This is a genomic window from Kocuria salsicia (genome assembly GCF_007681555.1).
In the GTDB taxonomy this organism is placed as follows: Bacteria; Actinomycetota; Actinomycetes; order Actinomycetales; family Micrococcaceae; genus Kocuria; species Kocuria salsicia.
Genome location: NZ_VELE01000012.1, coordinates 1 through 50,618 on the forward strand (window position 1 = coordinate 1; position 50,618 = coordinate 50,618).

The 50,618-nt window shown below is 68.4% G+C and carries 51 protein-coding genes, 1 pseudogene, 1 riboswitch and 2 other annotated features; of the genes and pseudogenes, 40 read left to right on the forward strand and 12 right to left on the reverse strand.

Annotated elements, in window-relative coordinates:
* Nucleotides 1-564: 564 nt before the first annotated feature.
* The 11 genes from FS770_RS12435 (at nucleotide 565) to FS770_RS12480 (ending at nucleotide 8,344) form a co-directional block, all read left to right on the forward strand.
* Complete coding sequence (locus FS770_RS12435) at nucleotides 565-1,179, forward strand: hypothetical protein (RefSeq protein ID WP_145012391.1); 615 nt, start codon at nucleotides 565-567, stop codon at nucleotides 1,177-1,179.
* Nucleotides 1,180-1,282: 103 nt separating this feature from the next.
* Nucleotides 1,283-1,906: a hypothetical protein gene (locus FS770_RS12440; RefSeq protein WP_145007819.1), complete on the forward strand. Its 624-nt coding sequence runs from the start codon at nucleotides 1,283-1,285 to the stop codon at nucleotides 1,904-1,906.
* 170 nt (nucleotides 1,907-2,076) lie between these two features.
* A complete protein-coding gene (locus tag FS770_RS12445) occupies nucleotides 2,077-2,784 on the forward strand; it encodes a DNA polymerase III subunit beta family protein (RefSeq protein WP_186366788.1) in 708 nt (235 codons plus the stop codon).
* 297 nt (nucleotides 2,785-3,081) lie between these two features.
* Nucleotides 3,082-3,456, forward strand: coding sequence for a DUF3846 domain-containing protein (locus FS770_RS12450; protein ID WP_145012399.1), 375 nt, complete (start codon nucleotides 3,082-3,084; stop codon nucleotides 3,454-3,456).
* Between the two features lie 195 nt (nucleotides 3,457-3,651).
* On the forward strand, nucleotides 3,652-3,933 hold the full coding sequence (locus FS770_RS12455; RefSeq protein ID WP_145007825.1) for a hypothetical protein: 282 nt from the start codon (nucleotides 3,652-3,654) through the stop codon (nucleotides 3,931-3,933).
* Nucleotides 3,934-4,512: 579 nt separating this feature from the next.
* Entirely contained in the window at nucleotides 4,513-5,190 is a 678-nt protein-coding gene (locus FS770_RS12460) for a hypothetical protein (RefSeq protein ID WP_145012402.1), read from the forward strand.
* Between the two features lie 400 nt (nucleotides 5,191-5,590).
* Complete coding sequence (locus FS770_RS12465) at nucleotides 5,591-5,842, forward strand: hypothetical protein (RefSeq protein WP_145012405.1); 252 nt, start codon at nucleotides 5,591-5,593, stop codon at nucleotides 5,840-5,842.
* A gap of 137 nt (nucleotides 5,843-5,979) precedes the next feature.
* Nucleotides 5,980-6,444 (forward strand): type II toxin-antitoxin system HicA family toxin, encoded by a 465-nt coding sequence (locus tag FS770_RS12470; protein WP_145012408.1) that lies wholly within the window; start codon nucleotides 5,980-5,982, stop codon nucleotides 6,442-6,444.
* A gap of 96 nt (nucleotides 6,445-6,540) precedes the next feature.
* Entirely contained in the window at nucleotides 6,541-6,672 is a 132-nt protein-coding gene (locus FS770_RS14230) for a hypothetical protein (RefSeq protein WP_260856910.1), read from the forward strand.
* Between the two features lie 299 nt (nucleotides 6,673-6,971).
* On the forward strand, nucleotides 6,972-7,751 hold the full coding sequence (locus tag FS770_RS12475; RefSeq protein WP_145012411.1) for a hypothetical protein: 780 nt from the start codon (nucleotides 6,972-6,974) through the stop codon (nucleotides 7,749-7,751).
* A gap of 20 nt (nucleotides 7,752-7,771) precedes the next feature.
* The gene (locus FS770_RS12480) at nucleotides 7,772-8,344 is read left to right on the forward strand and encodes a hypothetical protein (protein ID WP_145012413.1); all 573 of its coding nucleotides are present in this window, start codon (nucleotides 7,772-7,774) and stop codon (nucleotides 8,342-8,344) included.
* A gap of 59 nt (nucleotides 8,345-8,403) precedes the next feature.
* On the opposite strand, the gene FS770_RS12485 is transcribed toward FS770_RS12480, so the two are convergent.
* Nucleotides 8,404-9,554 (reverse strand): IS3-like element ISPfr10 family transposase gene (locus FS770_RS12485; protein ID WP_097776160.1). Its coding sequence is split into 2 segments (ribosomal slippage): nucleotides 8,404-9,284 and nucleotides 9,284-9,554, totalling 1,152 coding nucleotides; the frame shifts between segments, so codons are not numbered across the junction.
* A 191-nt stretch (nucleotides 9,555-9,745) separates the two neighbouring features.
* On the opposite strand from FS770_RS12485, the gene FS770_RS12490 reads away from it, so the two are divergent.
* Together FS770_RS12490 and FS770_RS12495 are read left to right on the forward strand one after the other, a co-directional pair.
* The gene (locus FS770_RS12490) at nucleotides 9,746-9,895 is read left to right on the forward strand and encodes a hypothetical protein (RefSeq protein ID WP_159450063.1); all 150 of its coding nucleotides are present in this window, start codon (nucleotides 9,746-9,748) and stop codon (nucleotides 9,893-9,895) included.
* A gap of 346 nt (nucleotides 9,896-10,241) precedes the next feature.
* A complete protein-coding gene (locus FS770_RS12495) occupies nucleotides 10,242-10,790 on the forward strand; it encodes a DUF3093 domain-containing protein (RefSeq protein ID WP_029603688.1) in 549 nt (182 codons plus the stop codon).
* A 39-nt stretch (nucleotides 10,791-10,829) separates the two neighbouring features.
* On the opposite strand, the gene FS770_RS12500 is transcribed toward FS770_RS12495, so the two are convergent.
* The 3 genes and pseudogenes from FS770_RS12500 to FS770_RS12510 form a co-directional block, all read right to left on the reverse strand.
* Nucleotides 10,830-11,525, reverse strand: coding sequence for a metal-dependent transcriptional regulator (locus FS770_RS12500; RefSeq protein ID WP_019311257.1), 696 nt, complete (start codon nucleotides 11,523-11,525; stop codon nucleotides 10,830-10,832).
* Between the two features lie 44 nt (nucleotides 11,526-11,569).
* Nucleotides 11,570-12,850: pseudogene (locus tag FS770_RS12505) on the reverse strand (Nramp family divalent metal transporter).
* 191 nt (nucleotides 12,851-13,041) lie between these two features.
* Nucleotides 13,042-13,683 (reverse strand): methyltransferase family protein, encoded by a 642-nt coding sequence (locus FS770_RS12510; RefSeq protein ID WP_019311260.1) that lies wholly within the window; start codon nucleotides 13,681-13,683, stop codon nucleotides 13,042-13,044.
* 115 nt (nucleotides 13,684-13,798) lie between these two features.
* Between FS770_RS12510 and FS770_RS12515 the strand changes: the two genes are divergently transcribed.
* Both FS770_RS12515 and FS770_RS12520 read left to right on the forward strand, forming a co-directional pair.
* Nucleotides 13,799-14,131, forward strand: a complete 333-nt coding sequence (locus FS770_RS12515) for an ArsR/SmtB family transcription factor (RefSeq protein ID WP_019311261.1) — start codon at nucleotides 13,799-13,801, stop codon at nucleotides 14,129-14,131.
* Nucleotides 14,128-14,826, forward strand: coding sequence for a cation efflux transmembrane domain-containing protein (locus FS770_RS12520; protein ID WP_019311262.1), 699 nt, complete (start codon nucleotides 14,128-14,130; stop codon nucleotides 14,824-14,826). Before FS770_RS12515 ends, FS770_RS12520 begins: the two co-directional genes overlap by 4 nt.
* A 55-nt stretch (nucleotides 14,827-14,881) precedes the next feature.
* On the opposite strand, the gene FS770_RS13815 is transcribed toward FS770_RS12520, so the two are convergent.
* Entirely contained in the window at nucleotides 14,882-15,034 is a 153-nt protein-coding gene (locus FS770_RS13815; RefSeq protein ID WP_156125410.1) for a hypothetical protein, read from the reverse strand.
* A 387-nt stretch (nucleotides 15,035-15,421) separates the two neighbouring features.
* Nucleotides 15,422-15,575, forward strand: a riboswitch (cyclic di-AMP (ydaO/yuaA leader).
* Nucleotides 15,576-15,580: 5 nt separating this feature from the next.
* Here FS770_RS13815 and FS770_RS13820 point away from each other — a divergent pair.
* From FS770_RS13820 to FS770_RS12555, 7 genes are all read left to right on the forward strand, one after another.
* The gene (locus tag FS770_RS13820) at nucleotides 15,581-16,240 is read left to right on the forward strand and encodes a C40 family peptidase (protein WP_019311264.1); all 660 of its coding nucleotides are present in this window, start codon (nucleotides 15,581-15,583) and stop codon (nucleotides 16,238-16,240) included.
* Nucleotides 16,241-16,695: 455 nt separating this feature from the next.
* A complete protein-coding gene (locus FS770_RS12530; protein ID WP_050899539.1) occupies nucleotides 16,696-17,064 on the forward strand; it encodes an ArsR/SmtB family transcription factor in 369 nt (122 codons plus the stop codon).
* Nucleotides 17,061-17,975 (forward strand): cation diffusion facilitator family transporter, encoded by a 915-nt coding sequence (locus FS770_RS12535; protein WP_019311266.1) that lies wholly within the window; start codon nucleotides 17,061-17,063, stop codon nucleotides 17,973-17,975. Before FS770_RS12530 ends, FS770_RS12535 begins: the two co-directional genes overlap by 4 nt.
* A gap of 48 nt (nucleotides 17,976-18,023) precedes the next feature.
* The gene (locus tag FS770_RS12540; protein WP_019311267.1) at nucleotides 18,024-18,710 is read left to right on the forward strand and encodes a DsbA family protein; all 687 of its coding nucleotides are present in this window, start codon (nucleotides 18,024-18,026) and stop codon (nucleotides 18,708-18,710) included.
* A 91-nt stretch (nucleotides 18,711-18,801) separates the two neighbouring features.
* Nucleotides 18,802-20,733, forward strand: coding sequence for a bifunctional copper resistance protein CopD/cytochrome c oxidase assembly protein (locus FS770_RS12545; protein ID WP_019311268.1), 1,932 nt, complete (start codon nucleotides 18,802-18,804; stop codon nucleotides 20,731-20,733).
* Entirely contained in the window at nucleotides 20,726-21,373 is a 648-nt protein-coding gene (locus FS770_RS12550) for a vitamin K epoxide reductase family protein (RefSeq protein ID WP_019311269.1), read from the forward strand. The genes FS770_RS12545 and FS770_RS12550 overlap by 8 nt, the downstream gene beginning before the upstream one ends.
* Before the next feature lie 321 nt (nucleotides 21,374-21,694).
* Nucleotides 21,695-22,959 (forward strand): IS3 family transposase gene (locus FS770_RS12555; protein WP_231885598.1). Its coding sequence is split into 2 segments (ribosomal slippage): nucleotides 21,695-21,998 and nucleotides 21,998-22,959, totalling 1,266 coding nucleotides; the frame shifts between segments, so codons are not numbered across the junction.
* Nucleotides 21,994-22,128, forward strand: a sequence feature (AL1L pseudoknot). (Overlaps the previous gene by 135 nt.)
* 28 nt (nucleotides 22,960-22,987) lie before the next feature.
* Here the strand turns inward: FS770_RS12555 and FS770_RS12560 are convergent.
* The 3 genes from FS770_RS12560 to FS770_RS12570 form a co-directional block, all read right to left on the reverse strand.
* Nucleotides 22,988-24,535: a peptidoglycan DD-metalloendopeptidase family protein gene (locus tag FS770_RS12560; protein WP_145012416.1), complete on the reverse strand. Its 1,548-nt coding sequence runs from the start codon at nucleotides 24,533-24,535 to the stop codon at nucleotides 22,988-22,990.
* Nucleotides 24,536-24,848: 313 nt separating this feature from the next.
* Entirely contained in the window at nucleotides 24,849-25,799 is a 951-nt protein-coding gene (locus FS770_RS12565) for a M56 family metallopeptidase (RefSeq protein ID WP_019311283.1), read from the reverse strand.
* 6 nt (nucleotides 25,800-25,805) lie between these two features.
* Complete coding sequence (locus FS770_RS12570) at nucleotides 25,806-26,192, reverse strand: BlaI/MecI/CopY family transcriptional regulator (protein ID WP_257879654.1); 387 nt, start codon at nucleotides 26,190-26,192, stop codon at nucleotides 25,806-25,808.
* Between the two features lie 108 nt (nucleotides 26,193-26,300).
* Between FS770_RS12570 and FS770_RS12575 the strand changes: the two genes are divergently transcribed.
* Genes FS770_RS12575 through cydD form a run of 3 tightly spaced genes read left to right on the forward strand, consistent with a single transcriptional unit; the run spans nucleotide 26,301 to nucleotide 32,450 of the window.
* Nucleotides 26,301-27,884: a cytochrome ubiquinol oxidase subunit I gene (locus FS770_RS12575; RefSeq protein WP_019311285.1), complete on the forward strand. Its 1,584-nt coding sequence runs from the start codon at nucleotides 26,301-26,303 to the stop codon at nucleotides 27,882-27,884.
* A 28-nt stretch (nucleotides 27,885-27,912) separates the two neighbouring features.
* Entirely contained in the window at nucleotides 27,913-29,007 is a 1,095-nt protein-coding gene (gene cydB / locus FS770_RS12580; RefSeq protein WP_019311286.1) for a cytochrome d ubiquinol oxidase subunit II, read from the forward strand.
* The gene (gene cydD / locus FS770_RS12585) at nucleotides 29,004-32,450 is read left to right on the forward strand and encodes a thiol reductant ABC exporter subunit CydD (protein ID WP_019311287.1); all 3,447 of its coding nucleotides are present in this window, start codon (nucleotides 29,004-29,006) and stop codon (nucleotides 32,448-32,450) included. The genes cydB and cydD overlap by 4 nt, the downstream gene beginning before the upstream one ends.
* Before the next feature lie 185 nt (nucleotides 32,451-32,635).
* On the opposite strand, the gene FS770_RS12590 is transcribed toward cydD, so the two are convergent.
* Nucleotides 32,636-33,196, reverse strand: a complete 561-nt coding sequence (locus tag FS770_RS12590; protein WP_019311288.1) for an aquaporin — start codon at nucleotides 33,194-33,196, stop codon at nucleotides 32,636-32,638.
* A gap of 60 nt (nucleotides 33,197-33,256) precedes the next feature.
* On the opposite strand from FS770_RS12590, the gene FS770_RS12595 reads away from it, so the two are divergent.
* The 4 genes from FS770_RS12595 to FS770_RS12610 all read left to right on the forward strand — a co-directional run bounded on the left by FS770_RS12595 (nucleotide 33,257) and on the right by FS770_RS12610 (nucleotide 37,470).
* A protein-coding gene (locus FS770_RS12595) for an IS3 family transposase (protein WP_231885598.1) occupies nucleotides 33,257-34,521 on the forward strand; the annotation gives its coding sequence in 2 pieces (ribosomal slippage) (nucleotides 33,257-33,560 and nucleotides 33,560-34,521; 1,266 coding nt in all).
* Nucleotides 33,556-33,690 (forward strand) — a sequence feature (AL1L pseudoknot). Its footprint overlaps the gene before it by 135 nt.
* 41 nt (nucleotides 34,522-34,562) lie before the next feature.
* Nucleotides 34,563-36,035 (forward strand): hypothetical protein, encoded by a 1,473-nt coding sequence (locus FS770_RS12600; RefSeq protein ID WP_145012419.1) that lies wholly within the window; start codon nucleotides 34,563-34,565, stop codon nucleotides 36,033-36,035.
* A 692-nt stretch (nucleotides 36,036-36,727) separates the two neighbouring features.
* Nucleotides 36,728-37,120: a hypothetical protein gene (locus FS770_RS12605; RefSeq protein ID WP_068470945.1), complete on the forward strand. Its 393-nt coding sequence runs from the start codon at nucleotides 36,728-36,730 to the stop codon at nucleotides 37,118-37,120.
* Entirely contained in the window at nucleotides 37,117-37,470 is a 354-nt protein-coding gene (locus tag FS770_RS12610; RefSeq protein WP_222126523.1) for a helix-turn-helix domain-containing protein, read from the forward strand. The genes FS770_RS12605 and FS770_RS12610 overlap by 4 nt, the downstream gene beginning before the upstream one ends.
* A 179-nt stretch (nucleotides 37,471-37,649) precedes the next feature.
* Here FS770_RS12610 and FS770_RS12615 read toward each other — a convergent pair whose 3' ends face one another.
* A complete protein-coding gene (locus FS770_RS12615; RefSeq protein WP_145012421.1) occupies nucleotides 37,650-38,036 on the reverse strand; it encodes a hypothetical protein in 387 nt (128 codons plus the stop codon).
* Nucleotides 38,033-38,845, reverse strand: a complete 813-nt coding sequence (locus tag FS770_RS12620) for a hypothetical protein (RefSeq protein ID WP_145012424.1) — start codon at nucleotides 38,843-38,845, stop codon at nucleotides 38,033-38,035. The genes FS770_RS12615 and FS770_RS12620 overlap by 4 nt, the downstream gene beginning before the upstream one ends.
* Nucleotides 38,846-38,964: 119 nt before the next feature.
* Here FS770_RS12620 and FS770_RS12625 point away from each other — a divergent pair, with 119 nt between their 5' ends.
* The 6 genes from FS770_RS12625 (at nucleotide 38,965) to FS770_RS12650 (ending at nucleotide 43,681) form a co-directional block, all read left to right on the forward strand.
* Nucleotides 38,965-39,936, forward strand: a complete 972-nt coding sequence (locus FS770_RS12625) for a CPBP family intramembrane glutamic endopeptidase (RefSeq protein WP_145012427.1) — start codon at nucleotides 38,965-38,967, stop codon at nucleotides 39,934-39,936.
* A complete protein-coding gene (locus FS770_RS12630; protein ID WP_145012429.1) occupies nucleotides 39,933-40,265 on the forward strand; it encodes a hypothetical protein in 333 nt (110 codons plus the stop codon). The genes FS770_RS12625 and FS770_RS12630 overlap by 4 nt, the downstream gene beginning before the upstream one ends.
* Nucleotides 40,266-40,368: 103 nt before the next feature.
* On the forward strand, nucleotides 40,369-40,812 hold the full coding sequence (locus tag FS770_RS12635; protein WP_068470964.1) for a LexA family protein: 444 nt from the start codon (nucleotides 40,369-40,371) through the stop codon (nucleotides 40,810-40,812).
* Nucleotides 40,809-42,068 carry a Y-family DNA polymerase gene (locus FS770_RS12640; protein WP_145012432.1) on the forward strand — a complete coding sequence of 420 codons (1,260 nt, stop codon included), beginning with the start codon at nucleotides 40,809-40,811 and terminating at the stop codon, nucleotides 42,066-42,068. Before FS770_RS12635 ends, FS770_RS12640 begins: the two co-directional genes overlap by 4 nt.
* Before the next feature lie 63 nt (nucleotides 42,069-42,131).
* Nucleotides 42,132-42,332, forward strand: a complete 201-nt coding sequence (locus FS770_RS12645; protein ID WP_101888545.1) for a hypothetical protein — start codon at nucleotides 42,132-42,134, stop codon at nucleotides 42,330-42,332.
* A 200-nt stretch (nucleotides 42,333-42,532) separates the two neighbouring features.
* Nucleotides 42,533-43,681, forward strand: a complete 1,149-nt coding sequence (locus tag FS770_RS12650; protein WP_145012435.1) for a hypothetical protein — start codon at nucleotides 42,533-42,535, stop codon at nucleotides 43,679-43,681.
* A 290-nt stretch (nucleotides 43,682-43,971) separates the two neighbouring features.
* On the opposite strand, the gene FS770_RS12655 is transcribed toward FS770_RS12650, so the two are convergent.
* Nucleotides 43,972-44,502, reverse strand: coding sequence for a helix-turn-helix domain-containing protein (locus FS770_RS12655; protein WP_145991858.1), 531 nt, complete (start codon nucleotides 44,500-44,502; stop codon nucleotides 43,972-43,974).
* Between the two features lie 1,109 nt (nucleotides 44,503-45,611).
* Between FS770_RS12655 and FS770_RS12660 the strand changes: the two genes are divergently transcribed.
* The 5 genes from FS770_RS12660 to FS770_RS12680 all read left to right on the forward strand — a co-directional run bounded on the left by FS770_RS12660 (nucleotide 45,612) and on the right by FS770_RS12680 (nucleotide 49,943).
* Nucleotides 45,612-47,405: a hypothetical protein gene (locus tag FS770_RS12660; RefSeq protein ID WP_145012441.1), complete on the forward strand. Its 1,794-nt coding sequence runs from the start codon at nucleotides 45,612-45,614 to the stop codon at nucleotides 47,403-47,405.
* Nucleotides 47,405-48,196 carry a hypothetical protein gene (locus FS770_RS12665; protein WP_144832539.1) on the forward strand — a complete coding sequence of 264 codons (792 nt, stop codon included), beginning with the start codon at nucleotides 47,405-47,407 and terminating at the stop codon, nucleotides 48,194-48,196. The genes FS770_RS12660 and FS770_RS12665 overlap by 1 nt, the downstream gene beginning before the upstream one ends.
* 20 nt (nucleotides 48,197-48,216) lie before the next feature.
* Entirely contained in the window at nucleotides 48,217-48,552 is a 336-nt protein-coding gene (locus tag FS770_RS12670; RefSeq protein WP_145012444.1) for a hypothetical protein, read from the forward strand.
* Between the two features lie 124 nt (nucleotides 48,553-48,676).
* The gene (locus FS770_RS12675; protein ID WP_068470549.1) at nucleotides 48,677-49,468 is read left to right on the forward strand and encodes a ParA family protein; all 792 of its coding nucleotides are present in this window, start codon (nucleotides 48,677-48,679) and stop codon (nucleotides 49,466-49,468) included.
* Nucleotides 49,469-49,751: 283 nt separating this feature from the next.
* Nucleotides 49,752-49,943, forward strand: a complete 192-nt coding sequence (locus FS770_RS12680; protein ID WP_068470551.1) for a hypothetical protein — start codon at nucleotides 49,752-49,754, stop codon at nucleotides 49,941-49,943.
* The last annotated feature ends 675 nt before the right edge of the window (nucleotides 49,944-50,618 follow it).

Consider the following 50,618-nt stretch of genomic DNA (forward strand, 5'->3'; position numbering starts at 1 on the left):
GGCTAGGCGCTGACGCGCCTGCTCGGAGCGGCCCCTGGCGGGGCCTTGCGCGCTGTCGCGCGCTGCGCCGCTGACGCGGCGAGCGGGTGCGCGGCTGGGCCCCACGGGTGAGGGCACCTGTCGTAGAGGGCACAGACGGGCCTAAGAGGGCCCGGGTCAAGCCCGCAGGCCACTCACCCACCCCAGCAACCCCCAACCCCGCACAACCGCACACACCACCCCGGGGCACCCCCCCGGGGGCAGGCGGGCCGGGCCGGGGGCACCCCCGGGGGCGGGGGGCCGGTGCCCCGGGCGGGGGCCCCGGGGGGCACCCCCGGGGGCGGGTGAGGGGCCCACGACACCGGGCCACCCGCCCGCGAGCACTTTTCAGGGGCCAATAACCCCAAAAACCCCCGTAACCCCCCGCTACTACCGCGCAAAATCGGGATTCTCCGGCGCCCTCCATAACCCCTAAAACCCCCACAACCCCGCGCGGTGGCTGCGGCTTGACCCTGTACATCCGTTCTGTATTGTTGTTTTTGTTACCGGGGCAGACGGCCCCTCCACCCGACCATGGAGGTCACGATGTTCCCTACTGATGTGCGGTTCGCGGATTCCACGATGACGGTCGTGGACACCCCAGGGGTGCGCGCGGCGCTGCTCCCCCTGTGCCAGCGCGGCGAGCGGTTCCCTGAGGCCACGATGGTGGAGCGGATGATCCAGAGTCACGGCTTCACGGTGGAGGTCTTGCAGGGCGGCATGTACCACCTGGGGCCCGCTACTGAGCGGCCCACCGAAGAGCAGCTGGGGTCGATGCGCCGCCTACTGACCATGCTGGCCCCGCACCTTCCCAGTCAGGGCCTGGACGATCACGCCCCGCGGATGGAGTGGCAGGCAGTGGCCGATGACGGCTACCGGCACACCTGGCGGGTGGTCGCCGGTGTGTTCTGCGAGTCCTCCGAGCCGGTGACGGGCCCGGATGAGTACGGGTACGAGTACAACGTGCGCTACACCACCGTGCGCCGCGAGCGCCTGTATCTGAGCCGCAGGCAGGCACAAGACCTGATGCCCGATCCGCTGGACCCGAGCGCCGAAGACCTGGAGCGGGCGCGGCGAGTGGTCAACGCCTGGGACGACGACGAGGTGAGCGCGGAGACCGCCGAGGTGGAACCGGAGTCGGTCAGCCTGAAAACGTCCTGAGCGCCCGTCTGAGCGCCTATCGCACCCCCAGTGCCCCCATGGGGGCACTGGGGGCTATTCGAGGGGCACACGGCCCCACCTGAGACCGTAAGGAGCTTTCCCTATGTGTGAGGATCCCCGCGTGGAGGAGTCCACGCTGACCGTGGCCGATACCCCCGCCGTGCGCCAGGTGTTGGCCCGGTGGCTGGCCCACCCGGATGACGTGGCCCCGGAGGTGTACGTGGCCCGTGGACTCGCGGCGGCGGGCTACGAGGCCACGCCCTACGCGCCGGGGGTGTACGCCGTGACCCCGCGTTTCTGTCAGCCCGATGGGTACATGTTCGGCCAGTTGTGGCAGGTGTTCCGGGAATTGGCCCCGCACGTGGTGGCCACCGGTGCCAGTGGGCAGCCCCCGCATATCCAGTGGCGCTACTGCGATTGCGGGGAAGCGTTCCGCTGGGTGGTGTTGGACGGGGCGGGCCATAGCTGGGACCCGTCACCGGATGGCACGTTCGTCTACCCCTACCCGCGCGTGTACGAGTTCGAGGTGGTGACCACCGAGCGCACCCGGGAGACCGTGGAGGTGGACAGTGCCACGGCGGCGGAGTTGTTCGCCGATCCCCAGCGGCCCACCCGCGCGGAGTTGCACCGCGCGCGGGTGGACGCGGATTGCCGCGTGCACACCACCAGCGTGGGCCAGGAGGTGACTTTGATGCTGGAGAACCTGACCGTTGACCCCGTGCGGTAGGCACCGCCCACCGCGAGCGCCCCGGTGTGTTTGGCCTAGTCACAGGCCGATTCGCCGGGGCGCCGGCATGTTCGCCGGCCCCAGGGGTTGCGCCTGTTTTGTTTGATATGTATTGTTGTTTTTGTCAGCGGGGCACAGGGCCCCGGACGCACGACCCAAGGAGGGTTCCCATGAACACCACCATCTACTCCATCGCCTGCACGCAGCTACACTCCCTGATGGCGGGCCTCAAGCTGGCCACCGCCAAGGCGAACGCCAACCTGCCGGTACTGGAGGAGGTCCAGCTCACCGTGGACGGCGAGCGCGTCACGGGTGTGGCCACCGACCGCTACCGGCTGTTCATGGACTCCCGCGAGGTGGCCCTGGAGCAGTCCCCCGAGGAGGGGGAGGCCGCGACCGTGTTCACGCTCCCGGCCAGCGCCGCCGATGACTTCAAGCGCCTGGGCTTCTCCAAGTCGCACGAGCGGGCACGGGTGGAGGTGAGCGCCGAGGAGGTGGTGGTCTCCACCGCCGCCGCGCGACTGTCCTACCCGGCCATGGACGCGGAGTACCCCCGCGTGGGCGCGCTGATGGTCAAGGCCCTGGGCGCGGTGGCCGAGGGCAAGGCCGTGGAGGTTTCCACGCAGTACAACGTGGACTACCTGGGCGACTTCGCCAAGGTGCGCCGGGCGGCGGGGATCCCCACCAACACCCCGTTGCGGATGCACCAGATCCCCGCCGGGTCCGGGAGCTTCCAGCTGATCGCCACGTTCCCGGGCACGGACTTCTGGGCCCTGCTGATGGGGGTGCGCCACCCCGAGGGGGACGCCAACCACTCCAGCGCCGTGGAGGCCCTGGAGCGGGCGACTGAGACCGCTAAGGCCCTGGCCTCCGCCTGATCCCCCACGGGGGGCGGGCCCCGCGCCCGCTCCCCCGTGGCCAGCACATCGCCGCCCCGGGTGGGCCCGCTACCGACGGGCCCGCCCGGGGCGGCTCACTGCCAGGAAAAGCGGGAAAGGGACGCATATCGGCGCGACCGGGCACGGGCCCACCGCACGCACCGAGGGCCACCGCGAGCGCCCCGGGCCCGCTGGGGCGCTCGCGGTCCCCATGTTGCACCCGTTCAAACCGTAGTGTATTGTTGTTTTTGTTAGCGGGGCAGACGGCCCCGGATCCCTAGACCCCAGGAGGGCACCATGACCACGACGACCACCACCAAGACCGGCCTGTTCATCCCTGCCGACCCCGACACCGCCCACGAGGTGCGCGAGCTCGACGCCTCCCGGCTGCTGAACGCCCTGCAAACGACCGTGGGCGGCTATGTGGAGGTGGTGACCCTGACCCGGCTGGGCGCGGACATGTACCTCAACGAGGAAGGCAAGGTGATGAGCCTGCCCGTCAACGAGCGAGCCACCTGGGTGGCCCGCGCCCTGGGCGCGCACCTGATCCCGGGAGACTGCATCGCCGGGGACGTGCTGATCCTGGGCGGACCCGACGAGGACGGCGACAACCAGGGGCTGACCCCCCTGCAAGTCCAGGAAATCAAAATCGCGCTGACCTACCAGCGCTAACCCCCGCGCGTGCCGCCGGGTCCACCCCGGCCCCGGCGGCGCTCGCAGTCCACCTGGGCCACCCACCGCGAGCGCGGACACCCCGGCCCCAGCGGCGCTCGCAGTCCCTATATTGCACGCGCTTAGTTGATAGTGTATTGTTGTTTTTGTTAGCGGGGCAGACGGCCCCGGATCCCTAGACCCCAGGAGGGCACCATGGACACCACCACGCAGCGCGAGCAGCTGGCCCAGGTTCTGGCCACTCACCGGACCCACCACACCGACAACGAGAGTTGGATCCTGACTAACTACGTGGAGCACTCCGGGAAGGAGTGGCCCGAGACGGTGGTGCTGCGCTACAGCGGCCCCGCGGGCCCCAACCAGCGGGCCGAGTTCCCCGGCCTCTCCCGCGAGACCGTGGCCGAGGCACTGCGGGAGGCCAACTACTTCCGCACCAACCTGGGAGGCTTCGACCTCTACGGCCCGCGCACCCTGTAACCCCACCCCCGCCCCCCGCGCCGGGAGGGGGCGGGAGCCCGCGCGCCCGGGAGGCAACAGCGCGGCGCGCGCGGACAGCTCACCAATGGCCCGCCCGTGATCCACCCGCACCCCGAGACCGGCGGCGCTCGCGGTGAGCACCCCGCGCACACTCCCCACGCTCCGGCGCGGGGCCCCAGCAGCGCCAGACAGCGCCCCGCGCCCTGCCAGGCCGCCAGGGACCGCGCGGACACCCCCGGGGACTCCACGCGGGCGCTCCCCCACCACAGGCAGGCACGGCCACGGGCGGCACACGCCGGGGACTACCACCGCGAGCGCCCGCCGGGGGCGCGCGCTTCCCCGCCCCGCCGTTGAGCCCGCGCGCCCGCGTGCGGCGAGCGCGGTCACCCCAGGCACGGCCCGCGCGTGATCCACCCGACCCCGAGACCTCCGGCGCTCGCAGTACCCCCGTGTGTGCGTGGCCTGGGGGTGATCACGGATGATGCTGAGCCGGACTTGCACGCGTTTTACTTTGTGTGTATTGTTGTTTTTGTTAGCGGGGCACACGGCCCCGGACACCGACTCCCCAGGAGGAACACCATGGCCCAGCGCACCCAGCTTTTCATCACCGCCGAGACTGACCCCACAGCGTTCGGCGGGCCCCGCCGCCACCGGATCGGCCGTCACCACCACTGGCGCTACGGCCCGAACATGGTGATCTGCGCCGCGCAGGTGGTGGAGCACCTGGAGGCCGTGACCGCTGGCCACTACTACCGGCCCACCTCCGAGGTGGCCGAGGGCGTGGCCGCCGTCTACGGGGTGAACCGTGCGACCGCCGAGGCCTCCGGGGTCAGCCTCTACGACGACGTTTCCACCGCCGCCGCCACCGAGTGCGACAACAACAACGGCACGTTCCTGGTGAACCTCACCCCCGAGGGCTACACGTTCGGGTTCCTGATCGGGCCCAGCGAGAACGGCGACCTGACCACCGTGACCGGGGTGGACGGACTGATGGAAGCATTCGGGGCCTGCTGGTCCCCGATGCCCTACGACATGGAGCGCCAAGAACGGGAATGGGCCGTGACCGTCTCCCAGGCCGTGGAGACCCTGCGCGCCGCTGAGACCGCCGGGCACCTGATGGACCAGGACACCGCCGAGCGGGTCACCGCCGTGGAAGTGCCCAGGGTGAAGACCGAGACGGTGTGGGACACCATCCCGCGCGTGATGCCCGACGCGGCCCCCGCCGTGGGCACCCGGGTGCAGGTCATCCGGGCCTGACCGGCCCACCCCCTCCCCGGGCCCATGAGGGCCCTCACGGGCCCGGGGAGGCCCCCACAGGGGCACCGGCAGGCCCCCGCGAGCACCCCACCCCAGCACCCCACACACCCCCGTGCGCCCCGCACGCGCGGGGCGTGGGCGCTCGCGGTGAGTAGCCCCCCGCAGCGCCGACGGGCACCCCGCCACCGTGACCGGCCCGGGCCCCGGTGAGCGGGCACCGCCCCGGCGCTCGCAGTGCGCAGGCGCGGCACCGTGGGGATCGAGGGGCCACCGGGCCCGGTCACGCGCCGGGCTGTGCCCCGCCCATGTAGCCGACTTGCACACCTTTAATCTGTACTGTATTGTTGTTTTTGTTAGCGGGGCATGAGGCCCCATTGGCAACTACATAGAGGAGCACACCATGGAACGAACGTTCCGCGAGTACGACGGCAACTTGAATCTCAGTGTGAGCGAGATCGGGAAGATGCACCTGGGGGCACTCAACGAGGTGTACGACAACTGCCGCGTGATCCTGCGCACGCACATGAACATGTTCAACAGGAACGGCGCCCCCAGCCCCGAGGAGGTCCGGGACGCCCGGCAGACGATCGACAGGATCTCCGCCCGACTGAAGGACTTCGGAGAGGCGGGGATCCGCCCCACCTGGGTCTAGGACCCACGAGGGCCCCGGGTCACCACCCGGGGCCCTCGCTTGTGGGGCGGCGAGTCCGGTTTCCCACCGGCACTCCCGGTGACCAGGAGACCGGCGGCGCTCGCGGTCCGGGCATCGTGGCGTCCACCGCAAGGTGGATGCGCGCCCACGGTGTGACCCGCCAGGCCGTGGCGGGCATCGTGGCCGAGCCCCAGCACACCCGCCCGGGCTACCGCGGGGCCACCATCTACGCCGGGGCCTCCCTGGAGGTGGTGGTGGCCGAGGACGGGGCCACCGTGCTCGCCGTCTACCCCCGCACCCCGCAGCCCGCACCCGCCTGTGACCCGCCGCGAGCGCCAGCACGGCCCGCACGGCGGGGGCGCACGGCCCGTCCGGCGCGCACGATCCCCAGCGGGCGCCGGGAGTTCCTGCGACTGCTCACCGACCACGGGTTCCAGATCACCACCGACACCAGCCGCCACCGGCGGGTGACCCACCCCGATCACCCCGGGGCCGTGGTGGTCATCCCCTCCTCCCCCAGTGATCACCGGAGGGCGCTGAACACCGTCTCCCAGATCCGCCGCACGTTCGGCATCGACCTGCGCCACGCCCCCCGCGACTGATCCGGCCCGCCGGTAGACAGAATAATAATTGTTGTGTATTGTTGTACTTGTTAGCGGGGCACAGGCCCCATACCCCGAGCGAGAGGACACGACACCATGAGCCAGAAAATCCACGAAGAGATCACCGACGGCCCCACCATCGCCACCCGCACCGGCGTGATCATCGCCCAGACCCGCCGCATCACCCTCACCACCGAAGAAGACGACAACACCGCAACCACCGACTAACCCACCACCCAGTGGGGGACTGCCAAGACCCAGCAGCCCCCCCACCGGGGGCCGCGCCCCCGGCGACTGAGCCACCACCCCCAGGGCGCCGGCGCCGGTGACCTACGGCAGCACCCCCGGCCACGAGACGCCATCGGCGCTCGCGGTCGGGGGTGCGGTCTGTCGTGCTGGGGTCAGTCGGTGGTCTGTGAGCTCCCGGCGCTCGAACCCCTCCCAGCTGCTCACCCCGGCGGCGGCGAACAGGATCTTGCGCGCGGATTTGTCACGAAAATTGTGTAGGGGACACATACTCTAGGCCCATGTGTCGATCCGTAGCCGATGGTGGGCGCCGGTGCTCCGACGCCCGGCGCCTGGCCAAACTCACCGCTCACGACCTCGCGCCCCACACCCCCGGGGCTCCTGACCTCGAGTGGGCCGAATCGGATCTCACCGAAGTCTGGGAGAACCACCCCCAGGAAACGGCCTGTGCCGCCGTAAAGACGATCGAGGAAGCCTCCGCCGCGGATGCGCGCACCTTCACCGACATGGACACCGCAGCCCAAGCAGCCGGCGGACACCTGTACGGCACCGCCTTCCGCCTCAAATCCCCCGCGTCTCTGGCGCGGAAGATCAACACCAAGCAGGAACGCGCGGAACGCACCGGCACACACCTCGCCGCCGAGGACGCGGCGGCGACCATCACCGACACCACCCGCTACACCGCAGTGTGCGAGGACCACGACCAGATCACCGTCACCACTGTGACCACCGTCCAGACCTTGCGCGCCAACGGCTGGGACGTGATCGAGGCCGAACAGTCCTACCTCGAGGGCAACTCCTACAAGGGCGTGCACCTACTCGTGCAGCACGCAGACGACCAGATCGCAGAACTGCAGATCCACTCCGAGACCTCCCAGCAGATCAAAGACCAGTCCCACCTGCTCTACGAAGTCTCCCGCGACACCTCGCGCTCGCGAGCGGAGCGCCTGGCCGCTAACCGGGAGGGCAAGGAGCTCTACCGACAGTTGCAGGCCCCTGCGAACTTGGACACCTTGAGCGATCGGCTGGGTGTTACTGTCAGCAAAAAGCGTTATAGTTAGTTTCTATTAAAGGAAAGTAGATGGTTTCGATGATCACGTTCTATCGGGCACACTTCCCGGGCCAGCCTCCCGAGACCGCCGTGATCGTTGCCGATGACTCCGAGGCAGAGGTTCTGTGGGAGTGGGTGCCCAACACAGGTCTGTGGCATCGGGCTACGCAGCTGGAGAACGACTTTCTCTTCGGCGATGAGGGCGGCACCTACACCCCGATCACCGCAGAAGAGGCAGCGGGGTTGCTCGAGCGCGTGCCGCGGCTGGACAAGCGCCGGGACGTGGCAGCCCGAATGCTCCAGCGCTACGAGGCGCAGCCCCCGACAGAGAAGCGGACCAATGCGGAGATGGGGTTGACCAACAAACTCACCGGCCTACGCCCGATGACCGCCCCCGGCCTGGGCCAGCTGATGACCCAGGCGCGCCGGCACCGATCCTGGCGCACCCTTGCTCTCTACGGACCGGGCACGGGCAGCGCTGCCCGCCAATTCATATCCCAGTGGGATCAGCGCCCCCTCTCCCCACAGGAGCCCCCACTGGAATTGAGGGCTACTGCGCGGGGGGAGAACACAGCCGTGCAAGCCCGGTTTGTCAGCAAATAACGATAAGGGACTCATCACCTGCGATCTAGTACGCCGCACCTGCCCCTGGGCCGCCCCCTTCATTCGGTCCGGTCGCTCTGTGAGTCGTCGGTTTCGATTTGATGGGTGCACTGCCGAGCGTACTCGGCCGGGGGTAGGTAGCCGAGCGATGAGTGCCGACGCTGATGGTTGTACTCGGTCTTCCAGTCGCCGATCACGACCTGGGCGTGCAGCAGTGAGTAGAAGCTGTTGATGTTGAGGCACTCGTCGCGGAGGCGGCTGTTGAACGATTCGACGTATCCGTTGTGCCAGGGCGAGCCGGGCGGAATGTAGAACAGGCCGGTGCGGGTACCCGCCCAGTCGGCCATCGCGTCGCTGATGAACTCGGGCCCGTTGTCGCTGCGGAGCACACCCGGTGCACCGCGGACGGCGACGAGCTCTTCGAGGTGGGCGGTGAGCCGGTCGGCGGTGATCGACCGCTCCACGAGCCCGCCGATGCATTCGCGGGTGTGCTCGTCGACGATGGAGCAGATCTTGATCGGGCAGCCCCGCTCGTCGGCGTCGAACTGGAAGTCCACCGCCCATACGAGGTTCGGTGCGACTGCCGCCGGGGCGTCGACGGTCGAGGATCCGACACGCTTGCGGCGTCGCCGCTGCGGGACGCGGAGGCCTTCGGCTCGCCAGAGGCGTTGGATCTTCTTGTGGTTGACCGCCCAGCCCTCACCCCGGGCGTCGTGATACGCCCGCCGGTACCCGTAGCGGGGATGCTTCTTCGCCCACGCGCGCAGCCAGTCTCGCAACGCGCGATCAGGGTCGGCGACCGTGTCGCCCTTGAGCGGGCGACGGTACGCGGACCTGCTCAGCCCGGCCAGACGGCACGCCATCCGCTCGCTCACCTGCAGTGTCCTGATCAGGTGCGAGACGGCGGCGCGGCGCCTGCCCGGGCCTAGAAGTTTCCCTCGGCCAGCTCCTTGAGCGCGGCCTTCTCCAGCTCCGCTTCGGCCAGCAACCGCTTGAGCGTGGCGTTCTGCTTCTCCAGCTCCCTGAGGCGCTTCGCGTCGTCGGCCTTCAGTCCGCCGTACTGGTTCCGCCACCGGTAATACGTCTGCTCGGATATCCCAAGCTCCCGACACACCGCGGCGATGTCGCTGCCGTCGGCGAGCATCCTGTCGGCCTGCCCGAGCTTGCGGACGACCTGCTCCGGGGTGTGACGCTTCCTGCTGTTCGACATGATCTGACCAGTCTCCCTGCCCGTAACCACGGGCGACAGGACGACTCCCAGAACCACCGGACCTAAAAAACGGGGTCAGCCCAGCTACACCAAGGTGCAGGTGAAGCAGTACTACTACGCCGAGGACAAGTACGGGAATTCTCACGAGCACGGCAGTGACTACTACCAGTACAGCTTCAACCACCACGGCGGTGAAACCTGGGGCGGGGGGGCAGTGGCGCCACTTCAATCACCACCAGGACAAGAAGGTGTACCACGTGGTCAAGTACCGCTACTGGGACGGTCACGGCTGGTCGGACTGGTACAAGGACGTGAGCCACAAGACCGGCCTCGGGCACTGATCGCGCTTTGGTGGGGGCCATCCAGCTTGTGGCTGGCCCTCACCCACATAACATCGGTGAGGGCCCCATCCGCACGCTGTCGTGGCTGGTGACAGCACCCCGCAGCATTGCTCTTGCACCACTGGATGCAATTCTTGGGCAGCAGAACCGTGGCCTCCAGGTCCTCGACGGGGGCTCCCGAAGTGCCGGGTATCGATGAACACTCCTCACTTGTCGCCCATCACAAAGTCATTTCTGGGTGGGGCAGTGATCGGGCCGAACCAGAAACCCCAGATCGGACGGGATCTGCTCCCCGGGATCACGGACCAGAAGGTCCGCGGGGGCGCTGTCATGAGAGGGTTGCAGCATGTCCCATCCTGCGTCCCCCGGCGTCTGCCCACCCGATGAGTCCCGCAGCGCCCAGGGATCCTCCCCGGCCGAACCTGGGGCCGAAAACCTTCCCGCGAAGGCCGCCCCTGGGGCGGTCCTGTACGAGGAACGGTTGTCGGCCGCGTGGTGGATGTGGTTGCTCGTGCTCTTCGCGGGCCTGGTGGGTTTCATTGCCCTGGCCCCGATCAACATGTGGGCCGGGACGGCCGTCGGGGCCGTGGTCGCCGGCGGCACTGCGGTGGCGTTGATTGTTTCGAGCACCGGGATCGTGATCACCGGGGAGTCGTTGCAGGTGGGGCGGGCCCGTATCGAGCGTCGGTTTGTGGGCGAGGCCGAAGCGTTTCGCGGCGGCGCCGTGCAACGGGTGCGGGGCCCCGAGCTTGACGCCCGCGCCTACATGAACTTCCGCGTCTCCGTGGGCCCGGTGGTCCGCATCCAGATCACCGATCCCGTGGATCCCACCCCTTATTGGTTGACCTCGACCCGTCACCCGGAGCGCATCGTCGAGATCCTCTCCGCCGGCTGAGACCGGCGTCCTGTGAGGGGCTCGTCCGGTGACCAGCTCTCAGAGGCTCCGGAGAGTATTGAGGATGGTGATGGGTGTCACCCAGATGGCCTCGGCTTCCACCGGGGCCAGATCGATCGCGGTGTGCTGGTTCCCCGGTACACCGGTGGTTCCGCTGGCTCCCTGGGCGATGACACGAAAAGGCCCGCCCGGCACGAGGCCGCAGGCGCGGAACCGGGTCAGGAGTTGCGGGTCGGCATCAGAGAGACGAACGATCTCGTATCGTCCCGGCCTCGCCCTGGTGAGCCGGGTGGTGTTGAGTGGGCGGCGGGTGCGTCCCTGCGCGGTGGGGATCGGGTCCCCGTGCGGATCGGCCGTAGGCTGTCCCAGCTGGGCGTCGATGCGCTCGATCATCGCGTCGGAGACGGCGTGCTCGAGACGTTCGGCCTCGTCGTGGACCTCCTCCCACGGATACCCCAGGGTGGTGACGAGGAAGGTCTCCAGCAGTCGGTGCCGGCGCACCATCGCGACCGCGTACGCGCGCCCCTGCGGGGTGAGGGTGACGGGTTTGTAGGGCTGGTACTCGACGAGCCCCTGGGCGGCCAGTCGCTTGACGGTGTCGGTGACGTTGGGGGCGGAGGTCCCCATCCGCGCCGCCAGGGCTGTGGTGGTGATCGGCGGGTCGCCCCATTCGGTGGCCGACCAGATCGCCTTGAGATAGTCCTGGGCGACCGGGGTGATCTCACTCAAGTCCATGGGATCCACGCTACCGAGTGCCGCGCCGGAGCTGCCGGGCCCACTCAATCGGCCCCGGTGGCGGTCAGGATGATCAGCGCCAGATTCAACGACACGATCAGGGCCACGACCACCCAGGCGGCGACAGTCAAGGCCACCTTGTTCACGAAGGCGCCCATCAGATCCCGGTTGCTGCTCAGTCGCACCAACGGGATCAGGGCGAAAGGGATGCCCAGGCTCAGCAGCACCTGGGACAGCACCAGCGCCCAGGTCGGGTCCACCCCGACGGCGATGATGACCAGGGCCGGGATCAGGGTGATCAGCCGGCGGGTGAACACCGGGATGCGCACGTGCAGCAACCCGCCCATGATCGCTGATCCGGCGTAGGAGCCCACCGAGGTCGAGGCCAGACCGGAGGCCAGCAACCCGATGCCGAAGGCGACCCCGACGGCCGGGCCCAGGGCGGCGGTGATCGCCGCATGGGCTCCTTCGATGCTGTCGGTGCCGGGCACCCCGGCGAGATTGCCCGCGGCCAAAAGCAGCATCGCGATGTTCACCGACCCGGCCACGAGCAGGGACAGCAGCACGTCCCACCGGGTGGCGGTCAGCAGCCGCGGCAGGGCCTCGGCGGGCACCGAGTGCCCGTGGCGGTCCCGCGCCAGGGCGGAGTGGGCGTAGATGGCGTGGGGCATCACCGTGGCCCCGAGCATGCTCGCGGCCAGCAGGACCGTCGGGGTGCCCTCGAACCGTGGGACGATCCCGGCGACGGCCTCGTCCCACGACACGGGGCCGAAGAACAGGCCGGTGACGAAACCGGCGGTGACGATCGCCAGTAGGCCGGTCACGACGAACTCGAAAAACCGAGGGCCCCGGCGGGTCTGCAGGACCAGCAGCAGCATCGAGATCACCCCGACGATCACGCCCCCGGCCAGCAGCGGGATCCCGAAGAGGATGTGCAGGGCGATCGCCCCGCCGATTACCTCGGCCAGGTCAGTGGCCGCGGCCACCAGCTCGGCCTGGACCCAGTAGGCCAGCCGCCAGCCCCGGGGCAATCGGTCGCCCAGCAACTCGGGCAGGCTCGATCCGGTGACCAGCCCGACCTTCGCCGAGAGGTACTGGATGAGTACCGCCATGGCATTGGCGGCCACCAGCACTCACACCAACAGGTACCCGTACTGGGCGCCGGCGGTGAGGTTCGCCGCGACGTTGCCCGGGTCCACGTAGGCGACCGCGGCCACGAAGGCTGGACCCAACAACCAGGGCAGCGGTTGGCGGCGCACCCACCGCTCTCCTGGGGAAGTGGCGGCAACACCTGTTGAGCCGGTGCGCCCGGTCCCGGTCCTCATAGAAAGTTAAGCTATACGAACTTTCCGGCGCGGGGAATGGGGGCCCGGCCTCGAGGGCTTGGTCATGCCCCCAAACGTGCGCGCGCAGGAGGGGCTGGGCGCCTCGACAGCCGATCACAGGGGCATGGAACTCCGGACGGTGCTGGTCTCCTGGGGTGGGGGAACTGTCGGCCAGTGGTGGGGTCCTGGGTTCAGGGGGTCAGCTCGCCCAGGGGTGCGGGGCGGAGTCGGCCGAGACCGGGCATGAACCGGCCGACATGAGCGGCGTAGGAGGCGTAGGCCTGTCGGTGGGTGCTCAGCAGGTAGGGCTCTTCGACGAGACGGACCTGCAGCTCCACGGCCACCAGCAAGCACAGCCACGCCGCTGCAGTGACCACGGTGGGCACCAGGAGGGTCAGGCCGGCCAGGGTGGTGAGCATCGCGGTGAAAATCGGGTTGCGGACCACGGCGAAAGCCCCGGTGGTGACCAGCTCGGTGCGTTCGGTGGCGTCGACACCCACCCGCCAGGAGGCGCCCATGCCGGCCTGGGCGGCTAGTACACCGAGGAAACCCACCACGGTGACGACCGCCCCGGCCCAGGACAGTGCTTGCGGGAGCCGGGGTGCGGCCACGGTGCCGGTGAGGGCCAGGACGGGCCCGGCCGCACCGAGAACCAGGGCGGCCGCGAACAGGATCCCGCCCCACCACTCGGGCGAGCCGGGCGCCCCGCTCACCCCGCGGAAGCCGCTGGAGCCGGTGCGGCGCCGGTGGATCCACGACCGCACACCGAAGGCGGTCACCAGGCCGGCCAGGTACAGGCCCAGCGCCAGAGCCGGGGCCACTTCCGACATCATCACGGTCCTCCTCGATCCGGCAAACGCAGCACGCCCCGGGTGACCCGCTGGTGCGCCCGAGGAGTGCCAGCAGGCCACCCCTCAACAGTACACAGAAACCTGTACCGTAGGGGGGATGACCGCGGTGACCCCCACCCATACTTCGGCCCTGTCCCGGTTGGGCCATGCTCTCTCGGACGGGACCCGGACCCGGATCCTGCTGTCCCTCCGAGACGCCCCGGCCCGGCCCTCGGAACTGGCTCAGGCCCTGGGGGTGTCCAAGCAGGTGATCTCCAACCAGCTGGGGTGCCTGCGCGGGTGCGGGCTGGTGACCTCCACCGCCGAGGGGCGCAGCACCTGGTACTCCCTGGCCGATCCCCGCCTCGGGGCTGCCCTGGGGGACCTGCTGGAGCTGGTGGTCACCGTGGACCCGACCTGCTGCTCCCCGGAAGGATGCACCTGCACATGACCTCCCTGACCCTGGACCCCAAGCCCATCGCCGATGCACGCCGGGCGGTGCTGCACCGCAGGGTGCGCTGGATCGTGGCCGGCACCATCACCTACAACGTGCTCGAGGCGGTCATCGCCCTGACCGCCGGCACCATCGCCTCCTCCTCGGCGCTGATCGGCTTCGGCCTGGACTCGATCGTGGAGGTCCTCTCCGCGGCGGCGGTGGCGTGGCAGTTCGCCGCCCCGGACCCGCACCGACGGGAAAAGGTGGCGATGCGGGTGATCGCGTTCTCCTTCTTCGGCCTGGCTGCCTTCGTCACCGTCGATGCGATCCGCGCCCTGCTCGGGGCCGCCGAGCCGGAACACTCCCCGGTCGGGATCGCCCTGGCCGCGGTGAGCCTGCTCATCATGCCGTTCCTGTCCTGGTTCGAACGCCGCACCGGCCGGGAGCTGGGCTCTGCTTCTGCGGTGGCCGATTCCAAGCAGACCCTGCTGTGCACCTACCTCTCCGCCGTGCTGCTGGTAGGCCTGGTGCTCAACAGCACCCTGGGCTGGTCCTGGGCCGACCCGCTGGCTGCGCTGGTGATCGCCGCCGTGGCGGTCAAGGAGGGGCTGGAGGCCTGGCGCGGAGACGCCTGCTGCACTCCCGTTGCGGTCCTCACCGCCGAGGACGGTGCACACTGCGGTGGATGCGGTCCCAACTGCGCCCACTGAGCACGGTCGGCACGCGTCGGCGCCCCGAGACGAGGACGCCGGGGCGCACGGCTTCTCAGGAACCGAGGTAGACGGAGATCGCGGCGAACAGCGCAACTCCGCCGGTGAGCAGGATCGGTCCCGGCACGCTGGTGTCGCCTTCGTGGGCTTGGTCGGGCATCTCCTCGACCACAACGCTGGCTAACGTTCCGCCAGTCAGTGCGAGCATGGACAGAGCCCAAATTTCCGGGGCTTGATGCAGCGCGAAATATCCCAGGATGGCCGCGGGCTTCGCTCTCGATCCACCCGCCGCGCCTTTTGAAGTGGCTCCTGTCCCCACCGCTGTGTGGGCGACGACTCCCCGCGCAGCGTCCACGCACCAACAAGCCACCTCACTCAAAGCGCAGAGCGCCCCGCCTTTCTCGGGAAATTAACAGGAAAAAGCCGACAACAATTCAGGTCTTCATCAAGCCTTGACCACTTCTTTACGATCTCTATACATTCCCGAATCGGATTGTGATTGTTTCGTAATCTCCTTGTACTCTTCAGTGCGTGCCGACCACTGATCCTGTCGGCGCCCTCGTGGCACATCGCCGAGTTCTGCCGGTGCTCGGGGTTCCTGAAGAGAAATCGCTTGGCAGAAGCGGGGGAACCATTACCGGTCCCGGTGTACCGGGGCCTTGGGGTTAAGTCTCAGAGCGCGTGCGTTCTGCGGCCGGGTGTCTCCCACCCGCATCCGACAGCTCACCTCGTAGGCAAAGGGAGGAACTCCACCATGTCGCTTTTCAAGCAGCACACTGCCCGTCACCGCGCCCAGACCTCCTCGCGCGCCGTGCGTACCACCACCGTCGTCGCCGCCGCCGGCGCAGCGCTGGTGGGCTCCATCGCTCCGGCCCAGGCCTACGCCGAGATCCCCGCCGCCTCCGGGTCCTCCTATGCGGCTCCGGCCTCGGCGATGGCCGATCTGGCCTCCTACACCACCCCGGCCCCGGTCGCCGCGCAGCCCGCCGCCCCCGTCGACCAAGCCCCGGCCCCGCAGCAGAGCGCCGCCACCTCGAGCGTGAGCCCGCAGTCCACCGCCATCACCGAGATCGCCCCGGCCGCCGGCGGCATCGTGGGCACGGCCATGCAGGGCGTGGGCACCGGCTACGTCTGGGGCGGGACCTCCTTCGGGGCCTGGGACTGCTCCGGATTCACCGGCTGGGTCTACGCCCAGAACGGCATCGACATCCCCCGCACCAGCTTCCAGCAGATCGCCGCCGCCACCCCGACGTCCAACCCGCAGCCTGGTGACCTGGTGTCCCAGAACGGCGGCAACCACATCGGCATCTACATCGGTGGCGGCAAGATGGTCTCGGCGCTGAACCCGACCCAGGGCACCTTCGTCCACTCCGTCAACGCCATGCCCGTCGACGGGTACTACACCTACCGGTGAGTCTCGCCGATGTGGTGAAGGCCGGCCGGTGGGCTCATCCGTCAGGTGCGGAGTGCCCCGCCAGGATCATCGTCGATGGACCGCATGGGTGCACTCGGATGGACCGCATGGGTGCACTCCGCAGCTGTAGCCGCAGACTCGAACGATTGCCACGATCCTGTCGATGTGCACACGCCAGCGAATCGGCACACGGGGAGCAGTCCTGCGGAGAGGATCGGAGAGTGCTCATGGCCTTGCCCTGTCTTCCGCTGGACGCGGGCAGTGCTTATCCTGCTCCGCCTCGGCATTGGAGCGAGAGCCCTTAGGGTGCAGCGATGGCTCGGGGGACGGGGATGCCGCAGTGGCGGACGGCACCCCCGTCCGCCCTCACCGTATGAATACGAGCTGGACATTGCCCGATCATCAAGGGAAGCCCCTCATCTCCTTTGATACAGATTCTGCTGTACGGTTATTGGATGAGGATCTTGTCCCCGGTCGCGGCGATGTCCCGTTTCGGCAAAGCACTGGCCGATCCCACCCGGGCCGCGGTGCTGCTGCAGCTGCAGCAGGGCCCAGCGGTGCCCTCGGAACTGGCGGCCCGGATCGGGGTGAGCCGGCAGATCGTGTCCAACCACCTGGCCTGTCTGCGCGACTGCGGGTTGGTCGTGGGCGTGCCGGTGGGGCGCAACGTGCGCTATGAACTCTCGGACCCCAAGCTGGCCCACGCGTTGGAGGACCTGCTGGGCACTATCCTCACCGTCGAACCGGTGTGCCGGTGCGGGACACCCGAGTGCGCCGCCGAGGCCCTCGCCGATGACGCCACCACCCAGGAGATTCCGGTATGAGCGGCGAGCACGATCATTCCCACGCCGGCGCCGGGCGGAGGGGGAAACTGGCAGTGGTGTTCGCCATCACCGCCACGATTATGGTCGCCGAGATCATCGGTGCGGTGGTCTCGGGCAGCCTGGCGCTGCTGGCCGATGCCGGGCACATGTTCACCGACTCGGCCGGGCTGCTCATCGCCCTCACCGCCGCGACCCTGGCGCTGAAACCGGCCACGGACAAACGCACCTGGGGGTACCAGCGCGCCGAGATCGTCGCCGCGGCCGCCCAGGCCTCGGTGCTGCTGGCTGTGGGCGGGTTCATCGCCGTCGAAGGGGTGCGCCGGCTGTTGGAGCCCCCCGAGGTCGAGTCCACGGCCATGCTGTGGTTCGGGGTGGTCGGGCTGGTCGGCAACATCATCGGGCTGGTCATCCTCGCCTCGGGCCGGGGGGAGAACCTGAACATGAAGGCCGCGTTCCTGGAGGTGGCCAACGACGCCCTGGGCTCGGTAGCGGTGATCGTCTCCGCGATCGTCATCGCCACCACCGGGTGGACCCGGGCGGATGCGGTCGTGTCCTTGTTGATCGCCGCCCTGATCGTGCCGCGGGCTCTGATCCTGCTGCGCGACACCATCGAGGTCCTGATGGAAACCACCCCGAAGGGCCTGGACCTCGAGCAGGTCCGCACCCGCTTGGAAGCCCTGCCGCACGTGGTCGGTGTGCACGATCTGCACGCCTCGCGCATCGACTCCGACACCCCGGTGCTCTCGGCCCACGTCACCGTCCACGACGGCTGCCTGAACGCTGAGCACGCCGGGGTCGTCCTGGCGGATCTGCAGGCCTGCGTGGCCCGTGACTTCGACGTAGCCATCGAGCACTCCACCTTCCAGATCGAACCGGCCTCCCACCGCCACGATGAGACCCTCCACCCCTAGCCCCCTCCACCGGTACGCCCTGCTGCCGGAGACAGAACGGACACCCCTGTGAGTACTACCGCCAGCCCGCCCACCCCAAAGCAGAAGCCCTCCAAGGCCAAGATCATCGTGTGGGTCCTCCTGGTCGCCGTCGTGGCCGCCGTGGCCATCCCGATCCTCATCGCCCGTGCCAACTCCACCCCCGAAACGGTGCCCCAGGGCCAGGGGCAGGTCGTGCGGGAGAACAGCCGGGTGCTCTCCCAGGCACCGGACGAACAGGCCGTGCTGGTGGAGTTCCTGGACTATGAGTGCGAAGGGTGCCGGGCCGCCTACCCCGTCATCGAGGAGCTGCGGGCCGAGTACGCCGACACCGTCACCTTCGTCCACCGCTACTTCCCGCTGCCGGGCCACCGCAACTCCATGAACGCCGCCCTCGCGGTCGAAGCCGCCGCCCAGCAGGGACAGTACGAGGCGATGTACCAGCGTATGTTCGAGACCCAGGAACAGTGGGGGGAGTCGGCCGAGGACCAGAGCGCGGTCTTCCGCGGCTTTGCCGAAGACCTCGGCCTGGACATGGCCGCCTTCGACGCCGCGGTGGCTGATCCGGCCACCCAGGAGCGCATCGAGCTCGATGTCGCTGACGGTGAGGCTCTGGGGGTGGGTGGGACTCCCACGTTCTTCCTCGATGGGGAAGTGCTCAACCCCGAGTCCCTGGAAGGCTTCCGGGACGCCGTCGAAACCGCAGCCACCGACTGACCCAATGGTCACCCCACCCCACACGCCCACCCCGCCGGTGGTCCTCCCCCCGCCTCCCGGCCCGACGCCGACTGGACGGCGCCGGCGCGCCATGGCTGCCGTCTACATCGGTATCGGGGTGGGGACCTTGGCCGTGCTGTGGGTGGCCCTGGGATCCTCCGGGGCCACCGCGCCCCGGGAAGTGCTCGATCCCGGGGTCCTGGTGCGCTGGGGGTTGCCGCTGGCCACGACCGTGCATCACCTGGCCATGGGCATCACCTGGGCCGGGCTGGTCTTCGCCACCACCGTGGTGCCCCGGTCCACTCCGGTCCCCGGAGCGGGACAGACCAGGGCCGAGCACCCGGCCTTCGCCCGGGCCATGACGGTGGCTGCGGCCGCGGCCGCGGTGTGGACCCTGGCGGCGGTGGCGATCATCGTGCTCAGCTACGCCGACACCATCGGGGCTCCCGTGTCCGGCTCGGCCGAGTTCACCGGGCAACTGGGTTACTACGTGACCCGCCTGATCCCCGGCCAAGCATGGGCCGTCACCGCGGTGGCCGCGGCACTGACCACCACCCTGGCCGTGCTCGTTCGTTCCCCGGCGGCGGTGGCCGCCACCGCCCTGGTGGCCCTGGCCGCCGTCATCCCGCTGTCCCAACTGGGACACGTGGCCGGGGTCGATGATCACAACGGGGCCGTCAATGCTCTGGCCCTGCACCTGCTCGGTGCCGGGATCTGGACCGGCGGGATCATCGTGCTCGCCCTGCTCGCCCCGCTGCTGACCGCCCCCGCCACCGGCCACGGGTCAGCCCGGACCGTGCTGGAACGCTTCTCGGCCCTGGCCGGGGTGGCTTTCGTCCTGGTGGCTGTCTCGGGAGTCATCAACACCGTCTACCGGATCGGTGGCTGGGACGGGCTGGACTCCGGCTACGGGGCGCTGGTGATCGCCAAGACGATCGCCACCGTGGCCCTGGGCGTGCTGGGGTACCTGAACCGCCGGGCGATCACCGCCGGCACCCCGACGCTAGGCCGGGTGTGGCGGCTGATCACCGTGGAGGTCTTCATCCTCTGCGCCGTGATGGCCCTGGGCGTGGCCCTGGCACGCACCCCCACCCCGGTGCCTCTGGAGAGACAACCTGACATCACCCCCGCGGAGATCCTCACCGGCTACCTCCTGCCCCCGCCCCTGAGCTTCTCCGGTTGGTTCACCCAGTGGCGCGTCGACTGGCTGTGGATCGCCGTGGCGATCCTCGCGGCTTGCCTCTACCTGGGCGGGGCCCGACACCTGCGCCGCACCGGCGCACCATGGCCGGTGGCACGCACGGCCGCATTCCTGGCCGGTCTGGTGCTGCTGGTCTACGTCACCTGCGGAGCGATGGCCCTCTACGCCCCGATCCTGTTCAGCGTCCACACCGCCGCCCACCTGCTGCTGAGCTTCCCGGTGCCGCTGCTGCTGATCGCCGGAGCGCCCGGCCGCCTGGCCGCGGCCCTGGTTCCGGTCCGCACTGACGGCAGCACCGGGTGGTGCGAGCTCGCCGCTGCATGGCGCACCTCCCGGGCCGGGGCCCTGCTGGCTCACCCGGCCCCGGCCGGGATCCTGATGCTGGCCGGGCTGGGCGTCTTCTACTACACCCCCGCCTTCGCCGTGGCCCTGCACACCCACGTCGGCCACGAGCTGATGAACACCACCGCCGTGGCCCTGGGCCTGATTTTCGCTACCGCCGCGCTGGCCGCCCCACCGGACCGCAGAGCGGTGCGCACGCAGGCCTTGGTGCTGCTCGCGGTGGCCACCGTGCTGGGGATCTGGGTGGTGTTCACGGCCCTGTCACCGACGGTGATCCAACCAGAGTGGTTCTCCGGACTCGGCCGAGACTGGGGGCCTTCTCCGCTGGCGGATCAACAATCCGCGGCCCATTCCATCCTCTTGGCCGGGGTCCTGCCCCTGTTGGCCGCGGCCCTGGCCGTCCTGGCTCGAAGACACCAGCACGGCACCACCGACGCCACCGTTGATCGAGGAACCCCCAAGGACATCCACCATGGCTGAAACCACCACCAGCGCCCACCGCCACCCAGGCGCCGGCCCGGTCGCCGAGGAGCACCTGCCCGGATTCGCCCGTCGCCGCCCCTTCGCCCTGGTCCTGTTGGTGACCGGGGTGATCGGGTGGGTCGCCTCGGCGATTCTGGTGCTCGAGCGCCTTCAGCTCTACAAGGACCCGGGCCACGTCACCAGTTGTGACATCAACCCCTGGGTGTCCTGCGGGCAAGTCATGGGCACCTGGCAGTCGGAGCTCTTCGGCTTCCCCAACCCGCTGATCGGCATCGTCGCCTTCGCGGTGGTGATCACCACCGCCATGACGATCCTGGCCGGGGCCCGCCTCGGGCGCTGGTACTGGGCGGGCCTGCAGGTCGGGGTCACTCTCGGGGCGGTGTTCGTGATCTGGCTGTGGTCCCAGGCCCTGTTCGCGATCTACATCCTGTGCCTGTACTGCATGATCGTGTGGGCGGCGATGATCCCGCTGTTCCTCCTGCTCACCGTGCGCAACCTCGCCCACGGCGTCATCCCCGCCCCGCCCCGGTTGGTGCGCTTCGCCACCGAGTGGGCCTGGACCCTGGTGGCCATCGCCTACGTGGCCGTGGCTGCCTCGGTGTTCTTCCGCTTCTTTTCTACCTTCACCGGCCTCTGACCCACCCCTGAACGATTCCGGCCATAGCGCCCCTTCAAAGATGCCATGGCCACGATGTCCAGCGACCCGACAACTGCCCCCTGGATCTTGCCGCAGCACCTGCTGTTGGATGTCCTCGAACAACAGCCAGAGGGCCCCTGCCATGGCAGGGGCCCTCTGGCTGTTCCCGACGGTGCCGCGCATCCGGTGACACGACGCGCTCCGTTTGAGGGATGGAAGCGACCACCATTAGTGGGACACCCACGCCAGTGCTGCCCCTGCTCATCGTGAAGCGCCGTGAGTTTGTTGGAGGCTCCTGACCTTGGAAACGAGGATGGAGTTATGCCGAAGGAACTGGCGAATGGGAAGCCGACGACGCGTCGCTACTCGGACGAGGAGAAGGCCGCCGCGGTGCGGATGGTGAGGACGCTGCGGGCCGAGCTCGGGGTCACGCAAGGAACCGTGCAGCGAGTCGCGACGCAGCTCGGGTACGGGGTCGAATCCGTGCGGATGTGGGTGAAGCAGGCCGACATCGACGAGGGTGTCACCTCCGGCGTGAGCTCGGCGGAGGCGCAGCGGGTGAAAGAGCTCGAGCAAGAAGTCCGCGAGCTTCGCCGGGCCAACGAGGTGCTGAAGCGGGCTGCGTCTTTCTTCGGGGCGGAGCTCGACCGCCACTACCGGAAGTAGTCGCGTTCATCGACGCGAACAAGGACGACCTCGTCGACGGTCGCCGGCTCGGAGTCGAGCTCATCTGCAGACAGTTGCAGGTGGCTCCGAGCAGCTACTACGCCGCTAAGACCCGCACCCCGTCCGCCCGTGCCCAGCGGGACGAGGAGCTGATCCCGCGGCTCGTCGAGCTGTGGGAGGCGAACTACCGGGTCTACGGGGTCCGCAAGCTCTGGAAGGCGGCCCGGCGGGCGGGGATCGCGATCGGCCGCGACCAGACCGCGAGGTTGATGAAGGTGGCAGGGATCGAGGGCGCAAGGCGCTCGAAACGGGTGAAGACGACCAGGCCGGATCCGGCGTCCGCGCGACACCCGGATCTGGTGCAGCGGGAGTTCACCGCGACCGCTCCGAACCGGCTCTGGGTGACGGATCTGACGTTCGTGGCGACCTGGGCCGGTGTCGCGTACGTGTGCTTCATCATCGACGCGTTCTCCCGCATGATCGTCGGGTGGCGGGTCGCGTCGCACATGCGCACCGAGATGATCCTCGACGCCATCGAGATGGCCCGCTGGTCCAGAGGTCACCGCCACGCGGACCTGCGGTGTCACAGCGACGCGGGGTCTCAATTCACGTCCATTCGCTACGGCGAACGCCTCGCGGAGATCGGCGCGACGCCGTCGATCGGGACCGTCGGTGACAGCTATGACAATGCCCTGGCCGAGACGGTGAACGGGTACTACAAGGCCGAACTCGTCCGCGGGCCGGCCCGGTCCGGGCCGTGGAAGACGGTCGAGAATCTCGAGCTCGCCACCCTCGGTTGGGTGCACTGGCACAACACGCAGCGCCTCCACAGCTACCTCGGCGACGTCCCGCCCGCCGAGTTCGAGAACGCGTTCTATGCTGTCCAAGCCGACCGCGAACACCTGGTCGGAATCAAATAGCGCGAGTCTCCATCAGACCCAGGGCGCTTCAGGAGGCCGACGAGGTCCCAGCAGCCTGAGTTCCCCCGGCAGGGGCCGTAATCCCTACAGGATCGCTGGGCACACCAGTCTCGGGAGTTGGTTTGGCGGGCGCCACTCGTGCCGGGCGTATGGGTTCCTCATCCTTGTCGTTGAGGATGCCGTCCCCGTCGATGTCCGGGTCTTCCTCATTGAGCAGGCCGTCCCCATCCATGTCCGGATCAACCTCATTGATGAACTTATCGCCGTCGAGGTTGTCGTCAGCCTTGTTGTCGATGCCGTCCCCGTCGAGGTCGGTGTCATTGATGTCGAGGGTGCCGTCGCGATCGGTGTCCCGTTTGGTGTCCGGAACCCGGGGCGCCACTCCGGGCAGGAGCTCCTTCTCGCTCCCAGTGTCCGCAGACGGTGACGGTGCCGGTTGGGGTGGTGCCGTTGTGGGGCCGGGCGGGGCAGGAGCTGGTGCCGGTTGGGCGGGTTTTACGGGTTTGGTCTGGATGGCCGTGGGCTTTTGCGCCGCTGACGGTGGAGGGGCCGGTGTGGGGCTGGGTTTCGCAGGAGCGGAAGGCTCGGCCGTGGGTTGGGGCTCCTTCGTGACCTTCTTGGTGGCAGCGGCCTTCTGCTCGGCAGCTTCTTCGTCCGAGGCGGCCTTTTTCTTGGCGGTGGTCTCGTCATCCACGGGGGCCGGCACGGGCACCTCCAAGGAGTACTTGCTGCGGGAGGCGGGAATGACGCGGAGACCGTCGACCCAGTCGAAGGACTGGGGGTCCACGGCCTGCCCGTCGACCCAGGTCTCGAGGTGCAGGTTTGGTCCCGTGACTCGGGTTCCGGTGGCACCGACGGAACCGAGCTGCTCGGCTGCGGCCAGCCGGTCACCGGTGGCCACCCTGACGTCCTCGAGGTGGTTATAGGTGGTCCTCAGTCCGTCCGCGTGGGTGACCTCCACACGGTTGCCGCCCCAGACGTCCCAGAACACGGCCGTCACCTCGCCCTCGGCGGCCGCCACGACCGGCAGCCCTGCGGCTGCGGAGACGTCGGTGCCGTTGTGGAACTCGCGGTCGCCGCGATCGGGGGCGATCCGCCACCCGAAGGTTCCCCCGGTCAGGACGGCCCCGGGAGTGGTGGGGGCGATGAGGGTGTTGACGGGAAGCTCGCCCGAGTACAGCCTCGGTGCATGTCGCCCCGGGCGCACCGTCGAGGCCGCGTTCCGGGCGGCGTCGCCCGGCCCGGTGCCTTGGCGCCAGGACCCGTTGCCTGCGGCGCCGTCACGGACGGGCGAGGTGGAACGGTTCTGCCGCAACGGTGCCGCCGGAGGGTGCTGCCGCTCCTGACCTGACGCGAAGAGGCTCCACCCGCTGTCCGACCGCTCCGAGGAGGCCGAGGAGCCCGCCGACACCCCGAAGGCAGCCCCTCGTTCTTCGCCGGCCCCCGGAGTGACGCCCGAGCTGACGGCCACGCTCGGCGCCACGAGGGCCGAGAACGCGGCGAGGGCGCTCACCGGCGAGGAGGCGCGGTGACGGAGGTCGGGCTTGGCAGGGCGGCGAGAGGAGTCACGGGGCATGATGGTGTTTCCCCCAGGACGTCGCGGGCAACGACGGAAAGATCGAGCAACGGACCGCAGGCATCAAACATTGGTGTGCGCGTAGGAGCACGGACAATCCTCCTGAGGATACGTCTTCGCTCCCGTTAATGCGGTGTCGTGCGGGCACGCAACGCTGTATGACGCGCAGAGCTGCCGCCCTCCGATTCGAGGTTCCTGAATCGGTGGCAAAGTGGCGCTGATGTACCTCATGTGACGCGGTAGATCTCGGTGTCAGGGCGCCGAGTCATGGGTCAGGTGTTGCCGTGGCAGCCAGGGTGGTTCGCGCCTGTGGTCAGTCGAGCAGATTGGTGAGGCCGGGGGCGAGCAGCAAGATGGTGGGCACGATGATGAGCGCAGCGGCTGCGCCGATGACTGTTGCCTTTTGTCCCGCCGGCACGGGCGTGGCCTCCAGTCGCAGGATGCGATGACGGGCGTCCTCGGCAGGGGCCGCGCCTGTCCAGGTGCCTTGGAAGCGGTGCGAGGGAGCAGCGGATCCACCGGTGCTGACAAGGGCGACGGCTCGGGCGAGGGTACGGTCGTCGACGCTCCGGCGGGCGCGGTCGTCGGCGAGCATCTCGACGAGGAGCCCGACTTCGCGGTGAGCGCGGTCGGCGATGGGGAACCAGGGCAGGGAAGCCTTCCAGGCGCGGAATAGCATCAGCACGATGTCATGGCGTTGGGTGGCATGTGCCTTCTCGTGCTCGATCACCGCGTCCAGCTCGTTTTCATCGAGCAGTGACAGCAATCCGGCAGAGAGGACGGTCATCGTGGTGAACGCCCCCGGGAGGCAGTAGGCGACAGGGGCGGGGTTGTCGAGGAGCCGGGTGCCGGGGGCATCGGGCAACGGTGTGCTCAGGAGCAGGACCAGCTGGGCATGGCGCCGGCGATCGCGTTCGGCGCGCACAATCGTGACCATCAGGTTCAGCAGCAGATGCCCGCCGAGCAGAACTGCTCCGGACAGCGCGAGGATGTGCATCGGGCCTGCGGGCACCCATGGCTGATCTCCCAAGAAGCTAGCGGCGAAGCTGATGCCGCCCGTGACCAAGTCCGGCCCAAAAGGGGCCAGGCCGAAGGTGAGCAAGGCCCCGAGCATCGACAGCCCGCCGGCCAGGGCGACGGCCTGCCAGAGCACCAGTGCGGTGGCGGGGGCGCGGGTCGGCCACTTGGCGTGCGAGAAAAGGATCGGGACGGGCCAGGCCAGGGCGAGAGCAAATGCCGCGAGGCCGATCGAGGCGCTGATCACATGGACTCAGTGGTCGTCGAGGAGGCGCCGCAGAGTTTGTGCCTCCTCGGAACTGACGCCCCCGACGAAGCGTTCGAGTACGGCGGCCCGGTCGTTGGCTGTTCCGAGGACCTCGTGCATGAGGGAGGCCATGTGCTCTTCGCGGGACGCTGCGGCGTGGTACCGGTGGGGGCGGAAGGTGCGTTCCCGTGTGACGAAGCCTTTGCGCTCCAGGCGGGACAGGACGGTGAGCACGGTGGTGGCGGCGCGGGGGCGACCGCTGTCGGTGGCTAGGGGGAGCTGGTCCTGGAGGTCGTAGGCCGACAGGGGGGTGTCCGCCTGCCAGAGGATCTCCATGATGGATCGCTCCAGGTCACCTAAGGAGGTTGCACGTTTCGATTCGTTGGTTGCCACCAGCTGATTCTAGCGGACCGACCCACGTGTTCTACAGTGGTGTAGAAGTAGTTCTACGACTCGTAGAACTACTTCTACACCACTGTAAAAAGGCTTGGGGGACAACCCATGGATCCGTTGGAGATCGCCCGGTGGCAGTTCGGGATCACCACCGTCTACCACTTCGTGATGGTCCCGCTCACGCTCGGGCTGGGTCTGCTGGTGGCGCTCATGCAGACGATGTGGGTGCGCACCGGCAACGAGCGTTGGCTGCGGATGACGAAGTTCTGGGGCAAGCTCTACCTGATCAACTTCATCATGGGCGTGGCCACCGGGTTGGTGCAGGAATTCCAGTTCGGGATGGCCTGGAGCGAGTACTCCCGCTTCGTCGGCGACGTCTTCGGCGCACCGCTGGCGATGGAGGGCCTGCTCGCCTTCTTCTTCGAGTCCACCTTCCTGGGCCTGTGGATCTTCGGCTGGGACCGCCTGCCCAAGAAGCTGCACCTGGCCACGCTGTGGACCGCGGTGCTCGGCTCCGTGGTCTCGGCCTTTTTCATCATCGTCGCCAACTCCTGGATGCAGCACCCGGTGGGCGTGGAGATGGTGGACGGCCGCCCGGTGATGAACGACGTGTGGGCGGTGCTGACCAACAACACGGCCCTGGTGGCCTACTCCCACACCCTGGCCGGAGCGGTGGCAGTGGGCGCGGCGTTCCTGATCGGGGTTTCCTGGTACCAGCTGTGGCAGCGCCGCCGGGACAACATCGACACCGTCGACGACTCCGGTGCCGTGGTCGTGGGAGAGCGGGCCGATATTCCCGGGCGGGACCGGGTCGACCACGCGGTGTGGCTGTCCAGCCTGCGCATCGGTGCGGTGGTCGCCGCCGTCGCCTTCGGCGGGGTCGCCGCCACCGGGGACCTGCAGGGCAAGCTCATGTTCGACCAGCAGCCGTTGAAGATGGCCGCCGCTGAGGCGGCCTGCCACGATGGCACCAGCTTCTCGGTGCTGGCCGTGGGCCCGCTCGGAGCCCAGGACTGTGACCAGGTGACCAACGTCATCGAGATCCCGGGCCTGCTGTCGTTTTTGGCCCACGGGGACTTCGACACCGAAGTCAAGGGCGTGAACACCCTCATCCCACAGTACGAGGCCGCCTACGGCACCCACCTGCCTGAAGACCCCATGTACGGCGAACGGGCCGGCCAAAAGATCGACTACCTGCCCCTAATGGAGGTCACCTACTGGGGGTTCCGCCTGATGATCGGCTTCGGCATGCTCGCCGCCGGCTTCGCGGCGCTGACGCTGTGGCTCACCCGGAAGGGCACCGTCCCGGCTTCCAAGCCCTTGATGTGGGTGGCGGTGGCCTCCATCCTGGCACCCTTCGGGGCCAACATTGCCGGGTGGGTGTTCACCGAGATGGGACGGCAACCGTTCGTGGTCGTCCCGAATCCCAACCCCAGTGGTGTGGACGGGGTGTACATGTACACCGCCGCTGCCGTCTCCCCGGGAGTCAGCGGGGAGGAGATCCTTTTCTCCCTCATCACCCTCGGGCTGATCTACGCGGTCCTGCTGGTGGTGGAGACGAGGTTGCTCGTGCGCTACGTGCGCGGCGGGGTCGCCTCGGCCATGCCCGAGCTCGCCCACCACGAAGATGACCCCGCCCATCCCGAGGGCATGACCGGTCGGCGCGATGACGTGCTGGCCTTCGCCTACTGAGCCCGACGACCACAGAACGGCCCCTGACATGGAACTGCTTCCCACTCTCTGGTTCATCGCCATCGCGGTGCTGTGGACCGGGTTCATCCTCCTGGACGGCTTCGACCTGGGCGTGGGGATGCTCATGCTCACCAGTACCCGCGATGAGCGCCAGCGCCGGCAGATGCTCAATACCATCGGCCCGGTGTGGGACGGCAACGAGGTGTGGCTGATCACCGCAGCCGCCGGGCTCTTCGCCGCCTTCCCCGACTGGTACGCCTCCTTGTTCTCTGCCCTGTACGTCCCCTTCGTGTTCGTCCTGGTCGGGCTGATTTTCCGGGCGGTGTCCATCGAGTACCGCGGCAAGGTCCACAGCGACCGGTGGCGGCGGTGGGTGGACCGGGCCCTGGGCGGGGGATCGTTCCTGGTCGCCTTCGGGCTCGGTGCTGCCTTGGCTTTGACCACTACGGGCCTGCCGCTGAACGCCAACGGCGACCGCGTCGGCGGGGCCTTCGCCTGGTTCACGCCCTACGCGCTGCTCGGTGGGCTGGCGCTGGTCGGTTTCTGCCTCGTGCACGCCTCGGCCTTCCTGGGACTGAAGACCGAGGGCCCGGTCCGGGTGCGTGCCCGCCAGTTCCTCCTCCGTTTCGGCCCGGCCGCGCTGGTGCCGCTCACCGTGTGGGTGTTGGCCGTTCAAGTGCTCCACGACAAGGCCTGGACCTGGCCCCTGGTCGGTGCCGCGGTCGTCGCCGCGCTCTTCGGGTGGACCAGCGCCCGCCTGGGCCGGGAAGGCCGCGCCTTCGCCGGCTCCGCCGCACTGCTGTTCTGCGGCCTTACCTCAATCTTCGCCAACGTCTACCCCGTGGTCCTGCCCTCCACGATCGACCCCGCCCACCACCTGACGGTGGCCAACGCCTCCAGCAGCGACTACACCCTGGGGGTCATGACCGTCGTGGCGGCCATCGGCTTGCCCTCGGTGATGCTCGCTCAGAGCTGGAGCTATTGGGTGTTCCGCCGGCGCCTGACCACCGGCCATCTTCCCGCCCCCCACCCCGTCCTTCCCGCCGTTGCCCCGAGCCGCGCCGCGGGTACCCGACGTGAGGGTGTGCCGGGGACGGGCACGGACGGGAACCAGCAGGCATGAAACGTCCCCCGCTGGGCCCCGGTGGTGCTGCCACAGTCTTCACCCTCGGCCTCCTCGGAGCGCTCAAGGCTCTGGCTCTGATCGGCATGGCCGAAGCCCTGGCCCGCGGCATCGTCGGGGTCATCGCTCATGACACGGCGGCCTGGCAACGGGCTCTGCTGGTCGGGGTCGGTGCCGGGCTGCTGCGTGCCGCAACCACCTGGGCCACCCAGGTCGTCGCCGTCCGCGCCGCCGGTCGGGCGAAGCGGGGGCTGCGCCGAGAACTCGCCACCCGCCTCCTGGCCGGGGGCGGCCACGACGTCGGCGCCACGACCACTGTGGGCACCATCGGCCTCGACGCCCTCGACGACTACTACGCGCGCGTGCTGCCCTCGGTCACCGCCGCCACCACCGTGCCTCTGCTGGTCGGGGCGCGGATCCTGGCCGCCGACTGGGTCAGCGCCCTCATCATCGTGCTCACCGTGCCCCTGATTCCGGTGTTCATGGCACTGATCGGGCTGCACTCCCAGGACAAGGCTGAGGAGTCCTCCGCCGCCCTTCAACGACTCTCCCACCACCTGGTCGAACTCGCCCGTGGACTGCCCGTCCTCGTGGGCCTGGGACGGATCGAGGAGCAGGCTGCGGCGCTGCGCGATGTCTCCGAGCAGCACCGGCACACAACCATGGTGACCCTGCGCACCGCGTTCCTCTCCGCGCTCGTGCTCGAGCTGATCGCCACGCTCTCGGTCGCCGTCGTGGCGGTGTTCGTCGGCGTGCGCCTCGTCTACGGTGACCTCGACCTCCTGGTGGGACTCATTGCCCTCATCCTCGCCCCCGAATGCTTCGCCCCCTTCCGCGACCTCGGCGCAGCCTTCCACGCCTCCCAGGACGGCATGGCAGCCTTGCACTGCTCCCGTGAGATCGTCGCCGAGCCCCCGGCCCCCGACATCCGCAGACCGACGCCACCGGAATCGAACCCCGCAACGATCAACCCCCAGCCGGACACCCCAGCGGACCAGGCACCCGCGGTGCGAATCAGTGGCGTGGTCGTGCGCTACCCAGGACGGCCCTCCCCAGCAGTATCCGGTCTCGACGCCGAAATCCCTTCCGGAACTATCACTAGCGTCGAAGGCCCCAGCGGCAGCGGCAAATCCACCCTGCTCGGGGTCCTCGCCGGAACCATCGAAGCCCAAAAAGGAACCATCCACGGGATCGACCCGGCTGCAGTGGCCTGGGTGCCTCAGCACATCCACACCGTCGGCGAGACCGTCCTCGACGAGATCCAGCTCTACGCCCACGACACCGCTTCCACCCACCACGCCCTCGCGCGAGTCGGACTGACCGGGCTGGCCGAGGCGGACCCGAACCAACTCAGCCCCGGGGAACTGCGCCGCCTGGGCCTGGCCCGGGGCCTGGTCCGCATCACCGCCGGGGCCCGGCTGCTGCTCCTCGACGAGCCCACCGCCCACCTCGATCCCACCAACGCGCACCGCATCAGAAACCTCATCGACAACCTGCGCGGCACCACCACCGTGATCCTGGCCTCCCACGAAACCGAGATCACCGCCCTCGCCGACCAGAAAGTGCTCCTGGGGCAGCCCGCCAGCCCCCGCGGGGAGGGGGCGCATCGCCAGCCAGGAACCACCGCCCCGGAGGAGCAGCAGGCCTCCGATCGCCAGGGCGAGGCGTTCACTTCTTCACTCGCCGAGACCTCCGGTGGTGCGTTGGGCGAGCTCAGGGCGTTCCTCGCCTCCACTCGCTGGCGCATGTTGGGGGCAGCGGCCCTGGGGACGGCCTCAGCCCTGTTCGCCGCCGCCCTCACCACGCTGTCGGGCTGGCTAATCGTGCGCGCCAGCGAGCAGCCGGGAATCATGTACCTGATGGTCGCCATCGTCGGCGTCCGCTTCTTCGGCATCGGCCGCGCCGTGCTGCGCTACGCCGAACGACTGGCCACCCACGACGCCGTCCTGTCCGCCACCACCGAGCTCAGGTCCCGGATCTGGGCCGGGCTGGCCGCCCGAGGCCTGGCCTCCCGGGTTCTAGCCACCGGTGGGGCGGCCCTGGAGCACCTGGTCGACGCCGCCGACCGGGTCCGCGACCTGGCCCCCCGGGTCCTGCTGCCACCGATGGCCGGGGCCGGCACCGCCCTGGGGGCTGTCGTCGCCGTCATGGCCCTGTGCCCCAGCGCGGTGCCCACGCTACTGGTCGCCGTCCTCGGCGGGCTGCTCGCCGGGCCCGTCGCGGCGCTGCTGGCCGACCGATCCGCGGCCCGCCACCTCACCGTCGTGCGCTCCAGCGTGATCCGCCGCTTCGCCGCGATGGTCGCCGCCTCCGACGAGCTGCGCGCCAACGATCGAGCCAAGGACATGCTCGCCCGGCTCGACGACCTCGAGCAGTCCGCGGACACCGCAACCCGGTCCACTGCCTGGGCGCGGGGCCTGGGCGAGGCCGTCGTGGTGCTGGCCTGCTCCCTCTCCTCCGTGCTCATGCTGGCAACCACCGTCGAAGCCCGGGCGGCAGGCACAATCTCCGCACCGGTCGTCGCCGCACTCGTGCTGCTGCCCCTGGGCCTGATCGATCCGCTGCTCGGCGCGGTCGATGCGGTACAGCAGTGGCCCGCGCTGGCCCAGTCGCTGCGCAAGGTCCATGCCGTCACCGCCACAACCACCCGCCATAAGCGACCTCGGCCCCCCGCCGGGCTGGTTCCGGCTCAGGTCCAAGAGCTGACGCTGGCCGACCTGGCCGTCACCTGGCCGCAGGCGCCGGCCCCGGCATTCCGCCACCTCCAGGCCACCGTGCGCCGGGGCCGGTGGCTCGTCGTTGAAGGTCCCTCCGGCTCAGGCAAATCCACCCTGCTGGCGACCCTCCTGGGCCACTTGCCCGCCGCGGAGGGCTCATGGCAGGTCAACGGCTCCGACAGCACCACCTTCGACGCCCGGCAGCTGCGGCGACGCTTCGCCTGGTGCCCCCAGGAGGCACACCTGTTCGACTCCACCATCCGCGGGAACCTCCTGCTCGCCCGGGGGAAAAACGATCGGCCCACCGATGAGGACATGCATGAGGTCCTTACCCGCGTGGGCCTGGAGTCCTTCATGGGTGGATTGCCCCAGGGCCTGGACACACCAGTCGGCCCGAGCGGAGGGAGCCTCTCGGGAGGCCAACGACAACGCATCGCCGTCGCCAGGGCGCTGCTCACCCGCGCCGACGTCCTGCTCCTCGACGAACCCACCGCTCACCTCGACGCACCCGCTGCCCACTCGCTGATCTCCGACCTGCGCTCAGCACTGTCCGACCGCATCGTCGTGCTCGTGACCCACCACGCCGAACAACGCACTGGAGCAGACGTTCGCCTCCACCTGCCAGGAGCGCACCAGCACTGCGCACCACAGCCCAGTGACCATGCACAGACCAGTGACCATGCGCAGGCTAGAAACGGCGACCGGTCACTGACGCGTGTTCCCTGACCGTCCCGCCAACGCAGAAAATTCCAGGCGTCCCAGATGGGATACAGCCCTTCCGGGGACTCTGCTCGACCCGTCCTCAGCGCCGGCGCCCGGCTGACCTGCGCTGGCACGGGTTAATCCGGAAGGCTCCGAGAAGACGCCATGGCGAGTAGGACCATCCCGTGACGAGACACCGCTCGGCTCCCTCACGCTCCCGGGGCGATGGAGGTGTCGGTGCTCGCTGTGGCGTCTTCGGCGGGCGGCACGGTGGCGCGGCGGGGTGAGCGGCCCAGATCTACCACACGGTAGATCAGACCCGCCACCAGACCCCCCAGCAACGGGGCAACCCAAAACAGCCACAGCTGAGACAGGCTTTCAACACCCCCGATAACCGCGGTGCCGGTGGAGCGGGCCGGATTCAGCGACCCGCCGTCGAAAGGCGCCAGGATGGTGAGCAGGAAGGCGAAGCTCGCCCCGATCGCCACCGGGGCCAGGACCGCGTTGGCCCGTGGGGCTGTCGAGCCCAGGACCACGAGGACGAACAGCGTCGTCGCCACGAACTCGACCAGAAGCACGGTGGACCAACCGGCTTGGGAGGTGGAGTTCTCCCCGTAGCCGTTGGCCACCGCCCCCAAGGCCTGGGCGGTGGTGGAGGCATCAATCAGTGTCATCAGCACCGCCCACAGCATGCCCACCGCGACCAGCGCCCCGAGCACCTGGGCCACCACGTAGCCGAGGGCGACCTTGGCCGGAGTGCGCCCGGACACGACCGCTGAAGCGCCGTGAGTTTGTTGGAGGCTCCTGACCTTGGAAACGAGGATGGAGTTATGCCGAAGGAACTGGCGAATGGGAAGCCGACGACGCGTCGCTACTCGGACGAGGAGAAGGCCGCCGCGGTGCGGATGGTGAGGACGCTGCGGGCCGAGCTCGGGGTCACGCAAGGAACCGTGCAGCGAGTCGCGACGCAGCTCGGGTACGGGGTCGAATCCGTGCGGATGTGGGTGAAGCAGGCCGACATCGACGAGGGTGTCACCTCCGGCGTGAGCTCGGCGGAGGCGCAGCGGGTGAAAGAGCTCGAGCAAGAAGTCCGCGAGCTTCGCCGGGCCAACGAGGTGCTGAAGCGGGCTGCGTCTTTCTTCGGGGCGGAGCTCGACCGCCACTACCGGAAGTAGTCGCGTTCATCGACGCGAACAAGGACGACCTCGTCGACGGTCGCCGGCTCGGAGTCGAGCTCATCTGCAGACAGTTGCAGGTGGCTCCGAGCAGCTACTACGCCGCTAAGACCCGCACCCCGTCCGCCCGTGCCCAGCGGGACGAGGAGCTGATCCCGCGGCTCGTCGAGCTGTGGGAGGCGAACTACCGGGTCTACGGGGTCCGCAAGCTCTGGAAGGCGGCCCGGCGGGCGGGGATCGCGATCGGCCGCGACCAGACCGCGAGGTTGATGAAGGTGGCAGGGATCGAGGGCGCAAGGCGCTCGAAACGGGTGAAGACGACCAGGCCGGATCCGGCGTCCGCGCGACACCCGGATCTGGTGCAGCGGGAGTTCACCGCGACCGCTCCGAACCGGCTCTGGGTGACGGATCTGACGTTCGTGGCGACCTGGGCCGGTGTCGCGTACGTGTGCTTCATCATCGACGCGTTCTCCCGCATGATCGTCGGGTGGCGGGTCGCGTCGCACATGCGCACCGAGATGATCCTCGACGCCATCGAGATGGCCCGCTGGTCCAGAGGTCACCGCCACGCGGACCTGCGGTGTCACAGCGACGCGGGGTCTCAATTCACGTCCATTCGCTACGGCGAACGCCTCGCGGAGATCGGCGCGACGCCGTCGATCGGGACCGTCGGTGACAGCTATGACAATGCCCTGGCCGAGACGGTGAACGGGTACTACAAGGCCGAACTCGTCCGCGGGCCGGCCCGGTCCGGGCCGTGGAAGACGGTCGAGAATCTCGAGCTCGCCACCCTCGGTTGGGTGCACTGGCACAACACGCAGCGCCTCCACAGCTACCTCGGCGACGTCCCGCCCGCCGAGTTCGAGAACGCGTTCTATGCTGTCCAAGCCGACCGCGAACACCTGGTCGGAATCAAATAGCGCGAGTCTCCATCAGACCCAGGGCGCTTCAGGAGGCAAGTGTGGCGGAGACTGCGGTAAACCTGATCGATGATCGTCAGGTGACCGCGGCGCTTCTCGCCAATCCGCTTGACTGGCGGGTGCGGGTGGTTGAGGAGATTTCAATTGATGCCGCCACCACATGCATGCGCCGGAGGTCGTTGCAGGTGGCGCCGCTGCGTCAGCACCTCAGTACGGAAGTTTCAGTAGAGATCACCCACGCGCTGCTCGTGCTCCCTGTTGCCCCGATGCCCCGTGGGCCGCTCTTGGACTTCGATGCGCAGGGCCCAGACGGGGACGGCTGGGTACTGCCGAGACTCGAGATAGCGGAGCGGCAGTCGCTCTATCTGACAGAGGTGGCGGCATCCTGCGGCCAAGAGGTGACCCCGGAGCTGCACACGTTGCTCAACGCGGTGTGCGGTTTCACGGGAGAGCTGTTGTCTGACACCAAGGAGATTTCTTTGGTGGAGTACCTCCAGGATGGACTGGGTCGGGCCGTGCCAACAAAGACATTGGCCAGATGGGAGGGAGTAAGTGACACCTGCCGAGAGGTGCTACGGCCCCGCATCGATGTTTTTCGCGACTATTCGGCTCCGGAAAATCCGGCACTAGTGCTACCCGAGTTCTTCGTTTCCGGGGCACTAAGCACGGACGAAGAGGCCTGCGAATTGCTTGACCAGTACCGCGACTTAGTAGTGGCCATGGATCAGCAGGCAAGCGACTCAGAGCCCAATGCCGCAGGAGAGTTCCTCAACGTCCTCGCGGACTATGCCAACAACTACGATCTGATGGTGGCCATGCGCGCCCCACTGGATGAGCCGTTCTTGGTGAAGATCGCTGAACGCCGCGATGTGCACTTGTCGCGGGTACGGAATCGCGGGACCCAAGAACTCGTGATCGCCGACGCGCAGACGAATCATGTGACCTTCAAGGTCTCGGACCCGAATGTCTGGATCCAAGACTTCCGTGCATTGAAGCCCGGCTCAGACGACTACTCCTACGGGGCATTTCAGACGCGCGAAGATCCCCAGAACCGCGCCTTCTACGCCCATGACATCGAGCGCGACTACCGAATACGACTTAGTTTTCAGCTCAGGCTGCTGCGTCGCCTCCAACTGGTGCCATACCTCGTCACTGGCCTGTTAGTGCTACTGATCCTCGCCCTGGTGACCGAGCAACCCACGGACCTACGGTCACTTGCGCTCATCGTCGGTCCGGCGGCCCTTGCCGCTTCAGTCCTACTGGGGCGCGAGCCCTCCACGCTGGGCTCACGCTTGAGGTGGGTTAGTTCGGCAGCCTTAAGTGTCACTCTTCTGGCTCTGATTCTTGTCTCGAGCATTCTGTACATACGGAGTCCAAGCGACAGTCGAACCGACACCGAGACTGGCTCTCGACCTAGCACGTCCCCTACCGCTAGTGCCCCTACCCCGGGGTCTGTACGCCCGACTGCCCCAGCCCAAAATTCCGCACAACCGAGTGTTCCCACCGATGAGTAGAATGACCCCTAGGAGGCATCATGGCGAAGAACACTGGGCGCGGATCTAGGCGAGGCGCCGTGGCCGGCCGATCTCAGATGAGGACGGCCTCCGGCACTTGGGTGAAGCGCGACAGCTCCACCGGCCGGTTTGTCCAAGCAAAACAAAGCGGCGGTAGCTTCAAAGGCATTCGCAAGGAAAAGTAGACCCGCTCATCAGCCACCGCTGCACCAGGACATTGCAAACACTGTGGGCCACAGCAAACTATCTGCTGCCTATGGACGCATTGCAGTAGAGGGGTGACTCAACCGTCCCTTCTCCCTTTCATACTCAGCTGCACCATGACCACTATTTGAGTTCGGTCAGTTCACCGGGTCGGGTTCGACGCCAGCGACGGTGGCGGGTTCGGCGGTCAAAGTCTCAACAGGCCGCGGGGGACTGCCACCGCCTCCTCAGACACCTGCGAGGCGCAGGTGGCCTCCAACTGCACGGCAAACACGGTCTCATCCATCGCCTTCACGTCCTGACATGTGGGGGAAAACAGCCACGCTCAGCGGTGACTGACCCCCTCATGGCATCATGAAACATGATGCTCGTCAAGAGGGTTAAGCATCACGGTTCATGAAGCGCCCAGGACCATAAACCCTAGTAACCTAGGGGTTACTGAAGTGCACCTGAAACCCACGAGATACAGCAGATCGGAAGGCCCCACCATGGACTACGCCACCCTGGCCGCGACCACCGCCCGTCTGGGGTTCCGCCCCCAGGACGTGGCCGAGACCGTGGGCATGGACGCCCGCCGGTTCCGCCGGATCCGCACCGGCAAGTATGAGGTGCCCGACTGGCTGGCCGAGAAGGTCACCTCCTGGGCCCAGGAGGTCGATGCCGACGCGGACACGGCGCTGGGCCTGCATCTGGCCGAGCACGAATCCACTGGGGGGCCGGTGACCCTGACCCGCTACCCCGCCAAGGGCTTTTTGGCCCGGGCCGAGCACGGCGTGAAGGCCACCAGTGTGGAGACCTGGGATGCCTACCTCGCACTGATCACTCTGGGACTGGACGCCGCCGGGGTGCCCTACACCTTCACCACCCGGAGCTGGGCGTGAGCGCACCCGGCTCCGACTACACCCCGGCGGCCCTGGCGGTGCTGCGTTCCCAGCTGGGATTGAGCATTAAAGACCTCGCCGGTGTGGCCGGGGTCAGCGAACGCCGCGCCCACGCCTGGCTGGCCGGCACCGGGCACCCCTCCCCCGCCGCCGCGGCCCGCCTGGACACCGCCCACCGCACCTTCCAGCAGCAGCTACGCGAGCGCCTGGCCGTGCTCCTGCGTTCGCGGACCCGCCCGGTGGTGTTGAGGGTGGCCGGTGAGGACGAGGTGGCCCAGGTCGCGGCCCTGGCCATGGTCTTGGAGCTGCGCGGGATCCCCTACCGCCTCGAGGACACCACCACGGTCTGAGTCCTGCCCCGTCGGGGTCGGGAACGCGGGGGCTGTGGTGATGAACCGTTCGCAGGTGCGCACGATGTGGTCATAGGCTGCCGCCGCGGTCACCGCATGCTCCTGCTGCATCTGCTCGCGCACGGCCCGCGCCTCGCGCGCCACCACGTGCAACTCGGCTTCCAGCTGGCCCATCGGGATCACTGGCCGATCGTGGTGATCTGGTGCGGGACACCGGCAGCGTCTAGGGCGCGCAGGATCAGCCCGAGGTGATAGTCCCAGGCCTGGATGGAGGAGGCGTGGGCGCCGATCTCCTTGGGCAGCAGGGCGTGCTGCGCGTAGCGGGTCAGCTGGGCCGGTGCCTGCTCGGTCTCCCAGGCGGCGGTGGCCTCGGCCACCGTGTTGGCCACCGCGGTGGTGGTCTCCTCCCACCACGCGCTCACGACTTCCCCCACATGCTCGGGCACCTGGCCGTGGCCGTTGAGCACCTCCCGGGCGCGCCCGTCGAGCTCGGTGAAGATCGAGTCCAGGTCGCGGGCAGTGAAGCCGAGCAGACCGGTTTTCAGACGGAACTCGTCCGGGCTCACTTGACCCCCTCCTTCGCCTCGCCCACCTGCGCGGCCCAGGTGCGCAGGGTGTCCTCACCCCAGGCCTGAGCTGCGGGGGAGGCCATCAGCGCCTCCGGGGCCAACGGGTGGGCGCGCAGGGCCTTGTTGAAGTCCCCCGGGGCCATGCCCAGCAGCTTCGCGGCCTCGGTGTGGGGGTAGAGCTGCACCGGGGTCGGCTTGCGGCGCTTGATCGGGGTCTCCGTGGCCTCCGCCCACTCGTTGAGGCTGGCCGCGGTCCAGGCCCTCTCCGTGCTGGGGGTGATCAGCACCGCATCCGGGGCCAGGGGGTGCTCAGCCAGCAGCCGCTCGAACCCGGCGGCGGTCAGGTTCATCAACCCCGCCGCATCCCCCAGACCGTAGAGCCCAACCGGACGAGGAGTGTGGGGGGCAGCCACCTGCTCACGCATCGACGCCAGCCACGCCTTCAACGTCGCCGGCTTCCACACCGGCGACGGCTCCCCCTCCGGGGACCGTCTCACCCACGCATCCGCCGGGATCTCCCCCCGAGAGCGCCGGTAGACGTTGAACGTCGGGTACGGGATCCCCAGGTACTGCGCCGCCGCCTGAGGCGGGTAGTAGCTCTGCGGCTCCCCCACCTCAGTCTTGCCCCAGTTCTTCACGGTCTCCGCCGTCCACACCGGCTGCGGTTTGCGATCCGCGCTCGCTGGTACGAGCACGGCGTCGGGGTCTTGCTGGCCCTTGGCCACCCAGATGTTGAAGTTCGCACGGGTGACCCCGAGCAGGGCCGCGGCGGCCCCGGGGGAGTAGTAGGTCGGTGTGGTGGTCATGGTGTGCTCCCGTCTCCGTGTGGTGATGTATCCATACAATACACTTTAGTTAGATAGTTGTCTTTATTGTTTTGCCATGTTGTACTTGGCCAACCTCGTAGACCGTCAAGGAGCAACCCATGGCCACCACTCCCCGCCCCTCCACATCCACCGCGGACAGAGCCCTGAGCTCTCTGGGCCACATCGCCCAGACCATCGCAAACCACCCCCTCACCATGTGGGGCATGGCCGCAGCCCTCTGGGCGCTCGGGTTCCTGGGACCCACCCGCCAGGCTGTGAAACTGATGCTTCACCCGCTACCTGACGGGCAGCTGCCCTGGACCACCAACCTCGAGGTGGCCGTCGGCACCGCCTTTGTTGCCGTGGTGAACGTGGTACTGACCTGCGCCATGCTGAAAACCTGGGGGTTCTCACTCACCAACGCCGGCATCCTGCCCCGCCGGGACCGCCGGGAGTGGTTCTGGATCCCCGCAGCCTGCCTCATGGCCTGCGGCGCGAACCTCATCAAATCGGTGATGACCGATCGCGCCCTGGCATGGTTCCCCGAGCACACCCACCTCTACCGCTCCCAGGCCACCACCGACGAGGCGCTGCCCAGCCTGCTGGTCACCATGCTCACCGCCGGGCCATCCGAGGAGATCGTGCTGGTGCCGGGCCTGATCCTGCTGCTGGTCGCAGGCCGCTGCCCACTGTGGCTGGCGACCACCATCGCCGTCGCCGCCCGCACCGCTTTCCACCTCTACTACGGGGCCCCCGTCGCCGCCGGGGTCATCGTGTGGGCCCTACTGCTCGTGGTGATCTGGCAGGTCACCGGCAGCGCCCTCGGCGCAGTAGCAGCCCACATGCTCAACAACCTCATCGCCGCCATCTCCCACGCCCCGGGCACCAGCACCGACGCCTGGGAGAGCGCCTTCACCTGGGTCAGCGTGGCCGGGCTCGTCCTCATGATCGCGCTCATCCCCCACGCCATCCGCACCCTCCGGGGACTGAAAGCCACCTCCACCCCCGGGCACCGCAACACCCACCTCACCCACTGCCCACCCCTCGCCGCCAGCTTCCACCCCACCCTCACCAGGAAGGCCACAACATGACCACCCCCGCACCAGCCCACCCCACGGTCGCCACCATCAACCCCGCCGGTGACCTCACCCTCACACGCCTGGCACCCGCCCCAGCAGGACACCCCTGGCACCACGGCCTACACCTGGCCCGCCACGGGGCCGGCACCGAATTCTGGACCCAACCCACCCCCGGGGACACCAACCTCACCGCCACCGAGCTCGCAGACGCCCTCGGCGCCGGACGCCTCACCGGCCTACTCACCGGCCCCGTACTCATCTGCGGCACCGGCGGCACCAAGACCTCCCCCGCACCCATCCCACCCCTGGCCCTGGCCCTGCACACCCCCATCACCACATAGCCCCCCGGCGCTCGCGGGGAGGGGGTGGAGCCACCGGAGTTGTGGGAACTGGTGTTCTACTCGCCGTCTTATGCGTGTCGAATGCGTGTTCTACCCTGTGGGCATGACCCACCCTCTGCCCGTGCAGGCTGCGCGCCCCACCCTGGTCCAGGCCGTGCTGCTGCGCGTACCCGCGGGATTCCCCTCCCCCGCCCAGGACTCCTTCGATGACGGGCGCATCGACCTCAACGACGTGCTGATCCGAGACGTGAGCTCCACGTTCATCCTCCGCGTCACGGGGGACTCCATGGAGGGGGTGGGGATCTACGACGGGGACGAGGTGCTGGTGGACCGCTCCCTGACCCCGCGCGACGGTGACGTGGTGATCGCGGTGGTGGACGGGGACTTCACCATCAAGACCCTGCAGATCCACCACCAGCAGGTGGTGCTGCACCCTGAGAACCCGGCCTACCCCGATGTGGTGGTCGGCGGGTTGTCCGAGCTGGTGGTCTGGGGTGTGGTCGTGCACTCCATCCGGCACCTGCGCCCCGTGGGGCGCTCGGCATGATCGCACTGGTGGACGTGAACAACTGCTACGTCTCCTGCGAACGTCTCTTCGACCCGTCCCTGATCGGCAAACCCACCGTGGTGCTGAGCAACAACGACGGATGCGTGGTCGCCCGCTCCGCCGAAGCCAAGGCCCTGGGGATCCAGATGGGAGACCCCTGGTTCAAGATCGCCGCCGACGCCCGCCGGTGGGGCCTGCAGCGCAGATCCTCGAACTACCCGCTCTACGCCGACCTCTCCCAACGCACCATGAGCCTGCTGGCCCGCTACGCCCAGGCCCAGGAGATCTACTCGATCGACGAGTGCTTCCTGACCCCTCCCCCCGGGCACACACGCGAGCTGCTGACCTGGGGCCGGCAGCTGCGGCGGGTGGTAGCGCGCAACGTAGGGCTGCCCGTCAGCGTGGGCATCGCCCCCACCAAGACCCTGGCCAAGCTGGCCACCGAAGCGGCCAAGAAGATCCCCGCCACCGGGGGCGTGGTGCACTGGGAGAACACCCCGCCAGGCTTCTGGGACCGGCTCATGGACACCCTGCCAGTCACCGAGGTGTGGGGGGTGGCCGCGCGCACCGCCCGCCGCCTGGCAGCCCAGGGGATCACCACCGTCGCCGAGCTGCGCGACGCTGACCCGGTACGGATCCGCGACCGGTTCTCCGTGGTGCTGATGCGCACCGTGCTCGAGCTCAACGCGGTGCCGGCGATCCCCGTGGAAGAAGAGACCGCCACCAAGCAGCAGATCCTGGTCTCCCGCTCCTTCCCCGAGCCAATCAAGGATCCCGCCCTGATCGCAGAGGCGGTGGCCGATTTCGCCCAGCGGGCCGCGCGCCGGCTGCGCAAAGGGGACCAGGAAGCCGCGCGCCTGACGGTCTTCGCCGCCACCTCACCCCACCGCCCAGGCCCTGACCACCACCCCAGTGCGCACCTGAGGCTGCCTGCTCCGACCCACGAGCCCGGGGTGCTGGCGGCGGCGGCCCGCAGGGCCTTGGAGCCGCACCTGGTGCACGGGATCCCGTACATGCGCGCCGGGGTGATGTGTCTGGAGCTCACCGACACTGGTGCTGCCGCGCCCCTGCCCGGCACCGTCCCCACCACTGCGCCCATTGGGTCCCTGATCGACGCCGTCAACACCCGGTTCGGTACCGGCACGGTCGGCTTGGGCCGATCCGCGACCAGCGCCCCCAGGCCCTGGGACAACCATCAGGCAGCCCTCTCCCCCGGCTACACCACCGACTGGAACGCACTCCGCACCGTCAGCTGATCTTCCGCGACACACCTTAACGACGCCCTATGAATTAGCGACGTCGTAAGGCATACTGAGCCCATGACCACCGAAATCCGACGCCAAGGACGGAAGATCGGCAAGTTCGACCGAACCACGCTGTACTTCCCGCCTGAACTCAAAGCCGCCTCCCAGAAGGCAGCCCACGCGTCGGGCATCACCCTGTCCGCCTGGATCGCCGCGCTCGCCGCCCGTGAGCTCGATATGCCCCAGTACGACTTGACCCAGACCGCCCAAGAATGACGGAAGGCGGCCCCCTGCCAGGGACCGCCTTCTAAGTCTTGAACACCGCTCCAGCGACCAAACTCTCGCGGTGTTCCGATAACAACCAAGGTTCCTCATGAGATGCCACCTAAAGCACCCAACGAGGTGTTGCTATGTCTAGGCTACCAGCAGACTTAGTGACACCACTAGCCCCATCAACCCCAGTGGAGGCACGGGAGTTGAAGGGGGCACAAACCCCCGCAACCCCCATCCGTCGTCGGCCTGTGTGCCGCGGTGCCCAGCGGTTTCCGGTCACCGAGTCCCACACCCCCCGTGCGCGCACGGGCAAGTCCTGGACCCCGGACCCGGCAGAGGGTGCGGAGGCGCGGGTTCCGTGCTGGTGGTCCCGTGACCAGTGGATCCAGGCCGTGGTCCAGGACCTGACCACAGAACTCGGTGCACAGGTGCTGCGCACGCACCGCACGTGTGCGGCCCGGGTGCAGGCTGTGGCCACCGAGGATGCCAAGACTGCCGACACCACCACCGGGCGCAACGTGCGCACCTCCCACGCCACCGTGGCCAAGGCGCTGCGCTGCAGCGTGGACACCGTGCGCCGGGCACGGCGGGTGCTGCGTGATCTCGGGTGGGCGGTGGAGATCACCCGGGGCCGGTACATGACGCAGGCCGAACGGATCCTGGCCAGTCTCCACAAGGACACCTACCAGAACCGGTTCGCCTCCAACCGCTCCCTGACGATCCCCGCCCGAGCACGAGCTGTGCACCCCTACCCCGAAGGGGTTAAGAATTCCTCTCACAAGCCTTCTCGTGTTGTACCCAGCGCCCGCTCACGCGGGGCCGGTACGCGGAAATCCCAGCCGAAGACATCACGCGCTGCGCGCTCGTGTGTGCCGGTAGGGATCCAGAAGCTCACGGCGCGACTGGTGAACCGACTGCCCTGGCTGGACCGCGGGGATCAGCATCTGCTGGGGCTGGCCCGTTCCTTGGCCCGGTGCGGGGTCAGCGAGGAGTGGACTACCCAGGACCTGCTCAACGCCATGGAGGCCGATCACCGGTCCCATGGGCTGCTCACCCTGGCCCCGAACAGCCAGTCCAACCCCCGGGCGTTGTTCATCCACCAGCTCACTCGCGCGATCTCCGGTCTGGAACCCCCCGCCAAGGCCAGGGCGCGGGCTCGCGCCGCCCGTGCTGCTGCCCGTGCTGCAGAGGCCCGCCAGAAGGCCACGGCAGCGGCTGGCAAGAAGCCGATGCCTGCCTGGTTCCGTCACGCCGTGGAGCTCGCCCGGGACACCGCCAGCACCGACGGTGCCGCCATGGTCGCGTCACAGCCGTCCACGCACCGCCAGCAGCTGAGCCCGTCGATACAGTAAGGGGCGGGCGGTTTGGTCGCCGCCCATCTGCCGGCTCCTCGCCCGTTGCGCTCGAGGTTTTCTTGCGATTTCCCTCGACTCCGCAGCACCGCGAACCCGGCACTGTGTGGCCCTCACCTCGGTGGGGGCCACACTGCTGTGCCCCGCCCCTGACCCCGGGGTTGATGGTGCCCGTGGGGTCCTAAACCCCAGTGGTGTTTTTGGGGGTAAAAACCTCCTTGCATGCCGAAACCCCCACAACGGTCACAACCCCACTGGAGGCGACAACCCCCGCAACCCCTTACTGGTCACTAGGGGTAGTGGGGAAGTCGATAGGTGTAGGTGCGCCCCTCCCGTGGGCCGCGGAGCAGTGCCCCGGTGGTTACCAGCTGCTCGATCCCGGCCTGGACGCTGCCCCGGCTGACCCCGAGATCGCGCGCGAGCTGAGCATGGCTGACAGGCCGGGGGAGTTCGGTGTCCAGCACCTGCTCCAGTTCCCGGGCCACCCGCTGGGCCGTGGGGGTCAGCCCCACCGTCCGGGACGCCGGAGGCACCCTCGGGCCGCACCGGTAGGTGATCACCCGCCCGCGCTTGGGCCCGGCCACCAGCCAGCCGGAGCGGCACAACCGCTGCAGAGCACGAGCCACCGACGCCCGTTCCACCCCCAGCTGTGCGGCCACCGACGCGGCGGGAACCGGTACCCACTCACCGGAATCCAGACGAGTAGCCAGCACCACCAGCACCTGCAGCTGGGCGGGTCTCACCGCCGGATCACCCGCAGCCTGGGCCAGCGCTTCCCGGGTGAGAAAGCGCTCAGGAGCTACCGAAATTGTGTGCGTCATAGACACAGATACTATCGGCTTAGACCGCCGGATCACCCGCAGCCGGGGCCGCCGGCACCCGCGATGCTGATGCCAGGACGGGGGCGCCCCTGGGGGGCGGGCAGGTGACCCGCAACGGGCGCCCGGTCTACGACAGCAGGCGGGGGACAGCCAAAGCCGATGAGGGCCAAGGGCTGCCGAGGGCCCGTTGAACGCCCCCCCTAAGACGGGGCAGGAGGGCGGGGGCCAGAGGATCATGCGCGGAGAATGGGGGTGCCCGCTGGCTCACCCCGTCCGGGGCAGGGGCACCGTTGCCCACGCCCCCCTCGGGACCCTTGAGGTCGCACGAGAGGTGGGACTAGGAGGGGGGCAGGCCCCCTGGTGTGAACCCTCCCGGAAACACCCCCAGGATCTGGTCCTGGGCACACGGCAGGGGTGGGTGGAGGCGGGAATCTTTGCCCCCCCCCCGGGGGGGCGGGACTGAGGCAACGCATGATCCTGTGGCCCTGCCCCCCCGGCGCATCCCGTCCGCACTGGGCTGGGAAGGACACCACAGAATCACCACGGGGTCAGAAAGTGAGGTGAATGTGAAGCTGGGTATGAGCATTGTTGGCCATCCGTCTCGGACGGTTGGAGGCCGCGCGCAGTGCGGCCCATGTATATGGGGGGGGTGGGGTCGATGTGTATGGGCACCTGCCCCAACTCACCCCGAAGCGCACCCCCATCGGAGCCAGCTGGAGGGGGCAGCGGAGGCACCGACTGCAGGGGATCCGCAGGGGTCACCGACCCCTGCAACACCCCCACCCCCCCCATATACATGTCCGGGCGGCACCCATATACATCCGGGCCCCGCACCCATATACATCCTGGGTTCCACCCATACACATTTAGGGTTTTTGGAGGGGGTCGCTCGCGTCCCCTGCGCTCCTCGCTTCGCGAGTTCTCGGTGTCGCGAGCGTACCATCCCGAAAAAAATCCGGCCACCCCCCGGGGGTTGTGGGGGGCGGTAGGGGCGCGGGAACCCGGGGAACCGCTGGGGCTGCAGGGGGTGAGAACCCCGTGTCGGGCTGGTGTCGGTTCGTCACTACCGATAGAGTGGTGACGAAACGACACCAGAGAGAGGGGGCGTGATGAGCACCCGACCGATCATCTACAGCACCAAGCGCATCGAGACCTTCTACGTGGACTTCACCACCGGGCGCGGGATCTCCGACGCGGGCCACACTTTCACCTGCCAGGCCTCGCGTGGGCGAAAAAACCCGACGCTGCGCGACAAGCTGGAGACGGTGGCGCATTTGGCGAACCAGACCGCGGAGAAGGCCACGATCGTGTTCACCGGCAAGGTGCCCAAGGCCGAGCCCGGCGACGACGGGCAGAGCCGCCATTGGCTGCTGGTGGACACCGGCCAGTGGGAACCGGAGGGTCATTGGCTGGGCACCCCGCCCACCGGGCGGTTCCGTCACGCGACCACCCGGAAGTACATCGAGGTGCGCACCGCCGCGGAGTGGTTCGGCTCCACTCGCCTGTCCCCGCCCCAGGCGCGCGAGGCCTTCCAGGTGCTGGACGCGGTGCTCGGGGACCTGTTCGCCAAGCACCTGCCGGCGGGCACCCAGACCGCGCTGATGAAGACCCCCGGGGCCACGGGCATGAACCTGTGGGCAGCCTCGCTGCCCAAGTCGATCACCCTGGAACCGGTCTCCGATGACATCGCCGAGGAGCTGCACGCCACCAGCGGCCAGCACCACCTCGAGCACACCGTGGCCGGTCCCAGCGCGGACGAGCACCCGGATGTGGTGCCGATGATCGACCCTAACGTGATCACCCACCTGGACAGGTTTGCCTACGTGGACGGACGGTTCATGTACGCCTCCCTGTGCAACCGCCTGGGCCTGGGGCCGGGGGTGCGGCTGAACCAGTCCAAGGCCACCGAGCTGCTGGAGGCCGACCCCTACTGCCGGGCCCGGTTCCGGGTGAAGTTCACCGTCCCGAACACCTGGCACCACATCGGAATCTTCGGCTGCCAGCACCGTGACACCGCCTCCGGTTGGTACTACCCCAACCGTCCCGGGGCCACCGGGGAGTCCTGGGCTGATGCCGCCGAGGTCTTCGTGGCTCGCAAGTTCGGGTGGGCGGTGGAACCGCTGGAGGCGGTGGTGTTCTCCAAGCAAATGCCCTCCCAGCGCAAACGCTTCCACGGTGATGACCACGTGGCCCGCCGGTCCATGACCGAGGCCAAGCCCCTGGACGCCTGGGCGAAAAAGCTCACCGACGCCCGCGCGATGCTGGCCACCGACCCGGGGCTGCCGCCGCTGATGAAGACCGCCCTGGGCGCTGCCCTGCGCGCGATCCTGATCCAGACCATCGGTAAGTTCGCCTCCCGCGGGCGCGGGATGACCCAGTACACCAAAGACCCCAAGACCATTCCCCCCGAGGCGGTGGCCTCCCTGAAACGCCTGGGCGAGGCCTACGTGTACCTGATCCCCCAGAGCATGAGCCGGCAGCAGCAGATGTACTACCGCCCCGAGTTCTCCGTGCAGGTCTGGGGCCGGGGCCGGGCAAAGGTGCTGCACAACACCACCAACGGGGTCGAGTGCGGGGCGCTGACCATGCCCGGCTCCTCGATCGTGGGCATCAACGGCGACGCGATCTACAGCTCCTACCTGCCCCAGTGGGCCCTGCCGCAGGAGCAGGGCGGGGTTGACGACGGCAAGGCCGGGCGGCTGCGCCTGCAGGGCTACCTGGATGCCCCGGTGCCCACCCCCACCACCCGCGCCGCCCGCGACACCCTGCGCGACAAGGCCCTGAAAGCCGGAGCGCAACTGAACGCGGACGCGGTAATGGACCAGGCCGCCTTCGACTTCGAGTTCACCTACCAGGACGACCAGCCCACCTCCTACACCGAGACCACCGCCGAGGAGGCGTGATGAACGATCCGAACCAGATGAGCATCGCGGAGCTGACGACCGCGGCGAAGAAGGCCTACGGGATGAGCTGGTCCCAGATGGGCCAGGCCTTCGGGCGCAGCGACCGGTGGATGCGCAAGCTGGCCAACGGTGAGTCCTCCGGCGAGACCTTCCGCGCCGGGCTCACAGAGCTCTACACCACCGGGCAGATCAGCAACTACGTCCCCCGCCGACGCACCAGGCAGGGCACGCTGATGAAAGTCCGCGGCAAGACCGGCACCGAAGCCGTGACCCCGAAAGACACCCGCGGCAAGGTCGCCCCGAAGACCAAGCGCAACACCTACGGCCACCAGACCACGTTCCTGCCCGGCGGGGCCCGTGACTCCGTGACAACCATGCCCAAGTCCCCCCGGTCCAAGAACCGGGCCAAGGGCTGGAAATCCGTGCACCAGGAAGTCCGCACCGTGGCAAAGTCCCAGGCCCACCACGACAAGCGCATGAAAGTCCGCGCCGTCGTGGAGTCCAAGGACGGGACCAGCCGGTTCTACGTGAACTTGGGGTCCAAGTCCGGTTATCACGCCTCCGACGTGCTCTCCGACGTGCGCACCGACCATGGCGGGGACTTCGAGGCCTGGGCGAATGACCAGATGCAGAAAGCCGGGGCCAGCAAGGCCGGCTCCTCCGCCCCCGAAGCCATGGGCGACTACTCCATCGTGTCCATGCAGGTCACCAGCTTCGAGGCCTCCCGAACCAAACCCGAACGCATCGCCCAGGACGCCGCCGGCACCCGCCGCCGTGGCCGGTGGGGCTAGACCCCAGGAGGACCCACACCATGGAACCGCTCGAATCCACCGACCTGCGCGCCACCGTGCGCGCCGCCCTGGCATCGACCACCACCGACCAGGGCCTGGCCGCGGAACTGGTGGCCAACGGCGCGCTGCGCACCGTGCTCGAGACCGCCACGATCCCCAGCGCCGACGCCGCCCAGCTGCTGGGGATCCAACCCGAGTCCGTGCGCAAACTCGTCCGCAAGGCCACCACATTCCCGTCCCCGGTGGTCACCGGGCGGCGGTTCGCCACCGCAGAGATCCAGAGCTACCGGGACACCCACGCCCGAGCCGCGCGGTCCAGCTCATCCGAACCCACCCCACCCGCGAACAGACACTAAAGGGGTTATTGGTGGCAAAAACTCCTATAACCCCCATAACACCATTGACCCCCTCAACCCCATTGGCTACCCTGGAGGTAAGGGAAGCAGTGGGGTCAATAACCCCTAGAACAGAGGAGACGCGATGACCGCCGTAGTAGCGATCAGCAACCAGAAGGGCGGGGTGGGGAAGTCCACCACCACCTACCATCTGGCTCGAGCAGCCCACACCCAGGGAATCCCCACACTGGTCATCGACATGGACCCGCAGGGCAACATCACCTCGTCGCTGGCAGGGGAGTCGGTCACCGAAGACCAGGCCGGTGTCGCGGATGCCCTGAGCACCCGGGCCCCAGAGACGCTGCAGGACGTTCTCGTCCCCACGATCTGGTCGAATGTGACCCTGGCGCCCACCGTCGGTGATGTGCTGGCAGTGGTGCGCGATGAGATGGTCATCGCCGGAGCCGGGCGGGAATCACGGCTCAAGGAGGCCCTGGCCTCGGTGGTGGCCGACTACGAACTAGTGCTCATCGACTGCCCCCCAAGCCTGGACCAGCTGGCCCTGAACTCGATGACGGCAGCCAGCCAGGTGCTGGTGATCACCCACCCCGGGCAGTATTCCGCCAACGGACTCGGGCGGCTGCTGGAAACGATCCAGGCGGTGCGCTCGTTCTACAACCCGCAGCTGCGGGTGGCCGGGGTGCTCATCAACCAGTACGACAGGCAGACCCGCAACGACGGCCACTGGCGTCTGGAGATCGAGCGGGCCTTGGAGACCAACGAGGTGGCGATGCTGGAGCCGCTGATCCCGAAGCGCGCCATGATCAAGGGCGCCGCCGAAGCTGGCTACGGCCTGGACGAATGGCCCGAAGCGACGGAGGAAGCCCAGCGCCTCCACGGCCTGTACTCCAGCCACCTGGCCACCCTGCTGTCCTGACCCTTCCCCGAGGAGAAGAAGAACCATGCCCGCGCCCCAGCCCCGCACGTCATCACTCACGAAGCGGCACCCCGCCGCCCCCGCCCAGACCGCAAACCACACCGAGGAAGGCCCCACGGTGGCACCTCGGGAAGAGCCCACGGTCTCTGCTCCTTCCCCGGGGGCCATCCCAGCCCAGGATTCGGGTGTCCAGGCGCCGCCTGCGCAGGCCCCCGCTGCAGAGGCCCCGGCCGAAAGCGAAGCCCCTGACCGGTCCCGCGGGGGCAGGCCCCGGACGAGGACGGTGAACGGGGAGGTCAAGCGCAAGACGAACTTCTACATCACGCCCAGCGACAAGGCTCGGGCGATGCGCGCCCAGCGCATCGGCAGCGTGTACGGCGAAGACATGGACACCTGGACCGGGTTCGTGGAGCGAGCCGTGATGGAGCTGACCAAGGAAGTCGAGCGCAAGTACAACGACTCCAAGCCGTTCTAAGGATCGGGGAGTGGGCGTGTCTTATGCCGCGTGACCTTGAGCCGGCAGGTGCTCCGCGGCCCATGCGTGCAGGTCATCTGCTGTCCAGGCCTGCGCCGCAGGAGAGACCATCATCGCCGCCGGCGCCAGCGGATGCTCCTGCAAAGCCTTCTCGAACACCGGGTGAGCGACCCCCAGAAGAAGCGCGGCCTCCTCACTGGTGTACACGCACGTGGCCCGCGGAGATCGCCTCTTGGCGTGCCGGCTGACCTTGTGCAACCACAGATCCAACGTGGAGGTGGTCCACACGGGTTTCGGCGTGCCAGTAGATCTGCGGTGAATCGTGGCATTAGCCGGGAGCTTCACCCGGGTCCGCCAGCTGGTGAACGTGGTGGGAGTAAGCCCCGTGTAGCTGATCGCCGCAGAAGGCGAGAGCAGCTGAATCGGTGACCCAGGCGTGCATTGACTCCACTGCTGGAGAGTCTCTGCACTCCATGCTGGCTGCGGGCGCCGAGAAGAGCTGGCCGTGAGGACCAGGGCATCGGGGGCTTGTCTCTCGAGCTCCACCCACTCGTTGAGGGTGAACCTGGTGACGCCGAGCAACGAGGCCGCGGCCTGACCTGTGTAGTAGTCGGGACTGCCGCACGAACAGGTGACAGTTGGGGTGTCAGGCCGCGAGGCTCACGGCGGGGTTCA

Excerpts from the sequence above, each read along its gene's own strand:
- FS770_RS12435 (WP_145012391.1), top strand. The coding sequence starts at position 565 with ATGTTCCCTACTGATGTGCGGTTCGCGGATTCCACGATGACGGTCGTG.
- FS770_RS12440 (WP_145007819.1), top strand. The coding sequence starts at position 1,283 with ATGTGTGAGGATCCCCGCGTGGAGGAGTCCACGCTGACCGTGGCCGAT.
- FS770_RS12445 (WP_186366788.1), top strand. The coding sequence starts at position 2,077 with ATGAACACCACCATCTACTCCATCGCCTGCACGCAGCTACACTCCCTG.
- FS770_RS12450 (WP_145012399.1), top strand. The coding sequence starts at position 3,082 with ATGACCACGACGACCACCACCAAGACCGGCCTGTTCATCCCTGCCGAC.
- FS770_RS12455 (WP_145007825.1), top strand. The coding sequence starts at position 3,652 with ATGGACACCACCACGCAGCGCGAGCAGCTGGCCCAGGTTCTGGCCACT.
- FS770_RS12460 (WP_145012402.1), top strand. The coding sequence starts at position 4,513 with ATGGCCCAGCGCACCCAGCTTTTCATCACCGCCGAGACTGACCCCACA.
- FS770_RS12465 (WP_145012405.1), top strand. The coding sequence starts at position 5,591 with ATGGAACGAACGTTCCGCGAGTACGACGGCAACTTGAATCTCAGTGTG.
- FS770_RS12470 (WP_145012408.1), top strand. The coding sequence starts at position 5,980 with ATGCGCGCCCACGGTGTGACCCGCCAGGCCGTGGCGGGCATCGTGGCC.
- FS770_RS14230 (WP_260856910.1), top strand. The coding sequence starts at position 6,541 with ATGAGCCAGAAAATCCACGAAGAGATCACCGACGGCCCCACCATCGCC.
- FS770_RS12475 (WP_145012411.1), top strand. The coding sequence starts at position 6,972 with ATGTGTCGATCCGTAGCCGATGGTGGGCGCCGGTGCTCCGACGCCCGG.
- FS770_RS12480 (WP_145012413.1), top strand. The coding sequence starts at position 7,772 with ATGGTTTCGATGATCACGTTCTATCGGGCACACTTCCCGGGCCAGCCT.
- FS770_RS12495 (WP_029603688.1), top strand. The coding sequence starts at position 10,242 with ATGTCCCATCCTGCGTCCCCCGGCGTCTGCCCACCCGATGAGTCCCGC.
- FS770_RS12500 (WP_019311257.1), bottom strand. The coding sequence starts at position 11,525 with ATGGACTTGAGTGAGATCACCCCGGTCGCCCAGGACTATCTCAAGGCG.
- FS770_RS12510 (WP_019311260.1), bottom strand. The coding sequence starts at position 13,683 with ATGATGTCGGAAGTGGCCCCGGCTCTGGCGCTGGGCCTGTACCTGGCC.
- FS770_RS12515 (WP_019311261.1), top strand. The coding sequence starts at position 13,799 with ATGACCGCGGTGACCCCCACCCATACTTCGGCCCTGTCCCGGTTGGGC.
- FS770_RS12520 (WP_019311262.1), top strand. The coding sequence starts at position 14,128 with ATGACCTCCCTGACCCTGGACCCCAAGCCCATCGCCGATGCACGCCGG.
- FS770_RS13815 (WP_156125410.1), bottom strand. The coding sequence starts at position 15,034 with ATGCTCGCACTGACTGGCGGAACGTTAGCCAGCGTTGTGGTCGAGGAG.
- FS770_RS13820 (WP_019311264.1), top strand. The coding sequence starts at position 15,581 with ATGTCGCTTTTCAAGCAGCACACTGCCCGTCACCGCGCCCAGACCTCC.
- FS770_RS12530 (WP_050899539.1), top strand. The coding sequence starts at position 16,696 with ATGAGGATCTTGTCCCCGGTCGCGGCGATGTCCCGTTTCGGCAAAGCA.
- FS770_RS12535 (WP_019311266.1), top strand. The coding sequence starts at position 17,061 with ATGAGCGGCGAGCACGATCATTCCCACGCCGGCGCCGGGCGGAGGGGG.
- FS770_RS12545 (WP_019311268.1), top strand. The coding sequence starts at position 18,802 with ATGGCTGCCGTCTACATCGGTATCGGGGTGGGGACCTTGGCCGTGCTG.
- FS770_RS12550 (WP_019311269.1), top strand. The coding sequence starts at position 20,726 with ATGGCTGAAACCACCACCAGCGCCCACCGCCACCCAGGCGCCGGCCCG.
- FS770_RS12560 (WP_145012416.1), bottom strand. The coding sequence starts at position 24,535 with ATGCCCCGTGACTCCTCTCGCCGCCCTGCCAAGCCCGACCTCCGTCAC.
- FS770_RS12575 (WP_019311285.1), top strand. The coding sequence starts at position 26,301 with ATGGATCCGTTGGAGATCGCCCGGTGGCAGTTCGGGATCACCACCGTC.
- cydB (WP_019311286.1), top strand. The coding sequence starts at position 27,913 with ATGGAACTGCTTCCCACTCTCTGGTTCATCGCCATCGCGGTGCTGTGG.
- cydD (WP_019311287.1), top strand. The coding sequence starts at position 29,004 with ATGAAACGTCCCCCGCTGGGCCCCGGTGGTGCTGCCACAGTCTTCACC.
- FS770_RS12605 (WP_068470945.1), top strand. The coding sequence starts at position 36,728 with ATGGACTACGCCACCCTGGCCGCGACCACCGCCCGTCTGGGGTTCCGC.
- FS770_RS12620 (WP_145012424.1), bottom strand. The coding sequence starts at position 38,845 with ATGACCACCACACCGACCTACTACTCCCCCGGGGCCGCCGCGGCCCTG.
- FS770_RS12625 (WP_145012427.1), top strand. The coding sequence starts at position 38,965 with ATGGCCACCACTCCCCGCCCCTCCACATCCACCGCGGACAGAGCCCTG.
- FS770_RS12630 (WP_145012429.1), top strand. The coding sequence starts at position 39,933 with ATGACCACCCCCGCACCAGCCCACCCCACGGTCGCCACCATCAACCCC.
- FS770_RS12635 (WP_068470964.1), top strand. The coding sequence starts at position 40,369 with ATGACCCACCCTCTGCCCGTGCAGGCTGCGCGCCCCACCCTGGTCCAG.
- FS770_RS12640 (WP_145012432.1), top strand. The coding sequence starts at position 40,809 with ATGATCGCACTGGTGGACGTGAACAACTGCTACGTCTCCTGCGAACGT.
- FS770_RS12645 (WP_101888545.1), top strand. The coding sequence starts at position 42,132 with ATGACCACCGAAATCCGACGCCAAGGACGGAAGATCGGCAAGTTCGAC.
- FS770_RS12655 (WP_145991858.1), bottom strand. The coding sequence starts at position 44,502 with ATGACGCACACAATTTCGGTAGCTCCTGAGCGCTTTCTCACCCGGGAA.
- FS770_RS12660 (WP_145012441.1), top strand. The coding sequence starts at position 45,612 with ATGAGCACCCGACCGATCATCTACAGCACCAAGCGCATCGAGACCTTC.
- FS770_RS12665 (WP_144832539.1), top strand. The coding sequence starts at position 47,405 with ATGAACGATCCGAACCAGATGAGCATCGCGGAGCTGACGACCGCGGCG.
- FS770_RS12670 (WP_145012444.1), top strand. The coding sequence starts at position 48,217 with ATGGAACCGCTCGAATCCACCGACCTGCGCGCCACCGTGCGCGCCGCC.
- FS770_RS12675 (WP_068470549.1), top strand. The coding sequence starts at position 48,677 with ATGACCGCCGTAGTAGCGATCAGCAACCAGAAGGGCGGGGTGGGGAAG.